This window comes from Sabulicella flocculans (genome assembly GCF_045449635.1).
Lineage (GTDB): Bacteria > Pseudomonadota > Alphaproteobacteria > Acetobacterales > Acetobacteraceae > Roseococcus.
Map to the genome: position 1 here is coordinate 54,585 of NZ_JBJJBR010000008.1, position 54,750 is coordinate 109,334.

The 54,750-nt window shown below is 69.8% G+C and carries 57 protein-coding genes (2 of these 57 running past the window's edge); 22 read left to right on the plus strand and 35 right to left on the minus strand.

Going from position 1 to position 54,750, the window contains the following annotated elements; translation table 11 throughout:
• The 26 genes from ACI6QG_RS10055 to ACI6QG_RS10180 all read right to left on the minus strand — a co-directional run.
• A protein-coding gene (locus tag ACI6QG_RS10055; protein WP_407024417.1) for a DUF3489 domain-containing protein crosses the window boundary here: on the minus strand, positions 1-209 show its start. 649 nt of this gene lie to the left of the window's left edge; only the first 209 of its 858 coding nucleotides appear in the window; its start codon is at positions 207-209; its stop codon lies off the left edge, out of view.
• A gap of 95 nt (positions 210-304) precedes the next feature.
• Entirely contained in the window at positions 305-541 is a 237-nt protein-coding gene (locus ACI6QG_RS10060; RefSeq protein ID WP_407024418.1) for a hypothetical protein, read from the minus strand.
• A gap of 100 nt (positions 542-641) precedes the next feature.
• Entirely contained in the window at positions 642-1,910 is a 1,269-nt protein-coding gene (locus ACI6QG_RS10065; RefSeq protein WP_407024419.1) for a site-specific DNA-methyltransferase, read from the minus strand.
• On the minus strand, positions 1,900-3,354 hold the full coding sequence (locus ACI6QG_RS10070; protein ID WP_407024420.1) for a site-specific DNA-methyltransferase: 1,455 nt from the start codon (positions 3,352-3,354) through the stop codon (positions 1,900-1,902). Before ACI6QG_RS10070 ends, ACI6QG_RS10065 begins: the two co-directional genes overlap by 11 nt.
• Before the next feature lie 344 nt (positions 3,355-3,698).
• A complete protein-coding gene (locus ACI6QG_RS10075; RefSeq protein ID WP_407024421.1) occupies positions 3,699-4,124 on the minus strand; it encodes a PIN-like domain-containing protein in 426 nt (141 codons plus the stop codon).
• Positions 4,121-4,840 carry a hypothetical protein gene (locus tag ACI6QG_RS10080; protein ID WP_407024422.1) on the minus strand — a complete coding sequence of 240 codons (720 nt, stop codon included), beginning with the start codon at positions 4,838-4,840 and terminating at the stop codon, positions 4,121-4,123. Before ACI6QG_RS10080 ends, ACI6QG_RS10075 begins: the two co-directional genes overlap by 4 nt.
• 22 nt (positions 4,841-4,862) lie before the next feature.
• On the minus strand, positions 4,863-5,459 hold the full coding sequence (locus ACI6QG_RS10085; RefSeq protein WP_407024423.1) for a DUF6456 domain-containing protein: 597 nt from the start codon (positions 5,457-5,459) through the stop codon (positions 4,863-4,865).
• The gene (locus tag ACI6QG_RS10090; RefSeq protein WP_245903623.1) at positions 5,449-5,601 is read right to left on the minus strand and encodes a hypothetical protein; all 153 of its coding nucleotides are present in this window, start codon (positions 5,599-5,601) and stop codon (positions 5,449-5,451) included. Before ACI6QG_RS10090 ends, ACI6QG_RS10085 begins: the two co-directional genes overlap by 11 nt.
• A gap of 282 nt (positions 5,602-5,883) precedes the next feature.
• Entirely contained in the window at positions 5,884-8,202 is a 2,319-nt protein-coding gene (locus tag ACI6QG_RS10095) for a bifunctional DNA primase/polymerase (protein WP_407024424.1), read from the minus strand.
• Positions 8,199-8,600, minus strand: coding sequence for a MerR family transcriptional regulator (locus ACI6QG_RS10100; protein ID WP_407024425.1), 402 nt, complete (start codon positions 8,598-8,600; stop codon positions 8,199-8,201). The genes ACI6QG_RS10095 and ACI6QG_RS10100 overlap by 4 nt, the downstream gene beginning before the upstream one ends.
• Positions 8,597-8,848, minus strand: coding sequence for a DUF6511 domain-containing protein (locus ACI6QG_RS10105; RefSeq protein WP_407024426.1), 252 nt, complete (start codon positions 8,846-8,848; stop codon positions 8,597-8,599). Before ACI6QG_RS10105 ends, ACI6QG_RS10100 begins: the two co-directional genes overlap by 4 nt.
• A 98-nt stretch (positions 8,849-8,946) precedes the next feature.
• Positions 8,947-10,530 (minus strand): DEAD/DEAH box helicase, encoded by a 1,584-nt coding sequence (locus tag ACI6QG_RS10110; RefSeq protein ID WP_407024427.1) that lies wholly within the window; start codon positions 10,528-10,530, stop codon positions 8,947-8,949.
• Positions 10,527-11,627 carry a PD-(D/E)XK nuclease family protein gene (locus ACI6QG_RS10115; RefSeq protein WP_407024428.1) on the minus strand — a complete coding sequence of 367 codons (1,101 nt, stop codon included), beginning with the start codon at positions 11,625-11,627 and terminating at the stop codon, positions 10,527-10,529. Before ACI6QG_RS10115 ends, ACI6QG_RS10110 begins: the two co-directional genes overlap by 4 nt.
• Before the next feature lie 58 nt (positions 11,628-11,685).
• Complete coding sequence (locus ACI6QG_RS10120; RefSeq protein ID WP_407024429.1) at positions 11,686-12,225, minus strand: DUF669 domain-containing protein; 540 nt, start codon at positions 12,223-12,225, stop codon at positions 11,686-11,688.
• Positions 12,226-12,228: 3 nt separating this feature from the next.
• A complete protein-coding gene (locus ACI6QG_RS10125) occupies positions 12,229-13,020 on the minus strand; it encodes an ATP-binding protein (protein WP_407024430.1) in 792 nt (263 codons plus the stop codon).
• Positions 13,020-13,208 carry a hypothetical protein gene (locus tag ACI6QG_RS10130; protein ID WP_111399750.1) on the minus strand — a complete coding sequence of 63 codons (189 nt, stop codon included), beginning with the start codon at positions 13,206-13,208 and terminating at the stop codon, positions 13,020-13,022. Before ACI6QG_RS10130 ends, ACI6QG_RS10125 begins: the two co-directional genes overlap by 1 nt.
• On the minus strand, positions 13,208-13,774 hold the full coding sequence (locus ACI6QG_RS10135) for a hypothetical protein (protein WP_407024431.1): 567 nt from the start codon (positions 13,772-13,774) through the stop codon (positions 13,208-13,210). The genes ACI6QG_RS10130 and ACI6QG_RS10135 overlap by 1 nt, the downstream gene beginning before the upstream one ends.
• Positions 13,771-13,899, minus strand: coding sequence for a hypothetical protein (locus ACI6QG_RS10140; RefSeq protein ID WP_407024432.1), 129 nt, complete (start codon positions 13,897-13,899; stop codon positions 13,771-13,773). The genes ACI6QG_RS10135 and ACI6QG_RS10140 overlap by 4 nt, the downstream gene beginning before the upstream one ends.
• Entirely contained in the window at positions 13,896-14,321 is a 426-nt protein-coding gene (locus ACI6QG_RS10145) for a hypothetical protein (RefSeq protein WP_407024433.1), read from the minus strand. The genes ACI6QG_RS10140 and ACI6QG_RS10145 overlap by 4 nt, the downstream gene beginning before the upstream one ends.
• An 8-nt stretch (positions 14,322-14,329) precedes the next feature.
• Positions 14,330-14,800, minus strand: a complete 471-nt coding sequence (locus ACI6QG_RS10150; RefSeq protein WP_407024434.1) for a hypothetical protein — start codon at positions 14,798-14,800, stop codon at positions 14,330-14,332.
• Entirely contained in the window at positions 14,784-15,503 is a 720-nt protein-coding gene (locus ACI6QG_RS10155) for a hypothetical protein (protein ID WP_407024435.1), read from the minus strand. Before ACI6QG_RS10155 ends, ACI6QG_RS10150 begins: the two co-directional genes overlap by 17 nt.
• Complete coding sequence (locus ACI6QG_RS10160) at positions 15,503-15,733, minus strand: helix-turn-helix transcriptional regulator (RefSeq protein ID WP_407024436.1); 231 nt, start codon at positions 15,731-15,733, stop codon at positions 15,503-15,505. The genes ACI6QG_RS10155 and ACI6QG_RS10160 overlap by 1 nt, the downstream gene beginning before the upstream one ends.
• A 102-nt stretch (positions 15,734-15,835) precedes the next feature.
• A complete protein-coding gene (locus ACI6QG_RS10165; RefSeq protein ID WP_407024437.1) occupies positions 15,836-16,771 on the minus strand; it encodes a hypothetical protein in 936 nt (311 codons plus the stop codon).
• Positions 16,764-17,870, minus strand: a complete 1,107-nt coding sequence (locus ACI6QG_RS10170) for a hypothetical protein (protein WP_407024438.1) — start codon at positions 17,868-17,870, stop codon at positions 16,764-16,766. The genes ACI6QG_RS10165 and ACI6QG_RS10170 overlap by 8 nt, the downstream gene beginning before the upstream one ends.
• A 177-nt stretch (positions 17,871-18,047) precedes the next feature.
• Positions 18,048-18,770: an ImmA/IrrE family metallo-endopeptidase gene (locus tag ACI6QG_RS10175; protein WP_407024439.1), complete on the minus strand. Its 723-nt coding sequence runs from the start codon at positions 18,768-18,770 to the stop codon at positions 18,048-18,050.
• 9 nt (positions 18,771-18,779) lie between these two features.
• On the minus strand, positions 18,780-19,106 hold the full coding sequence (locus ACI6QG_RS10180) for a helix-turn-helix domain-containing protein (RefSeq protein ID WP_407024440.1): 327 nt from the start codon (positions 19,104-19,106) through the stop codon (positions 18,780-18,782).
• Positions 19,107-19,592: 486 nt separating this feature from the next.
• Between ACI6QG_RS10180 and ACI6QG_RS10185 the strand changes: the two genes are divergently transcribed.
• The 12 genes from ACI6QG_RS10185 to ACI6QG_RS10240 all read left to right on the plus strand — a co-directional run bounded on the left by ACI6QG_RS10185 (position 19,593) and on the right by ACI6QG_RS10240 (position 37,693).
• The gene (locus ACI6QG_RS10185; protein WP_407024441.1) at positions 19,593-20,099 is read left to right on the plus strand and encodes a DUF2924 domain-containing protein; all 507 of its coding nucleotides are present in this window, start codon (positions 19,593-19,595) and stop codon (positions 20,097-20,099) included.
• Positions 20,096-21,448: a recombinase family protein gene (locus tag ACI6QG_RS10190; protein WP_407024442.1), complete on the plus strand. Its 1,353-nt coding sequence runs from the start codon at positions 20,096-20,098 to the stop codon at positions 21,446-21,448. Before ACI6QG_RS10185 ends, ACI6QG_RS10190 begins: the two co-directional genes overlap by 4 nt.
• The gene (locus tag ACI6QG_RS10195) at positions 21,445-21,831 is read left to right on the plus strand and encodes a hypothetical protein (protein WP_407024443.1); all 387 of its coding nucleotides are present in this window, start codon (positions 21,445-21,447) and stop codon (positions 21,829-21,831) included. The genes ACI6QG_RS10190 and ACI6QG_RS10195 overlap by 4 nt, the downstream gene beginning before the upstream one ends.
• Before the next feature lie 843 nt (positions 21,832-22,674).
• Positions 22,675-24,834, plus strand: coding sequence for a hypothetical protein (locus ACI6QG_RS10200; protein ID WP_407024444.1), 2,160 nt, complete (start codon positions 22,675-22,677; stop codon positions 24,832-24,834).
• Positions 24,831-29,135 carry a DEAD/DEAH box helicase family protein gene (locus ACI6QG_RS10205; RefSeq protein ID WP_407024445.1) on the plus strand — a complete coding sequence of 1,435 codons (4,305 nt, stop codon included), beginning with the start codon at positions 24,831-24,833 and terminating at the stop codon, positions 29,133-29,135. The genes ACI6QG_RS10200 and ACI6QG_RS10205 overlap by 4 nt, the downstream gene beginning before the upstream one ends.
• A 23-nt stretch (positions 29,136-29,158) precedes the next feature.
• A complete protein-coding gene (locus ACI6QG_RS10210) occupies positions 29,159-31,432 on the plus strand; it encodes a DUF8724 domain-containing protein (RefSeq protein ID WP_407024446.1) in 2,274 nt (757 codons plus the stop codon).
• Complete coding sequence (locus ACI6QG_RS10215) at positions 31,429-32,286, plus strand: phospholipase D-like domain-containing protein (protein ID WP_407024447.1); 858 nt, start codon at positions 31,429-31,431, stop codon at positions 32,284-32,286. The genes ACI6QG_RS10210 and ACI6QG_RS10215 overlap by 4 nt, the downstream gene beginning before the upstream one ends.
• Before the next feature lie 36 nt (positions 32,287-32,322).
• Positions 32,323-32,637 (plus strand): helix-turn-helix domain-containing protein, encoded by a 315-nt coding sequence (locus tag ACI6QG_RS10220; protein WP_407024448.1) that lies wholly within the window; start codon positions 32,323-32,325, stop codon positions 32,635-32,637.
• A gap of 134 nt (positions 32,638-32,771) precedes the next feature.
• Positions 32,772-34,238, plus strand: a complete 1,467-nt coding sequence (locus ACI6QG_RS10225; RefSeq protein ID WP_407024449.1) for an Eco57I restriction-modification methylase domain-containing protein — start codon at positions 32,772-32,774, stop codon at positions 34,236-34,238.
• Between the two features lie 646 nt (positions 34,239-34,884).
• Positions 34,885-36,219, plus strand: coding sequence for a tyrosine-type recombinase/integrase (locus ACI6QG_RS10230; RefSeq protein ID WP_407024450.1), 1,335 nt, complete (start codon positions 34,885-34,887; stop codon positions 36,217-36,219).
• 288 nt (positions 36,220-36,507) lie between these two features.
• On the plus strand, positions 36,508-36,828 hold the full coding sequence (locus tag ACI6QG_RS10235; RefSeq protein WP_407024451.1) for a helix-turn-helix domain-containing protein: 321 nt from the start codon (positions 36,508-36,510) through the stop codon (positions 36,826-36,828).
• A 409-nt stretch (positions 36,829-37,237) separates the two neighbouring features.
• Positions 37,238-37,693: a hypothetical protein gene (locus ACI6QG_RS10240; protein WP_407024452.1), complete on the plus strand. Its 456-nt coding sequence runs from the start codon at positions 37,238-37,240 to the stop codon at positions 37,691-37,693.
• A gap of 349 nt (positions 37,694-38,042) precedes the next feature.
• Here ACI6QG_RS10240 and ACI6QG_RS10245 read toward each other — a convergent pair whose 3' ends face one another.
• Positions 38,043-38,480, minus strand: coding sequence for a MerR family transcriptional regulator (locus ACI6QG_RS10245; protein ID WP_407024453.1), 438 nt, complete (start codon positions 38,478-38,480; stop codon positions 38,043-38,045).
• An 83-nt stretch (positions 38,481-38,563) separates the two neighbouring features.
• Between ACI6QG_RS10245 and zupT the strand changes: the two genes are divergently transcribed.
• The 8 genes from zupT (at position 38,564) to lspA (ending at position 45,320) form a co-directional block, all read left to right on the plus strand.
• On the plus strand, positions 38,564-39,370 hold the full coding sequence (zupT, locus tag ACI6QG_RS10250; RefSeq protein WP_407024454.1) for a zinc transporter ZupT: 807 nt from the start codon (positions 38,564-38,566) through the stop codon (positions 39,368-39,370).
• Positions 39,371-39,434: 64 nt separating this feature from the next.
• Entirely contained in the window at positions 39,435-41,645 is a 2,211-nt protein-coding gene (locus ACI6QG_RS10255; RefSeq protein WP_407024455.1) for a heavy metal translocating P-type ATPase, read from the plus strand.
• A complete protein-coding gene (locus tag ACI6QG_RS10260) occupies positions 41,642-42,562 on the plus strand; it encodes a cation diffusion facilitator family transporter (protein ID WP_407024456.1) in 921 nt (306 codons plus the stop codon). The genes ACI6QG_RS10255 and ACI6QG_RS10260 overlap by 4 nt, the downstream gene beginning before the upstream one ends.
• A gap of 14 nt (positions 42,563-42,576) precedes the next feature.
• Positions 42,577-42,876, plus strand: coding sequence for a TFIIB-type zinc ribbon-containing protein (locus tag ACI6QG_RS10265; RefSeq protein WP_407024457.1), 300 nt, complete (start codon positions 42,577-42,579; stop codon positions 42,874-42,876).
• Positions 42,876-43,496, plus strand: a complete 621-nt coding sequence (locus ACI6QG_RS10270) for a thioredoxin domain-containing protein (RefSeq protein ID WP_407024458.1) — start codon at positions 42,876-42,878, stop codon at positions 43,494-43,496. The genes ACI6QG_RS10265 and ACI6QG_RS10270 overlap by 1 nt, the downstream gene beginning before the upstream one ends.
• Positions 43,493-44,122 carry an SCO family protein gene (locus ACI6QG_RS10275; protein WP_407024459.1) on the plus strand — a complete coding sequence of 210 codons (630 nt, stop codon included), beginning with the start codon at positions 43,493-43,495 and terminating at the stop codon, positions 44,120-44,122. The genes ACI6QG_RS10270 and ACI6QG_RS10275 overlap by 4 nt, the downstream gene beginning before the upstream one ends.
• Entirely contained in the window at positions 44,119-44,841 is a 723-nt protein-coding gene (locus tag ACI6QG_RS10280) for a cytochrome c biogenesis CcdA family protein (protein WP_407024460.1), read from the plus strand. The genes ACI6QG_RS10275 and ACI6QG_RS10280 overlap by 4 nt, the downstream gene beginning before the upstream one ends.
• Positions 44,838-45,320, plus strand: a complete 483-nt coding sequence (gene lspA, locus ACI6QG_RS10285) for a signal peptidase II (protein WP_407024461.1) — start codon at positions 44,838-44,840, stop codon at positions 45,318-45,320. Before ACI6QG_RS10280 ends, lspA begins: the two co-directional genes overlap by 4 nt.
• A gap of 12 nt (positions 45,321-45,332) precedes the next feature.
• Here the strand turns inward: lspA and copM are convergent, their stop codons facing one another.
• Complete coding sequence (gene copM / locus ACI6QG_RS10290; protein WP_407024462.1) at positions 45,333-45,704, minus strand: CopM family metallochaperone; 372 nt, start codon at positions 45,702-45,704, stop codon at positions 45,333-45,335.
• Positions 45,705-45,893: 189 nt separating this feature from the next.
• Between copM and ACI6QG_RS10295 the strand changes: the two genes are divergently transcribed.
• A complete protein-coding gene (locus ACI6QG_RS10295; protein ID WP_407024463.1) occupies positions 45,894-46,220 on the plus strand; it encodes a hypothetical protein in 327 nt (108 codons plus the stop codon).
• Between the two features lie 89 nt (positions 46,221-46,309).
• On the plus strand, positions 46,310-46,921 hold the full coding sequence (locus ACI6QG_RS10300) for a hypothetical protein (protein WP_407024464.1): 612 nt from the start codon (positions 46,310-46,312) through the stop codon (positions 46,919-46,921).
• Positions 46,922-46,984: 63 nt separating this feature from the next.
• On the opposite strand, the gene ACI6QG_RS10305 is transcribed toward ACI6QG_RS10300, so the two are convergent.
• From ACI6QG_RS10305 to ACI6QG_RS10335, 7 genes are all read right to left on the minus strand, one after another.
• The gene (locus ACI6QG_RS10305; RefSeq protein ID WP_407024465.1) at positions 46,985-47,317 is read right to left on the minus strand and encodes a hypothetical protein; all 333 of its coding nucleotides are present in this window, start codon (positions 47,315-47,317) and stop codon (positions 46,985-46,987) included.
• A 96-nt stretch (positions 47,318-47,413) separates the two neighbouring features.
• On the minus strand, positions 47,414-48,718 hold the full coding sequence (locus ACI6QG_RS10310) for an ATP-binding protein (RefSeq protein ID WP_407024466.1): 1,305 nt from the start codon (positions 48,716-48,718) through the stop codon (positions 47,414-47,416).
• Positions 48,715-49,467, minus strand: a complete 753-nt coding sequence (locus ACI6QG_RS10315) for a response regulator (RefSeq protein WP_407024467.1) — start codon at positions 49,465-49,467, stop codon at positions 48,715-48,717. Before ACI6QG_RS10315 ends, ACI6QG_RS10310 begins: the two co-directional genes overlap by 4 nt.
• Entirely contained in the window at positions 49,464-49,844 is a 381-nt protein-coding gene (locus tag ACI6QG_RS10320; RefSeq protein WP_407024468.1) for a hypothetical protein, read from the minus strand. Before ACI6QG_RS10320 ends, ACI6QG_RS10315 begins: the two co-directional genes overlap by 4 nt.
• 15 nt (positions 49,845-49,859) lie before the next feature.
• On the minus strand, positions 49,860-53,009 hold the full coding sequence (locus ACI6QG_RS10325) for an efflux RND transporter permease subunit (RefSeq protein WP_407024469.1): 3,150 nt from the start codon (positions 53,007-53,009) through the stop codon (positions 49,860-49,862).
• A gap of 3 nt (positions 53,010-53,012) precedes the next feature.
• Positions 53,013-54,668, minus strand: a complete 1,656-nt coding sequence (locus ACI6QG_RS10330; RefSeq protein ID WP_407024470.1) for an efflux RND transporter periplasmic adaptor subunit — start codon at positions 54,666-54,668, stop codon at positions 53,013-53,015.
• Positions 54,665-54,750: the 3' portion of a TolC family protein gene (locus ACI6QG_RS10335; protein WP_407024471.1), read on the minus strand. Its footprint extends 1,114 nt past the window's final position; 86 of the gene's 1,200 nt are visible here — the last part of the coding sequence; the start codon falls outside the window, past its right edge — the gene reads right to left on this strand; the stop codon is at positions 54,665-54,667. The genes ACI6QG_RS10330 and ACI6QG_RS10335 overlap by 4 nt, the downstream gene beginning before the upstream one ends.

The following is a 54,750-nucleotide window of genomic DNA, read 5'->3' on the forward strand; positions in this document are numbered from 1 at the left end:
ATCCAGGTGCCGTCCTCATCCTGGCGCCAGCCCAGCCCGACATGCTCCCGCGGCGCGTTGATCTCGGTGAGCAGGTTGTTCTTGATCAGGCTGCGGAACACCGCGTTGCGGGCCGCGGCCGGCAGGGTCTTCGGCGCGCGGGCGAGGCCCATCTCGTGCTGCGCGGCGGCGCTGAGAATCACGCGCTGGCTGTCGGAAAGCTTGGTCATCGTGGTGGTCTCCGGTTCCGGGTGCCGGTCATCGGCCCCTACTGCCGGGAGCCCCGCCGGCGTCGCCGGTCGGGGCGGTGCGGGAGTGACCCGCGTCAGAGGGCGTATTCGCCGCGGCAGAAATGCTGGTCCGCGATGTCCTTCAGCTTCGCGGTGGCATCCGAAAGCCAGGCCGCTTCGCCCCAGAGCACCGTTTCGGGGTCCGCGCCGAAATGGTCCGCGCTGGCCTGGGTGAGTTCCGCGAGGAGGGCGTCGAACTCGGCCTTCTTCGCGAGGAAGGCGGCCAGGCTGCGTTCCTGGTTGCGGGCGGCGCGGGCTTCGCGGTCGGTCATGGTTGTCTCCGTCGTGGTGCAGGGCGGGGTGCTCTGCGTGTGACGGACCATTCGCGCTGTGCCGCGCACGAGCCAAGCAAGATGCAGCGGCGCGGAATTGCTATGTTTCGGCGGTCTGGATCACATCATGATCGACGATGCCGCGCGCCGCGGCGACATCGGCAAAGATGCGATCATCGCCTTCCAGCACGGCCGCTTCGCCGGTCGTCTCCTGCCAGCGACGGACGATCACATCGGCGTAGGCGGGATCGATCTCCAGCAGCACGGCGCGCCGCCCTGTGCGCTCCGCCGCAATCATGGTCGTGCCCGACCCGCCGAAGCAGTCCAGCACCGTGTCGCGCGGCTTGCTGCTGTTGCGGATGGCGCGCTCCACCAACGCCACCGGCTTCATGGTGGGATGCAGGTCATTCCGCGCCGGCTTGTCGAAGTGCCAGACATTCCCCTGGTCGCGCGCGCCGCACCAGTAGTGCTGCGCGCCGGCCTTCCAGCCGTAGAGCATCGCCTCGAACTGCTGGTGGTAGTCGGCGCGGCCGAGCGCGAAGGTGTTCTTCGCCCAAATGATGGTGCTGGACCATTTGCCGCCCGCCTCCTGCCAGACGCGATGCAGCGTCGGCCATTCGGAGGAGGACATGCAGACGTAGCAGGCGCCCTTTGTGACCGAGAGCAGGTTGGCCAGCGCGGGGCGGAGGAACTCCGGGAAGCCGCCGCCGAGCGCGTCGTTGGCGATGGTCATCTTGGCCGCGGTGCCGCCCTCGTAAGCCACGTTGTAGGGCGGATCGACGAAACCCATGTCGGCGAGGTGGCCAGCGCCGAGCGCGCGCTGCACGTCCTCGATCCTGGTGGCGTCGCCGCACAGCAGACGATGCTCGCCGCAGCGCCAGAGGTCGCCGGTCCGGGTGACCGGCACCACGGGCGGCGGCGGCGCCTCGTCCGCATCATCGCCGAGGCCGGCATTGGCTGCGGCCAGCAGCCGGTCTAGTTCCATGCCAGAGAAGCCAAGCACGTCCAGGTCGACCACCGCCTCGTCGCGGATGCGCGCGATCTCGGCGGCCAGCAGCGCCTCGTCCCAGCCGGAATTCAGGGCGATCTGGTTGTCGGCCAGGCGGAGGGCACGCGCCTGCGCGGGGGAGAGATGGCCGAGCCGGAGCACCGGCACGGATGCGAGCCCGAGCTGCTTCGCGGCCATGACGCGACCGTGGCCGGCGATGAGCACGCCCTCGACGTCGACCAGCACCGGGTTCACGAAGCCGAACTCGGCGATGGAGGCGGCGATCTGCGCGACCTGTGCCGGCGAATGCGTGCGCGCGTTCTCGGCATAGGGGACGAGGGACGCGACCGGGAGAGCGGAAACGATGAGATCAGGCAGCATTCGCGGTGACCTCCTGCCTCGCCGCGGCGACCGCGTCGTAATCGCGCCCGTCATCGGCCAGCGTCACCGGCATGTCCGGATGCAGCATCCGCCACCGCGCCACGGCCAGGTCGACATAGGCCGGCGCAAGCTCGATCGCCCGCACGCGGCGACTGGTGCGCTGGCCGGCGATGATGGTGGTGCCGGCGCCAGCGAAGGGCTCGAACACCACGTCGCCCTCATCGGCATAGGCCCGCATCAGGAAGTCCGGCAGGGCGACGGGGAACACCGCGGGATGCTCCGTCTCGATGCCGCGAGCCTTGTGCCGCGTGATGCGCAGCACGTTGTCCGGGATCCTGGTCTCCTGCACGCCCTGGCCGGCATGCTGCCATTCGCCGACGGTGCCGTCCTTGGCGCGGAGGCCACCCTTCTCCGAGTTGACGTGCCCCGCCCAGCGGCAGGGGATGATCTTGTTCGGGCGGCGGGCCTCGCGATTGAAGTGGAACAGGAGCTCGAAGGCGGGCGACAGCCGCCCGTTCCAGTCGCCGGGCAGGCCAGGCCCCTGGTCCCAGGTGTAGAGACCGAACCGGCGCCAGCCGCGGGCGCGCATCCAGTCCAGCCAGCCGGCCCAATAGGGCTGCCATTCATTGTCGCGATGGATGAGCCCGAGGTTCACCAGCACCTGGCCGTCCGGCCGCATGGCCGCTTCGAGATGCTGGAACACGCCCTGCATCAGGGCATCCCAATCCGTGACGCCGCCGGTGGTGTAGTCCCGCTGGTTGCCGTAGGGCGGGGAGGTGAAGAGCAGCGCGGCGCGGTCCTCGCCCATGACGCGCGCCACTGAGGCGGCGTCGGTGCTGTCGCCGCAGAGCAAGCGATGATCGCCCAGCAGCCAGAGATCGCCCGGTCGGGTGACGGCCTGGCGCGGCGGCTCCGGATCTGCATCGGCGGGGTCGTCCGCCGGCTCCTCCGCATCCGCCGCGCCTGCCGCACCGCCCCCCTCGGCGGGATCCGCGGACAGAGCCTCGGGCGCGTCGCCGTCGGACACGGCATCTCCAGCCGCCGCGAGGATGTCCGCGAGCTCATCCGCCGAAAAGCCGAGCGCCCCGAGGTCGATGTCCGGCACCGCCTGCACTGCGGCGAGCGCATCACGCAGCATCGCCTGGTCCCAGGTCGCGTTCTCCGCGATGCGATTATCGGCGAGCCGCAGCGCCTCCTTCTGCGCCGCAGACAGGTGCCGCAGCACGATCACCGGCACCTTGGCCATGCCGATCGCCGTCGCGGCCTCGAGGCGACCATGGCCGGCGATCAGCACGCCTTCCTCGTCCACCAGCAGCGGATTGGTGAACCCGAAGGCCAGCATGCTGGCCTTGATCTGCTCCAGCTGCTCGGGGCTGTGCACACGCGCGTTGCCAGCATGCGGGCGCAGCTCCGCCACCGGACGCAGCAGGATCTTCGCCGCCATCCAGGGGAGCGTCATGATGCCATCCGGTTTGCAGGTGGTTTGCAGGGCCGCGGCGCGGCGTCGGTTTGCAGCTAACGATTTGAAGCCGTGGCGGAAGGCTGCAAACCGCAACCCATATTTTCGGCCTGGCGCTAGCGATGTTGCGCGCTTCCGCCCCCCGCATACAGCGGGGCCAGGAAGGACCCTGCGGCTCCAAAGCCACTGTGGCTGATCAGCGGGCGAGTGGCTCAGGAGCCACCGGCAGCAGCCGCAATTCAACGACTGTCGAGAGATTACCCGATGTGAGTTTCAGGCATCAACGCGACATTCTTTCGCTGCTGTACGTTTGTTTTCGCTGTCGATGCTCAGAATGGCTTCAACGCCTTGGGCTTCATGGACCACGGGCACTGCCACAGCAAACCTGGCGCTGACGCGGAGACGGTGGTGATCCATGCCGTCCACCAGAGCAGCGACATGTGGGCTCGATCCCACATAGAGGCATGGCTCCAATTACCTCGGAGGACGACGCCGATGCATCCCGTGTCAGTAAAGGCAGCACGCTCATGCAGCTTTGTGCGCATCGACTTGTCGCTGGTGATCAGCGCCGCCCGAGCGTGTGACCCGTCGGCAACTTTTTGGATCAGCGGGACGTCCAGCGTGCCCTTGCCCACAAGGTCCAGTGCATGCAGCACTTCGAGAGGGTCTGCTGAACCGGCTGTTTCAGCCTCGGCGATGAGCTTGACCGCATGCGCGACGACACGCGGCGTATTCTCGTCGAAGACTAGCCTCACGCGGCGAGAGGCAGCGCCGCGTCGACGCCGAGTGTGAAACGGACAGCCTCCTCGACTCCGGAGGCATCGGTCTCGTAGAACGCAGCGACCTTGGCTGCATTACCCTTCTCAGCACGCCAGGCGTCGAACAGAGCCTCTGCCGGCGCCCCACTGGTATCCTCGATTGGTCGTCCGAAAGCGCGACGTGGATCCACAACAATGCGCCGGAAGCGGGCATCAGGCACCCAGCGGCGGGGAGCGTCACCATCGTACTCAACGCTCGCGATGAAGCTGTTGGCGAGCACGTCATAGATCGCGAAGTTGTCACCAACGAGGTCATAGAGCGCTAGGTCGCCGGTCTCCTGCTGTGCTTCGGCAAATATCCTGCGGCCATCGGTGTGAATGCGCCGCACAGCGAAGGGATGCTCGGTGTTCAGGACGCGCCGGGCGGTCTCGGCGGCCGTTCGGATGGCCTTCCAGCTGGGCGAGCGGCCCTGGCGTTCAGCCGCCTGGACGATTCGACCCAGGAAAGCGACCTCGAGAAGATCAAGAAAGCCGAGGGCAAGCTCACCATCACGCAGCGCATGCTGCCTGCGCAGCACGGGGGCGGCCTGCGCCTTGCCCTTGCGCTGCGCATATCCCTGAAGCCAGCCGCGGATCTGCCGTGGCGGCACGCGCGTGAGGCGAGCTGCGTCAGGAACGCTGTAAATGCCGAGTGATGCTGAAATGGCGTTCAAGAGCTCCTCCTCCCCTCGGACCCTAGCATAGGGCCTGTCGAACTGGAATCGGCGGTGTCAGGTCTTTCCGCCCTGCCGCCCGCCCCCGCCTGACCAGTCCATAGTGGGCCGCAAGCACGCTGAGCGCCGCCACCAGCATCCCCTGCGCCTGGGTCGCCGGCACCGTCCTGCCGCCCCAGCCCTGCCGCATCGCCCATTCCCGGACCGAGCATTCGAGGCCGACAACGTGCCAAACGCAGCTCCCGGCGGCGCTGTCCGAGCCGCCGAGCACATCCATGGCGGATGCCACCCTGTCCCTTGCCGCGATCTGCTGTTCCGTGATGCAGTCGCCTCCGCCGCCTACAATCCGGATCATCGGCATAGCGCGCAGGCCGTCCAGCATGGCGGCGCGGAACTGCCGACGGAACATCCCGCCCGCCTCGAGCATCTCGGCGGTGATGGTGCCGTTGGCCTGCATGGCGCCCAGCGTGTCCACGGCGCGGCGATGCTGCACGGGGCTGCCCGTCTCGGGATCCGCGTCTCGGATCGGCTCGCCGAAGCCACCGTGCTGCAGCCGCCACTTCGACGGGCCCATCGATTCCTTCTGCTTCGAGGTCTTTGCCTTCCGCTTACCGGCCATGAGTCTTCTCCTGCTGCCGGGGGCCCCAACGGCGCACGGCTTCGTTCTGGATTGCCTGGCGCAGCCAGGGATCGGTGATGTCCTCGAGGTGCAGCGAGACGACGCCCTGCTGCAGCCAGACGCGGCGGCGCAGCATTTCCATCTCAGGCACGGTGGTTGCGCTGCGGCTTCCGCGGTCGAGGGACGAGCGGGGCGGCAACGGTGCGCCAGGCATGCTCATGCCTGCCTCCCCCGACCGAGCTTTTGAAGAGTGGTGAAGAGTCGAGGGGGCAGGAGGGGGCTAACTATCTGATCAATATAACTGTTCAATTCTTCAAACTCTTCAAAGGGTCTCTCTCCCCCGCACCCCCGCCCGGGCGTCTGCATACGCCCGCGTGAAAAGTTGAATTGTTGAAGAGTCCCGTTTTCTGCGGGTTTGCGCGCGTCATGCAGCATCACTCTTCAAGCCCTCCTGCGGTTCGGTGGCGATGATCCAGCTGGTGCCCGGGCCCGACGCGTTCTGCGTGACCTCGATCGCGATCTGCTTGCTGTCGAGCAGCGTGGCGATGGCGTCCTCCCGCTCGGCCTTCGAGAGGAACTGCGTCTTCCGGACGAAGGCGCTGCGGCTGATCCGGCCGGCCTTGCGGATCACCTCCAGGACCTTCTTGATGCGGGAATGCGCCGGCGTGTCGGCGACGAGACGCTCTGCTTCGCGCAGCAACGTGCCGATGCAGTGCTCGACCAGCGCCGAGGCCCAGGTGACGTCGCGGGCCTCGGTGATGGGCCGGGCGGGATCACGACTGACCGCGGCGATCATCGCCAGCTTCGCCGCGTTCTCCGCGTATCGGCCGAATAGGGCAGTGGCGTAGGTGCCACGGTGCGACCGCAGGAGGTCGGTGGCTTCGCGGCGGACGCGAGCCATGGCCGCCTCGGCATCCGCGGTCAGCGGCACGGTGTAGGCATGGATCGGCGCCGAGGATTCCATGGCATCGGCGATGTTCCCGCCATGGCTGTGGCCGGGCACGCCGCGGGCGATCCCCTGCAAGGCGGTCACCAGGTCGGCCGGCGGATCCATCGGCGCCGGGGTCTCATTGCGCTCCGGGTAGTCGTCGTCCGTCAGGAAGACCAGGAAGCGCGCGATGGAGCCGTCCGCCAACGCGCCACCTTCCAGCGCCATCCACAGCGGGCCCGGAACGGTGACACCCCAGATGCAGGCGCAGGGCTGCTCGATTGTGACGCGCGGCCGCGCCTTCTGGTCGGCGTATTCGGCGCCGATGTAGGGCTCGGCGGCTGAGGTGTAGAGCTTCGTCAGCTCCGACCAGATGGCCGCTTTATGGGCTGGGGCGCGCGCATTCAGGACCAGCTTCAGGAACTGGCCGAATTCATCGACCTGGAACAGGCGGGCGGGATGGCGCTGCAAGGAGGTGAGCAGGCCGGCCGAGGAGGCCAGATCCTCGCCGCCGAGGTATCGGTCGAGGCCAGCGGCATAAATGGCGCGTTTTGCGCAGCGCCGCGCATGGTCCTTGCCGCCGCCACTGTCGGCGATGCCGATCGCATAGAGGTTGCTGCGCAGGTCGGTCGGCGTGCGATACCGGCGGCCGGCAATGGCGCCGACCAGACAGATAGCGGCACCCAGCGAGAGGAAAGGCTGCGGGCTGACGGCGCTGGCCGTGGCGTAGTCCAGGAACAGCTTCAGCGTGCCATCCACCTGCAGCAGCTCGGGCGGGACGCGATACGGCTTCGGCGGCGGTGCGATCGGCAGCGGCGCGACCGCGACCTTCGCCAGTAGCCCCGCCGCGGGATGCGGCTGTGCAGCCTGCTCGGCAGCCGTGCCGTTCAGCGTCAGAGCGGGATCCGGCACCCAGCCGCGCTGTTCGGCCAGCCAGTAGATTTTCCCCGCGCCGACGCTGTGCGGCCGCAGCGAGGCCCAGCGCCGCTCCGGTGTATCTGACCGACCCGACTGGCCCGATTTCCCGGACCGCCGCGACCAGTCGAGCCAGAGATCCCGACCCTCCTCGCCAATCGCGGCCTTGATCGCCGCGCCGACCGTGATCCACTCGTTGCCCGGCAGGTCGTCGTTCGGCAGCCAAGCCAGCGCCGCGGCGATCGCGTCCCGCGTGCCCTTCGGGTCGCTGGGGCCACGCCAGGTGCTGGTGGGCGCGTCCGCGAGGATCGAGTTGACCCGAACCTCGTCGGGGACGAGCTGCCAGGCAGCGTCCAGGAAGGCCGTGCAGCCGGCCTCGTCCACGACCGGCAGCCGGGACAGCGGCAGTTCCGCCAGGCTGTCCTCCGGCCACTCATAGGGGCGGCCGGTTTCAGGGTGCACCGCATAGGCGACGAATTGCTGACCGTGCGCCAACAGCTCGAGGGGATGGCGCTTCCGGCCTGCGAAGAGCGTGGCGGCGCGATAGACCAGCAGCCGCTTCGGGGCACGGCCGATGCGGAGGCAGGGCGTGTCGCCCAGCATGGAGGTGGCGAGTTCGGCGATCTGGATGGCCAGAGCTCCATCCAGGATATCGATGTCGATGCCCACCACCGCGCCGGTGGCGATGCCGACGCCGCATCCGGGCCAACGGCGCCAGATGTCCACCTCGAAGGATTTCGTCGGCCGGTCGCAGTGACGCGCCCAATCGGGATAGGGCGACCATTCCCCGCCCGTGAAGCGTCCCGGCACCTTGGTGCCCGGCATGATGGGGATGATGGGATAGCCATTGTCGACCAGGCGCTCGCCGTAGTCCGCCATGAAGGAGGGAGCATCCGTCATTCGCCACCTCCTTCCTGCGCGGCAATGGCCGCGTCGCAGGCGCGCTCCAGGCGCAGGATTTCGGGATAGAGGGCGGCCATCTGGCGTGCGGCGCGTTCGAGCGCCTGGCGCGCCCGCTCCAGCTCGGCGTGGATTCCGCGCGCGGGGCCACGAATGTCCGATGCGAGGTCGCCAAGGTGGTGCGCAGCCCTGGCCCAGGGCGGTTGCTTCGCGCGTGGACGATACGGCTTGCGCGGCGCCGGAGCGCTCTTGGTCGCGAGCCCGGCCCGGACCTTGTCGATGTCCCAGGCGCCATTCGGCTCACGCGCGATCCGTCCGGCGCGTTCCGCCTTCTGGATCGCGGTGTGCGAGATGCCGAGCCGGCGCGCGACCTCCCGGGCCGAGGTGACGCCGCTCATGGGCGGCCACCCGCAGCGAGCGGCGGCGCCGAATGGCGACCCTGATCCAGCAGGCGCGCGAGCTCGTCCTGGTAGGCGGTGATGATCACCTCCAGCAGCGTCAGCCATTCCGCCTCGGTCAGCACTGCAAGGTCGGTCTTGCCGATGCTCTCCAGGTATTCGCCCGCCATGGGGCTGGCCGCCGCGATCGCGGCGATCTCGTGCTCGTCAGGATCAACCACGCCCCACCTCCGGCAGAGCGCATTCATGCAGCGGATGGAACAGGCGGGCAGCGGCTCGCTGGTCCGCACGCGCGGGTCGAACCAACCGAAGCCGCGGGCGGTGCGGAGACGACATGCTGCGCATCTCACACGAACCTCGCGGCGGCGATTTCGGTGTACTGGCCGGCCGGCCGCACCTGGATCGCGATCGGGCGACGCAGCTGGTCCAGCTGCTCCAGCGCGGCATCGACGGTCGCGGGGGGCGGCAGATTACCGGCACGCCGCCGCCACCAGCCCACCGCCTTGTCGCGCGGAAAGCCGGTATGCTCGAAGCAGACCCATTCGCTGTGCCGCGCGAGGCCGCATTCATAGGTGACGCGCAGCGAGGCGGGCTTCCCGGGCTTGTCGTGGCGCGCGTAGGTGATGCCGGTCACGTCGCACCAGGCCGCCTGGATCTGCGTCGAGAGCAGCGCGTTCGACGCCGCCTGCGGTGCGACCTTCACCACGGGCGGCGGGAACTCGTGATCACACTCGATGCAGTGCCGCGCGCTGGCGTGGTTGATGGTCTGGCACTCGGGGCACACCTTGATTGGCGCCTCGCCATCGCCGGCAGGTTCCTTCTTCCGGCCGTCCACCGTGTCGATCGGGCCGTGCCGCGCCGTGTTGCCGGCGAAGTCCAGCACGAGGCAGTCGTCCTTACCCTCGGCGAGGCGTGTGCCGCGGCCGACCATCTGGACGTAGAGGCCCACGCTCTTCGTGGGGCGCAGCAGCGCGATGAGATCGGTGCCGGGCGCGTCAAAGCCAGTGGTCAGGACATTGGCGTTCGTGACGCAGCGCAGCCGGCCGGCCTTGAACGCCGCCAGGATTCCGTCCCGCTCCGGCCCCGGCGTGTCGCCGGTCACTGTCTCGGCGGAAATGCCATGCTCGCGGACGGCGTCGCGGACATGGCGCGCGTGCGCCACGCCGGAGCAGAACACCAACCACGAGCCCCGGCCCTGGCCGTGCTGGACGATCTCCGCCACAGCGGCGCGCGTGACCTCGTCGCGATCAACCGCCGCCTCGAGGTCTTTGGCGATGAATTCGCCACCACGGGTGCCGACGCCGCCGACGTCGAGCTGCGTCGAGGTCTGCTTGGGGACGACGGGGCAGAGATAGCCCTGCTGGATCATCTCCAGCACCGGCACGTCGAAGGCGATGTCGGTGAAGAGCCGGTCCTTCCCCTCGTGGAGCATGCCGCTGTCGAGCCGATAGGGGGTGGCTGTGAAGCCGACCACCTTCAGCAGCCCGGCATTGATCTCGTTCAGCTGCGCCAGGAAGGAGCGGTACATGCCGCTGTCGCCACGCCCAAGCAGGTGCGCCTCATCGATCAGCACGAGGTCGCAACGCTGCACCTGCCGCGCATGGCGGTGGATGGACTGGATGCCGGCGAACAGGATCTGCGCGTGGATGTCGCGGCGAGACAGCCCGGCCGAGTAGATGCCGGCTGGCGCCTCTGGCCAGGCCCGCAGCATGGCCATGAAGTTCTGCTGGATCAGCTCCTTCACGTGGGTGAGGATCAGCACCCGCGTGTCGCCATAGGCGGCGATCGCCTCGCGCGTGAAGCCCGCGATGCAGAGGCTCTTGCCCGTGCCGGTCGGCATCACGACCAGCGGGTTGCCGCTGCTGGCCGAGAAGTAGTCGTACAGCGCCTCGATGGCGGCGCGCTGGTACGGGCGGAGGGAGAGGGTCATGCTGCCACCCCCATCGCCACAGCGTCGACCTTGCTGAGCCAGCGCCCGCCCGTCTCGCAGCCGGTGCAGATCAGCTCAGCGATGTGCGGCCCCTTGCCCGGCCTGACCCGATAGATCGTGGCGTGACAGATCCGGCACGGCAGGTGCGAGACGATGTCCGGCGGCGTCGCGGCCGCCACGCCGTCACGCCATACGGTGCCATCCGGCAGCCGATAGCTGACCCAATCCTCCCCGGCGTCGATCTGCTCCGCGGCCACGAAATCCGGCAGATAGAGATGCGCCGCGCAGCCTGCCTCCTGGTCGCGCCGGCCGAGAGGGGCGTGGTGGCGCGCGCAATGCCAGTCGCCACCCTGCGCGGGCGAGGCGTGCAGGCAGGACCGGCAATGCCGCTCCGGCGCCGCGCCGGCATGACAGACGGTGTGGTGGTCGCAGAAGCGGCACTGCCACCAGGCGGGATCCTGGCTGATGCGGGCCGGGGGCCGGGCCGCGCCAATGATCCGCTCGGCCTTGGCCAGGATGCGCAGGCCCGCCTCGGCATCGTGGCGGATGCGCTCCTGGTAGAGCTCGTCCGTGTCCTTGCAGACCGCCAGGTAGAAGGCCCGGTCGAGGCCGGCGAGATGCATGTAGGCCTGCATCTGCGCCCAGTGCAGCGGCTTGGAGGCGGCGACGCCCTCGGCCTTCAGCTTGGCGAAGGACTTGGTGCTGTGGGTCTTGAACTCGCAGACGTGCCAGGTCGCCGGCGCCTCGGGCAGGCCGATCGCCACTGCGTCCATGCTGCCGCCGAAGTGGCCGGAGGCATCGCGCAAGTTCCACTGGCGTCCCGATGCGGGATCCAGGTCCAGGACCGTCACGCCGATGCGGCGCAGGTCGGCGACGAAGCGGGCCTCGGCCAGATTGCCGGTGTCGAACAGCCGCAGCAGCCGGCCGGTGTGGCGCGCACGCGTGGCCCAGCGGAAGGAATACCAGATGGCCCGCTCGCATTCGGTGCCGATCAGCGAGGCGCCGAGATGTGCGCGATAGCCGTTGTCCGCTGCCGCCTCATAGGCTGCGTAGATGGCGGTGACGGTGGGACATGCGGGCGGAGGAAGGGCAGCCATGGCCTGATCCTGGTTCGAGGGAGGGAGGCCGGCAGGCAGGCGGCCTGCCGGCAGATGATCAGGCATTGCGGCGCCAGGGCGGGGTCGCTGCCGCGCCGGTGCGCGCAGCGGGCGGAGGTGCCGCGGCGGCCGGGCGGGGCCCCGGGGTGGCAGGGCGCGGGGCGGTGGCGGTGGCCGCGCCGGCATTGGCCGCCGAGTACCCGGCCACCTTGTTCCGCGCCTCGCGGTAGACGCCGTACTTGTCGTTGCCGGCCGGCTCGACCTTCAGCGTCACGATCAGCGCCTTGAAGTGCAGCTGCTCGCTGTCGCTGACATGCACCTGGCCGACCGCGTGGCAGATGGCAGACAGAGTGCGCTGCGCGATCTCCACCGTCTGTTCGTTGCGGTTCACCAGGTTCAGCTGGTCGAAGATCTTCCGGCGCGCCGAGGGGCCTTCCAGCACCTCGAATACCAGCTTGAGCAGCTGCCCATCGCCGGCCTTCGTCGGCAGCATCTCGCTCTCGATAAGATGCGCGAGGTACTTGCCGGGCGGCAGCACCTCGAGCGGGACGGCGGGGGCGACTTCCGTCGCGTCAAAGGTTCCGTTGAGGGATGCCATGGGTCAGCTCCGGGCTTCGGTGGTGGAGGCGGGGGCGGCGCTGGGCGGCGTCGCGTAGAAGGGGATGCCGGCAGCGAGCTCGGGCCAGGACAGCGGCAGCGTCTCGGCCAGGCCGAAGCGGTTCTTCGCGAGGAAGGCCGGGCGCTCGGCGGTGTGCAGCAGGCGATCGCCGCCGCTGACGCCGCGGACCACCTTCTTGTTGAAGCCCACGTCCGACTTCAGCGTGCTGACCCGGTAGTTCGCGAAGAGCACAGCATCGACATGCTCCTGCACCAGGGCGGAGGCGCTACGATGCAGCTTGGGCTGATACCGGTCGTAGGGTTCGGTCTCAGGGCTATCGAAGCGCCGGATCTCGGCATGCGCGATCAGGATCACGCCCATGCCGCGCTCGTCGCGCAGCGCGTTCACGCCGTCGAGGAAGCTGCGCCAGGTATCCAGTGCGGCGAGATACCCCTTGCCGTAGCCGAAGGACTCGATGTCCGGCTGGTTGTGCGTCTGCGCCGTGTGCTGCCAGACCAACGGTTCCAGCCAGTCGAGGCTGTCCACCACCAGCGTCTCGAAGTCGTGCGCCTCGGTGTAGAGGCTGCCGAGCGCCTCCATCACCGCGTCGAAGCTGCGCAGCACGCCGAAGGTGGAGGCGCTGATCGTGCCCAGCCCGTCCTCGGTCTGAACGACCACCGGCCGCGGCGCGGAGGTCGCGAAGAGCGTCTTTCCAACGCCGGCCACGCCATAGGTGAGCAGCCGTGGCGGGCGCGCGTCGCCACCACGCCGCAGGGATGCGAGGGAGATCGCCATCAGTTCGCCTCCTGCTTCGCGGCGCGCGGCTTGGCCTTGATGACGTCGACCTTGATGTCGCCACCGGCGCGCGCGACGACCTCGGTGAAGCTGTCGAGCGTCGGCTCGAAGGCGGCGACATCCTTCGCGCGGGCGACGGCATCGCCCTGCAGCGGGATGACGACCTGAATGCGGAGTTCGTGCGCCATCACGCGGCGTCCTTCTTTTCGAGGGTGTAGGAGGGGCGGCCGGTGGCGACGGTGCGTGCCGGCTCGAACACCGCACGAATGCGCGGGGGCCAGGCCGTGAAGCGGCTTTCCGGGACGCGGATCTCGGTGGTGACGTAGTCCGCGGGGTCCTCGCCCCACGCCACGATGGTGGCGGCCGCCGCGACCAGCTTGGGCTGGTCCCAAGCCGCCTTCTTCGGGAGATGGGCGACGACCTCGAATGCGTCATCCGCGATGCGGACACGGCCGGTGTCCTTGCCCTCGGCGCGACGGGCCGCGGCGGCGGGGGCGCCATAGCGGGCGTGCAGCGCGTCGTGCAGCAGGTCGGCGAGGTGCTTGGCGTCGGCCTTGAGCGCCCCGACCTCTTCCAGCAGCAGCGCCAGATGATCGACGGGCAGGCGGGCGGCCTGCGCGGCGTCCATCTCGCGCAGCTGCGCCAGAGTGGTTCGGTTGGTCATGGTGGTCCCGTTCAACGAGGTGACGCCCGGCTGGATGGGCGATGCAGGCGGCCGGGCGGGCGCGGGCATCGGCATGGGGGTGGCGCTCATGGGATGGTCGCCAGCTCGGCGAGCCAGAGGAGCGCGATGAAGCCGCCGGCCAGCAGCGCGCCGCCGGCAAGGTTTCGGAGCGCTTCGCCGATGGCGTGCACGCGACGGACCGTGCGCGGGCTCATGGCGTCACCTCGGCGATGGCGTCTTGCGGCGGCAGCGGGCCTTCCTCAGCCTGGCGCGCGCGGTGGGCACGCTCGCGATCGGCATCGGGCTCTGTGCAGCGCACGCTGCGGCGCGCGATCTCGATCCAGACGTGGAGCGGCAGCACCACCATCGGCGTGGCCCGATCGCGCCAGAGGAACAGCGCGTCGTTGCCACCGAGCCAGCGCTCCAGCGTCTTGAAGCCATCGCCCTCGGCGCGGGCCTTGACCTCTGCCTTCACCGGCTCCGAGCCGCGGACGTACAGGTCGACGTCGGCGCCGTTGCCGCGGTACCGGACGGCGCCGGAGAGCGGCACGCGCTCCGCGTGGATGCCGCACTTCAGATGGGTTTCAACGATGGCGCGCTCGCGGCGCAGGCCCTTGTCGCGTGAGGATTTGCCCATGGCCGGCCTCACGCCGCCTGCCGGTGGGTCTGCATGATCCGCCCGAGGCGGCGCAGCAAGCCGCCACGGCGAATGCAGTCGCCACCATGGTCGATGAGGTACTTCCCGGCCTCGTCGATCTCCTGCGGCAGCAGGTGGCTGGGCAGCAGCGGCACGAAGGCGTTGCGGCTGGGGACGAAGACCTCGCCGCGGCCGATCTGCTCGACGGTAGCCCGCGCATCCTGCGGGAACATCTCCATCTGCTCGGCGCGCAACCCCTCGGCGTGGTCGGCGCTTTCGGCGCTGCGCTTAAGGTCGTCGCGGATCAGCTTGTTCAGCGCGGTCGAGAGCACGACGGCGAACAGCTGATCATCCTGGCGGATGGTCTCGGATGCGCTGCGGACGATCTCGCCCACGATGGCGGGGACGTTGCCGCGGTGGTGGACGCTGATGCGGGCTTCGCGGATCAGCGTCCGCATGCGGTCATGCGGTGTGGTCATGTTCATTCTCCAGGGCGTTGATCCAGAGCGGCAGCCGCTGCAGCGCCTCGCGGGCCTCGCCGCGCAGATCGGCAAGCAGGGAGCGCGGGCTGCGGCCGGCGAGCGATACGAAGTCGGTGGGCAGCGTCGCCACGGTGAGGACGGCGGCCGTCCAGTCGGCCCAGTCGGCGCCGATGGGGGTGACCTTCGGCGGCTCGGGCGCGGGGGACGGGCGCTTGGTGCGGGGGGGCGGCGGGCCGAGGGTGGCGTGCACGGCATCGCGCACGGCGCCGCGCAGCCCGGTCATGGTCGGCGGCGCGCCGTCGGCGCGGGACTGCGCGAAGTAGGCCTCCATCGCGGCGCGCCCCGCGGCCTGGGCCTGCTCCTCGCGACCGCCAGCCAGTTCCTCGTAGCGGTGTGCCGTGCTGGTGGAGATGCCGGCATCTGCCAGGGCCTGGGCCTTCGAAGTTCCCAGCAGTGGGAACTTCGACCCACCGCCTGAGCCGCCATGGTCTGCGCGTTCCAGTTCCCGGCTCAGCTCACCGATGCGAACGCAGGCGCGCAGGTGGATCTCGCGCACCCAGACCTCGAGGTCGCGGTCGTCACGTTGGCGGGCATAGGCGGCGAGCGCCGAAGCCTTGTCGCGGATCTCCGATGCCTCATCGATGCGGGCGCATTCGGCCAGCGCGGTGCGGGCCTGCTCGTAGCGGACCAGCGCGGGCATCAGGCGGTCACCGCGGCCGGGATGCCGGCATGGGGCGACTGCGGGCTGCTGGTGGCGTCGCGGGTCTGCGCCGCCTCGAAGGCCTCAATATCCTCGAGGCGATAGGCGACGCGGCCGCCCAGCTTTAGGAAGGCGGGCCCCTGGCCGAGCCAGCGCCAGCGCTCCAACGTGCGGGGGCTGAGGCACCAGCGGCGCGCCACCTCCGTCTGCGTCAGATGCTTCACTGTCATCGGTGCTTCCCTCGCGCTGGTTCGAACAACCGCGGGGAAGATCGCTTCAGGACAGGGAGAAGAAGGAGGTGGGGTTAGGGAGAAGAAAAGGGAGAAATCGGCCTACAGGTCGAAGCCCCAGGCGCCTTTCACCGAGGTGATGTAGGGCTTCAGGAGCTTCCACTTCACGCCACCAAAGTGCCTGTGCAGCGTTCCATGGTCAGTGAGCTCGCGGATCGGCACGCGCCTGCCGGCATGGAAGGCGTCGACCAGCTTGCGAATGGCCTGGATGTGGTCGTCTGACCTGAAGACGATTGGTTCGCCGCCGTGGATGCGCAGGCGTGTTCCATCCGGCGATAGGTCCAGGGTGCCCGGGGCGGCCGCGACTGCGACACCGCGCATGCGGGCGTCCAGGATCTCGCCGCTCACGGCGAGGCCGTTCTCCGCGGCCAGCACGTCGCGGATCGGCACCAGGATCGTGCCAGGCAATGTCACCCCCCGAAAGCGGGCGGCGCGACTGGTGCACAAGATGATCACGTCCCGCGGATAGGGCCGTGCCTGCAGTGCAGCTGCGACCTGGGCCCGCACCGCGGCCTGCCACATTCGGCGCGCGAACCATGTCTGGACGCGCACCGGACGCTTGCCCAGGCGGGCATCGCCCATCTCCCACAACAGCCCGTCGATCAACGGCCGCGGCGTGCGCGCAGATGGTAGCGCCAGATCGGCTCCGATCGCGGCAAGGGTGTTCGTGATTTCGACGCGATGCCGGGCCAGTCGCGCGGCCGGCACCGCGACCAGACCGCCGGACGGGCTGAAATAGGCAAACCCGCCCGCCTTCTCGGATCGAATCAGCGTCACCGGCGCGTCGTCGTGATCCGCGAGCGATGCCGAGACGGTCTCGTGACCGTGGGGCACCAGCAGCCCGCTGGCGCGCAACATGCCAACGGGGCCGGGCGACATCTCCGCCACGGCCCCGTTTAGGAAGGGCTCCTCCAGGTCCAGCACCTCGAGGAGCAGCGCGACAGCCTCGGCCGAGAGCCGGGGCGGTTCGTCAGACATCCCGCAGCATCCGCCAGCGCTTCAGGTACTTCTCACCGACCAGGCGCTCCCGGTCCGTGCGATCCTTCAAATCGCAGCCCTTCGGCATGGAGATGGTGACCGGCAGCGTGCGACCGCCACGCACACCCGGCGTCGGGTGGAACTTGATCGTGAAGCGGGCCTGCGTGACCTTGTAGCCGCCGGCCAGCGGATCGGTTTCGCCAAAGCGTGCCTCCGCCATCTGCCAGATGCTGCGCTCCGCACCGCGCATGCATTCCAGAGTCACGCGCTCGCCTTGCGTTTCGTACGGCATGAGCCGTAGCAAGCTGACCTTCACCGATTCGATGTTGTCGTCGACATCGGTTGGAAAATCGAAGGGCTGCAGCAGGTGGTCCAGCGAGTACTGGCGGATGGGGATGCGCTCGCCCTGGAACGGCGCGCCCAGCATGTGTTCGGCGAACAGGCGCACCAGGTCCTCGCGGGTCTCCCGCGCCTGCGCCACCACCTCGATGGTGCCGGAGGCAGGCTCGTAGGTGATGGCCGCCTCGACCACCGGGCGGAAGGGAAGCCGGTCCAGCTTGCCGTTGACGAAGGCGCGGCGGTCCCCGGCGCGGCCTTCGCGGTAAATGGCGACCTGGATCAGCTCCGCATGCTCCCCATCCAGCGACGGGCGGGAACGGTCGCAGATCTCCACCTCGACATGCTTCGTGTCGAAGTGCGTGGCGATGGACGCCTTGAACGCCGTGTAGGGATCGCCGTCGCGCGGCACCGTCAGGCCGGGCAGGCATTCGAAGCCATCCCACATGCGGCCATAGCGGCGGTCATCGGCGTAGCGGACCTCCTCGGCATGACCGAAGCCCGCGGGGTCCTTGAGGAACATCCAGAGTGCCCGGGCATGCCCGTTCTCCAGGGAGTCGAGGGTCTCGGCGGAACTCGTAATCGAATAGAGCGCGGCCTGGCCGGGCTCATCCGCCATGGCACCCACCCGATCGGCGTCGTTCATGACGCGCAGACGCTCAGCGTCGTCCATGGCGTCCACCGCCCGCAGCAGGGGCGGGACCACTTCGTTCGCGGCGCCCTCCCACACCACATCGGCCGGCAGGACCGCCTTGATGGACATGAAGTAGGCATGGAGCGACGCGGGCGGCGTGCTCCGGATGAAATCCGGGACTGTCGGCACAGGGGGTCTTTCGATCAGGGCCACGCCAGACAATCCGGCGCTCCGCTAATCGACGTATCAAGAATCGGTGTGCGGGCACAAGCGAAAAGATACGCACAGCAGCGTAGTCCTGTCGGGTCAGCCGAAGAGCGTGGGAGGCCCAGCCAAATCGGCCAGGAGACCGAGCTTGCGCAGCCGAACTCGCGCCGCCTCGGCGGAAACCTGGAAGCTGGCCATGACATGCCGCTCCGCTTCCTGGGCCGCCGGCGTGCCAACCGCTGCCACGCCGTGGATCCCTTGGCCTCGGAGCAGATCCCCAACCGCCCGACGCACCTGTTGGGCCGGCATCAGGATGGCGCCGCTGAAATAGCCGGCCTGCCATTCCAGCCAATCGAACTCGCTGGTCCCCATCATGCTGTCGCGCTTGCAGACTGTCCGCGGCTCCGCGCGCGCCGCCTCGAACATGTGCGGCGGCGCGGCGAAAAGCTGATCAAAGACGGCCCGGTGGTAGAAGGCGTGGCCCAGTTCGTGGGCGAGCGTGGTGCGGAGCCGATTCTGCCGATTGGCTTGCTCGGTCAGCTGAATGGAGATCAGGACCAGCGGCGGTTCGTCTGGCAGGAAGCACGTCATCCCCTCGACGTCGTCGCCCTGGTCGGAGAGGTCGGCATATTGGTCCAGCCTGCTGCTGTGCTGGTCGACCAGCACCGTGAGGTCGTCGGTGGAGATCGGGAAGCGGACAATGCCGTGGCGCTGCTGCAGGAAGGCCGTGACCAGCCGCTCGCAATCGCGGTCGATCTCCGCTGCACGCAGGAAGAGCCTCTGCGGAAATCGCCCCGATTTATCGATCGACCAGCTCGCCACCCTGATCTCCTATTTCGATAGGCGTCGCCGGAAGGCCCGAAACGCAGCCGCCGTGTTTGCAGGATCGGTCGCCGACAAGCGGAGGTCTTCGGGGATCTTACCAGCGAGAACGAAGAGGTAGTCCTCGTCCACGCCGAGAGCGCCCGCGAATTCCCGGATCAGGTGATCGGAGGTCGGGCTGCGGCGGTCGTGCTCGATGTCGTTGAGGTACTGCGGCGATATCGCACCCGTGCCGTCCTCCTTCTGGACAGCCGCAGCCAGGTCCTTCTGGCTGATCCCCTTCTTTTTCCTGGCGGCAATGATGGCCTGTCCCAGGGTGGTGGTCGGCGTTGTCATCGCCCTAGCATCCGGCGAAATCCTTGCCTGTGGCACTTAGCGGAGTGGCGTAGTCAGCTGCTGAGTCCTACGTCAAGCCGCGAAGTTGGACGTGGCGGAGGATTTAGCTTCCGCGATGCCCCCCTACGCCGACGCCGATTCGCGGCGCCACGACCAGCGTCACGCTGAAACCGGCACGGCAACGCCCTACGCGCGATTTCGCAGCGGTGCTTTTGTTCCCGCGGGCCTTCTCTAAGAGATTGTTTTCGCTGTTCTTCTCGGTTGGGCAACACGATCTTGCCTGCCAGCCATGCAGCCGAACCCCGCCAATCCCCACCTCCCGCCGCACCTCCGCGAGGTCTGCGGCATCCTCGCCGCCGGCCTTCTGCGGCTGCGCAGCCGCGCTGCCGGGGAAGCTGCGCGCGAGGCTGCTGACCAGGGAGAGCGTGACCTACACTTCCCGTCCCCTCAGCGCCTGGATGCGAACCGGACCAACCGGAGACCCGCATGACACGCGCCACCAAGCCCAAAGCCGGCACCCCGCCGGCGCCGACCATTCCCGCCATCCCACCGGCCGACGTGCTCGGGCGCCTGGCTGCCCTGAAGACCACCGGCACGCCGGACCTGAAGCAGCAGTGGCGGGAGCTCTTCGCCGCCGAGCCGCCGCCATACAACCGGCGCTTCCTGGAGAGCCGCCTGGCCTACCGGATCCAGGAACTGGCCTATGGCGGCCTGAAGCCAGAGACCATCCAGCGCCTTGAGGCCCTGGGTGAACAGCTGGACGGCGGCAACCCCGTCCTCCGCCGCATCCGCGGCGACGACAAGCCGATCACCGGCACGCGCCTCATCCGCGAGTACCAGGGCGTCGAGCACAGCGTGACCGTGCTGCACGACGGCTACGAGTACCAGGGCCGCCCCTACCAGTCGCTGTCGTCGATCGCGCGCGCCATCACCGGCACCCGCTGGAATGGCTGGCTGTTCTTCGGCCTGAAGAACCGGAGGGCCGCGGCATGAAGCGCAAACCCGCCGCCGACGCCGCGATGCCGGCCACGGTCAGGAAGATTCGAGCTGCGGTGTACACGCGCAAGTCGAGCGAGGAAGGGCTCGACATGGAGTTCAATTCGCTCGATGCCCAGCGGGAGGCGTGTGAGGCCTATATCACCAGCCAGCGGTCGGAGGGCTGGGTGCTGGTGCCGGACCGCTATGATGATGGCGGCGTGTCCGGCGGCACCCTGGAACGGCCGGCGCTGCGGCGCATGCTGGCGGACATCGAGCGCGGCCTAATCGACGTGGTGGTGGTCTACAAGATCGACCGGCTGTCGCGCGCGCTGATGGATTTCGCCAAGCTGGTCGAGGTGTTCGACGCGAACAGCGTGACCTTCGTGTCGGTCACGCAGTCCTTCAACACGACCACCAGCATGGGCCGCTTGACGCTCAACATACTGTTATCGTTCGCTCAATTTGAAAGAGAAGTCATTGGCGAGCGCATCCGCGACAAGGTGGCGGCGTCACGGGCGCGCGGGATCTGGATGGGCGGCTTCGTGCCGCTTGGCTACGACGCCAAGGACCGGAAGCTGCTGGTGAACGAGGCGGAGGCGGCGCTGGTGCGCCGAATCTTCGAGGGGTTCATCGAGACGGAATCCGGCACGAAGCTGGTGCAGGCATTGCGCACCGAAGGCCACCTCACGAAGCGCGGCCGCGCGTTCACCAAGAGCGACGTCTATCGGGTGCTGAGCAACCGGACCTATCTCGGCGAGGCGATGCACAAGGGGAAGTCGCACCCCGGCGAGCATGCCGCCATCGTGCCGCAGGCGATGTGGGACGCGGCGCACGCCCTGCTGACGATCAGCCCGCGGACCCGCGCCAATCGCACGCGCTGCCAGACACCTTCACTACTGCGCGGGCTGATCTTCGGAAGCGACGGGCGCGCCATGTCGCCCACCCACGCGCGGGGGCGCCGTGGCCAGCAGTACCGCTACTATGTCAGCCAGTCGGTGCTGAAGGGCAGTGCGGCCGACGGGCCGGCCATCGCGCGCATCTCCGCCGCGGAGATCGAGGGCGCGGTCATTGCCCAGGTCCGGGGGCTGTTGCGCCAGCCGGAGGTAGTGTTGGGCGCATGGCGCGCGGCGCGGTCCGCAGCGCCGGACATGACGGAGGACGAGGCGCGGCTGGCGCTGGAGCGGCTGGACCCGCTGTGGGAGGAGCTCTTCCCGGCGGAGCAGGCGCGCATCATCCGCCTCCTGGTCGACCGGGTGGACATCGGGGTGGGCGGCGCCGACGTGCGGCTGAAGCTGGAGGGGCTGGCGAGCCTGGCGCGAGATCTCGCGATGCCGCCGGCCGATGCGCCGAGGGCGGCTGCGTGACCGGCGCGGCGCAGATGCTGACCGTCCGTGTGCCGCTGGCGGTGCGGAAGCAGCGAGGCGGGCGGAAGCTGGTGCTGATGCCGGGTGGCATGGCGCCCCGAGACGCCTCGGCTGCGGACAGCACGCTGGTGAAGGCGCTGGCCCGGGCGTTCCGGTGGCGGCGTCAAATGGAGACGGGCCGCTACGGCACAATCAATGAGCTGGCGGCGGCGGAGAAGATCAACTCGTCCTATGTCTCGCGCCTGCTGCGGCTGACGCTGCTTTCCCCCGACATCGTCGAGTCCATCCTGGACGGGCGGCAGCCAGAGGGCATGACCCTGCCGGCGCTGATGGAGCCGTTTGCGGTGGAGTGGGGGAGGCAGCAAGCCGATCTGATGACCTGAGATGCTGTTCAAAGACTCGAGCACAGGCGACGCTACAGCGCAGCTATGCTGCTATGAAGTCAAAAAACGCCCTTGTTTTCATCGAGTCGATCCGATTGTAGGCGTCGTCGGCGAACAACTACTCTAGCTGCGGCTGCGGCTCGCAATAATGTTGCGGCTGCTCTACGCTCCGGTGGGGCTCACCGCGCGGAGCGCAGGTGATTTTTACGCAGAGGGCATATTTGTTGACATGCCTACTCGTGCGTTTAGTTTGAAATTGCATCAACCTTTGGCGCATTTATGGGTAGGAAAAGGCCCTCTTTCCCGGCAGGTAAAACATCAAAAGGGAATGTCGGAAACGCTCTGCAGGCGCTTCAGTCCGCGAAGGCACGGCTCCTACTGGCCGAAAGGGCAGCTCGCATCGCGGCAAACCGCGTCGCGAGGCCATCGTTCTCGAAGCCGATCGCAACACGCTATATCGGGCCCGGGGGCCAGGCTTGGAGGCGCCCCGATGCCGTACTCCCCGTTGTTGCCGACATCCTGGCGGCGGTATCAGACGGCCAGGACCGAACGATACTCTCATGGCCGAGGCGGGTCTGTGACGGGACTGTCGCGGCGGCGTTCGCTCTGAGGGAAAGCCGCGCCACGGGTAGCCTTGCTTACTGCTCCCTGGCCGTATGGCCCTGGCGCCCTCAAGAGGGCACCAGCCACGGTTCCATGGCTCCAGTACGCAACGTTTGGGTCCACCCGGAGGATGTCTGCGAGGTTGGGCGCCGCGTGGCAACGGATCACCAGGGTACACGCGCCGATTGGACGACCGAGGGCGGTTTCGCCCATCAAGCGACCGCCATGATCGAATTGAGAATGAATGACCTCATCAAAGGGGCTCGGGCAACGCTCTCAGCGGCGGACAGCCATGCGAATAGTCCCACCTTGCGCGAGATCACTCCAGCTTTCTCGCCCGTGCTCATTCCCGGACGAACGCCAACCTATGCGGCTAACCCGGCTCAGATCATCAGCCGCGTGCAGCACTACACCCAGGCCAGAAAATCAAGAGACGGCCTTAACCTATCTCACGACCTCCCGAAGATGGGCGATCCCGATGTAACCCCGCAGGCAATTTTTGGCCTGCCGTGGACCCTCAAAAAAGGCGTTCTTCGGGAACTCCTACAGTTCCCGCGCTTCGGGCGCGTCGGACTTGATGCTGTCATCATCAACCTGACAGGATCGGAGCGGGATCTGCATCGTGACGATTGGGAGAAGGCGCTCGAACTGCTCCTGGAGGAGTTGCCCTCGGCGCCAGGCCGGAGGCCTCCACTCATCCTGCTGTGCGACGACCCGTACATGCACAGGAGAGCCGAGGGGCTCATCAAGCAGGCGTCGGGCAAGATCAATCGAAAGTTCCCGAGCAAGCTCGGCATCTATGCACCGCTGCACATGCCGGTTGGCGATGCCGTCGAACTTCCGACAGTTCTTCCACCGTTGCGAGTACAGGCTGATTTCAAGGACCCGGGCCTGGCATCCCTGCGGGCGGAATTGCTGGCGCTCGCAAACCTTCACGGGGGTTCGGGTGACCGGGAAATGGCCAGGGTCACCCGGAAGGCGCTCGACGTCCTCGCACGCACAGCCAGCCTGCCGCTGGGGCTCGAAGAAGCCTTGGCGATCGCGAAGGTGTACTACGAGGAAGACACCGACGAAAATATGCGCGCGCTCGCGCTCTTTCTTCCCGGCCAGGACTTTCAGAGGATGGTGGCGGCCGCGACGATGATCGGCCGTAGTATCGAGCAGGCGACCAACCTGCGCGACCAACTCCAAAGTCGCCTGGCTTCGTGGCAGCAGGACACGCCGGTGTCGGCGAAGCTCTGGAGCCTGTTGGCCAATCCGAAATGGAACAATGCAGACACTGCCGTCGCTATCGGTGACCCGCGGATTGCGGAAGTCTTCCAACTCGCCACGCGGGCCGTCGAACTGCGCGTTCGAACCATCAGCCAACACGACCTTGACCGTCTCACCAAGTCGAAGCGCCTGATAGTACTGTCGCCGACGCCGAACTCGATCCATGCCCTGTTGACGATGCCGCATCCCCTCGATGAGGTCGTCGTGATCGGGGACTGCGCAGGTGTAGGAAAGCTCTCCAGACTGCTCAAAACCTTGTCCGAGTTGCCGAGCCTCGGACCTATTGCCGCTAGGGCCACGGCGCTGGCAAAGGTCTTCGAGATAGGCGGCGCGTATGAGCGCCTCGATGAAGCCGAAGCGAAATTCCGGCTCGGCCCCGATCCCTCGAAGGAACTCCTGGATTTCAGCCGCGGCACTGGGCTGAACGGCGGGGACGTCGTCGTTATCACGACCCGCGGCGGCGATGTCATTTACCACCGCAAGCAGGCTCAGGTACCGGTCTATCTTCCCGACGATATCCGTCCCTTCAAGCGAGTCCTCGCCCACACGATCCAGCAGGGAGATCAGATTCCGGTCTTCAGGAAGGGGTTGGTCTCGCTACTGCGCTCCGCAATCGTGTCATCGAGCAGGACAGCCAAGTCGATCGCGGGGTACCACACCTTCATCGCGGGCATGCGGGAGACGATCCCCGGCAGTGACCTTTCAGAAAAGGCCTGGACCGTCTTGCGCCGCATGCAGGCGGCCGACCCGTCCTTCAAGACCAGCGAGCATTCCAACGTGAGACGCTGGCTGCGAGCCGATCAGCAGGCACTCGCTCAGGAGAGCGAGCGGACCATCAGGCCGGAGGCAGCACGGGACTGGAAGCGGTTCCTGCTGTTCATCACGGCCCTGGGTGCGGACGAAGCCACTGCCCGGATTTTCTGGACAGCCATGATCGTTCCCACGCGATCCTTCAGCGTCCAGGAGGGAGCCCTGTTTCACGACCACCTCTCCGCATTTTTGGTCGACCCTGAAGGGGCGATGTCCTCGATCTCAAAGGGGCATTCTGCCAGTGACGTCATGGAAGCGATCCGCGACGCCGTCGATGTCGTGACCTCCGTAAAGATCAGGAAAGACATCTCGCCATGAAGCTGGAGCCTGCTCTCGCATCACTGGGATCCGACGACCTCCGGCAGGAGCTCAAGGAGGCCGTCGCTGACGCCCTGCTGGAGAGCATTCGGCGCCGCGTCTCGGGTGAGGGGCCCGACGGACGGATCGTCCTGGGTGCCAAGCCGTCCCGTCGTCTCTCCAGTGGTTTCATCCTGCCGCGGTTGAACGCCAATGGGGATGACGAAGCCAACGACATTCGCATCGCTGCCCACGGTATGGATTTCAGCGTTTTGCCAGATGTCGCCGGCGTGATCTCGCTGGAGATTCGAGGGGCGATCTATGTCCGCGCGCTGCCGACCTCCGATGAGCTCTTCGCAGACGACGGGCTGCTGGTGCCCAGGGCGGATTTCAGCGCGGATCGCAAGCGGGAGATCTCAGCGCTTCGCCGCACCCTGCGGATTGCCCGCGTGACCCCTGACATGACGCGCGAGCAGAAAGCCGCGACCCTGGAGGCGATCCGCTTGGAGATCTACGCCAGGTATGGCGTCGTCCCGCCGCCGGTCTATCAGGTCGTGCCAGACTCAGAGATCGCCGATGAGGCTGAGGCTCCCGAAGCAGAGGAAGTCCCTCCCGATCCCGTCGACGCCCCGACTTTGGCCCAAGGCGTCTCCATGGCCACACGTCTGCGCATCCCTTCACCCCACAGCCGCGGCTACGAGGTGCCCCCGGCGTGGTGCCGTGTCGACATCGCGCCCCTGCGAGCTGAGTTGCCGCTTCCCGTTGATCCGGCATCCTGGCTCTCGGCCGAGTTGGCGGTTTCCACACGACTCGGCACGGCGATCCAGGATGCCGCCCAGGCGTGGATCGCGTCTCCCGAGGGGCAACTGCGGGCATGGCGAAAAAACCCACGCCCTGTGTCGGAGGATTTCTGGGAGCCCCAGGCATGGGATCGGTATCTTGGCAGGGTTCGCCTGTTGCCGCCCGTGCCAGCCGACCTGGTTCCCACCTTCGAGGTCGGCGTCCGCTTCGACCCGCTGCCGATCCGGCGAGCTCCAGGTGGCTTTTCGGTCCGTCTCGCCATCGAGAACAAGCGGGAGCGTGACGAGGAGCGCGAGAACGGATTGTTCCAGATCTCGCTCGCAGCTCGGCTGCCGCGGGCTGCCCTCGCCCCCATGACGCTGGAGCGCGTCCGGCGCAGCTACCACCTCGAAGGCTTCCTCTCGATGCCCGCGATGGGCGTCAATTGCGGCGTGGAGGAGTGCGAGGCCGATGAGGGAGATGTCTCGCTGCGCACGACTTGGATGCCGCGCTACGTGCTGCCGAAGCTGAAGCCGCGCTCGCTCCCCGCGCCGGGCGTCGAGACACGCTTCAGCCGACTGGCGGATCCCACCTTCGACATCGCGACCCTGCTTCGCCTGCCCAGGGCGCTGACCGATTGGGTCGATAGCCTTGAGGGGCCTCCCGCGGGGGCGCATCCAGATAGCGTGGCCCAACTCGCGATGTTCGCAGGGGACGTCCTGCAGTGGCGCAAGGAAGCCGAGAGGATTGCGTTGGGCATCCGCTTGCTCGTGGCATCGCGCGCGGTCTGCGAGGGCAACCCAAGCGACGGCATGGCGGCCCCCTACCGGGCCTGGCTCATGATGAACCGCTCCTTCGACGACCTCTATCCTCCGACGACGGAGCGCCCCAACCCGGGCTGGCGCCTGTTCCAGCTTGCCTTCGTGTTCTCGCACATCCCGACCTTGGCATCGCGCATCCCAGGATTCGATGTCGCGCCCCATTTCGAGGCGTCCTTCGACGAGGATGCGGCGACGCTGCTCTACATGGCCACCGGTGGCGGCAAGACCGAGGCCTTCTTTGGTGTTGAAACCTTCGCGCTCTTTCTCGATCGGCTGCGCGGCAAGCTTCGCGGCATTACGGCGATGATGCACTACCCCCTGCGGTTGCTCACCGTGCAGCAGGCGCAGAGGTTGGCCCGCCTGCTCGCCCGGGCGGAGATGGTGCGGCGGGCCGAAGGCCTGGGCGGGGCACCCTTCGAGATCGGCTTCTGGGTAGGCGGAAACAACACGCCCAATGACACCCGCAACCACAGGAACGAGTTGGACGACGCGGTTCGTCACATCCCCAGGGCAGGAACGCCCGGGGCGCTGAACGAAGCTGCGCTGATGAATGAGGCCAACACCAATCAGAACGCCCGTCTCTACCGGGAGTCGCAGGCGGCCTGGAACAAGCTGCCGACCTGCCCCTTTTGCGGGACGACCGGGACCGGCCTCAGGCTGTTTCCCCAGCAGGCCGATCGGCTCGGCATTGTCTGCCACGAGGAGAGTTGCGACTGGAACCGCGCCCATCCCCGAGTGGCGGCTGGCAGTGTGCCGCTGCCGTTCCTGCTGGCGGATTCCGACATCTATCGGCGCGCTCCGTCGATCATCCTGGGCACTGTCGATAAGCTCGCCCTGATCGGGCAGAACATCGCCAAGATCTCCAAGATCGCGGGCATGTTCGGCCTGGCACGCGGCCTGGTCGGAGGACCTGACGGCCTCCTGGAGATGATGGGCGCCGAAGGGGAAGCCATCGCCCCAGCCTGGTCAGGCGGAATTCGGCCGCTCTTCGATCCCTTCCCCAGCTTGATCATCCAGGACGAAATGCACTTGCTGGATGAGAGCCTGGGGACGTTTGGCGGCCTGTTCGAGACCAGCCTGTTCGAATGGCTGCGCGAGATCGGCAAGATGATCGGCCCGACAGCGTGCCGCTACACATCCGCGCCGGATCGCGTTCGCCTGCCGCATGTCATCGGAGCCACCGCCACGGCCTCGGACGTCGAACGCCACGTCAAGGCGATCTACCAGAAGACGGTCGTCCAATTCCCGCATCCCGGCCCCACGCTCCACGAGGGCTTCTACGTCCATCTCGCTGCTTACCAGCCCGGCGGTGCCGCCGAAGTCGCCCGCGGGGGAACCCCTGACACGCCTCTGGGGCGCGAGATGTCGGCGCCATGGGCGCGGGTTTACGCCTCCATCATGACCAACGGCCGCAAGCACACCGTGACGACTCTGGCTGTGCTGGCTGCACATGCCGCGGCGATCACGCGGTGGATGATCGATCTCAACGACCCCGCCACCCGCGCGCAAGCGGCCGCAGAGATCGAGGCATGCATCTCGGACGCCCCTTGGCGGGATCGTCGGGTGGCGGCGGTCCGCACGGCGGCGGCCAACGGGAACTGGGCGGCGATGCTATCGCTGCTCGACCTCCACCGCATCATGCTGACCTATGTCACCAACAAGAAGGGCGGTGACCAGATCCTCTCGGCCTTGGTTGATGAGGTGCGTGAGGCGCATCGCGTCATGGGACCGCGCTATCGCCTCGACACCGCTCAGGGCATGCAATACGGCAACGCGCTGATCTCCGGCGGCGTGGACATCGGCACCATTCAGGACGTGATCAAGCTCGCTGAGAAGCAGATCATGTTCCCGACCGAGGATGTGGTCTTCGACCCGGAGTTGCATCATCCCAACCGCGGCTTGCGGGAGATCGTGGCGACATCCGCCGTCTCGCACGGTGTGGACGTCGAGAACTTCAACGCGATGGCCTTCGCCGGTTTGCCCTCGGACATCGCCGAGTACATCCAGGCATCTTCCCGGGTGGGGCGAACCCATGTCGGCTTCTCGATCCTGGTGCCGACCCCGCAGGTTCGGCGTGATCGCTATGTCGTGGAGGTCCACCAGTCCTTCCATCGCCTGCTCGAACGAATGATCCCGCCGCCCGCGGCCGAGCGTTGGGCGGAGCGGGCTATCATTCGCTCGGTGCCGTCGCTCATTCAGACATGGCTCGCTGGTGTCCATTACCAGAAGGCGTTCATCGCTGCGCCGGACGCGGCCAAGGCCTCCACGGGCCTGCCAGAGCGAACCGCGGCGGTCGCCGCCATCATGGGCAATGCGGCCAACTACGACGCCTGCATTGAGTTCATCGCGAGCGCGTTCGGGGTGAGAAGACCCGCAAATGTCGGGGGCTCCATGAACCAGGCCTACTACATGCGCGTCATCCGCGAGCAGGTCAGGTTGTTCCTGAATTCCGTAAACGCCGCGGCCTGTCCGATGTGGGAGTTCTGGAGCATGGGATTGGGAGATCTCCCCCGGCCGATGACCAGTCTTCGCGATGTTCAGGGGCAAGGGACCATCCGCCCGACCAGCATGTTGCCGGGACGCAAGCTGGTCGAGCCGCAGAAGATCGCCGTGGCGATGTCCAACGTGCGATCGGGGTCGACCAGGGCGAGGCACGGCCGCGAGCTTGATGCGGATGAAGTCACGGAGGGCCGTCGCCCGCGCCCACCGAGGGCGGGCTGAGGGGTGGTTGGGGGAGCACGGGAATGAGCAACGACCGGTTCAAGATGATGCGCTCACAAGGGCAGATCTCCCGCGCGTATTCGCCAGGAGGTCTGTTTACCTTCGAGGGCGGTACCGTCGCCTGCATGGCCCTGCCCGATGCCGAGAATGGAACGGACCGTGAGGGTCTGCCCGACGTCAGTCGGCGCCAGATCGCGAGCATCATCCAGGAATATGTGCGCTCCTGGGCCGAGCGGGGAACTTCTGGCACCAACCCTCGGCACCCCATCCCGATCGAACTCTGCGTCGATCGGGATGTGCTCAACGATGCCCACACCGTAAAGATCGGCCTCGGGGACCTTCGCTTTCAGACCCCCGATTTCGCTGGCTTGATGCCCTTCCCGCTCTCGTTCCGCTGCACGAAGTGCAACCTGCACCGCGAGTCCAATAGTCCCGCGAACCTCAGCGACGATATGGCGGCATTCCGGCATGCCTGCCCGACCGGGGCGGCGACCTGCGCCAACAGCTGGCGGCAACTCGATTTTGTCATGGTCCACTGGTCAGGTGGCATCGAGCAACCCAGCCCACGACGCCTGGAGATCATGCCGGACGGCAGCCAATATCACATCTCGAGGTGCGCGCATTGTGACGGGCAGCGCTTCCGATGGGTTGGCGTCGGGACCGGATCGCTGTCGTCCATGCAGTTCTCCTGTGTGGACTGCAACACGCCGCGCGATCTCATCATGCCTGACCCCGACAGCCTGAAGATTCTCGCCCCTCGCCTCTTGGACCAGACGGCCATCCGTGCCGAGGTCAACATGGAGCCCATCTCCTATCGCGCGAATGCCGTGCACTATCCCCACGGCGATCGGGTCCTGCTCTTCCCCGACGAGAGCAACATGACCCTACTCGACAACAGCCGTGTGCGAGAGTTGGGCCAACACCTGACGAGGAAGTTCGGCTTTCCCGCCGGAAGCACCCTGAGCGACGCGGAGAAGCAGGTCCACCTGGCGCGGGCCGACCGAACGTCGGAGTGGGTGCAGGTCGCATCCATGCGTGTGGGACTGAGCTATATCCCGGAGAGCGAGGTCGCGGCGCGGCAGGGCATTCTCGATCAGATCGCAAAAATCGAGGATGACTGGGCCGCCACGGTATTCAAGGACCACATTCAGCCATCACCAAGTCTGGAGATCGTCCTCACCTCCAGACTGGAATTCCCGAACAAGTTCGATCCCGTTCGCATGGTCGTGGAGCACGACGCCTTCCGCGCGGACAAGATCACCGCCGGTGCGATGGATGACGGGCGCCTGCGCAGTGTCCCTGTCACAGCCCTGGATGAATTCACCAAGCCAGACGGCCTGACGGGGCCAGCGGATGAGGATCGCCTCCACCAGGCATCGCGGGCATGGCTCGACCTCATGGGCATCGCTGAGATGCGCCTGGTCCGTGATGTCCGGCTGTGCGAATTCACCTTCGGCTACACCCGTGTCGCGTCCCAGCCGTTGGAGCAGCGCCAGCCCCCGTCGAAGGCCGCGGGGATCGATCTCCCGGTTCGGCTCCGCATGTTCGACAAGGTCAAAGGCCGGGCAACCGACGGTGGGATGGGTGCCCATTGGCAGTATCCCGTGCTCTGCGTGGTCTCATCCAACGAGGGCTTCTATGTGCGCCTCGATGAGGCGTCCGTTCTCGCCTGGATCGAGGCCAATGAATTCGTCCTGCCGACATCGTCTCCCGGGCTATCGCTGGGTGGCCGTCTACTGGAGCAGGCCGCCACGGTGCAGACGGGGCCTCAGCCCGGACGCATGACGCAGTTCCTGGAATCCTACCGCCGGGACAAGGAGGTCGCTGAGTTCGCGTACCCCCACGTCTACACGCTGCTGCACACCATGGCGCACCAGATGATAGGGCAGATCGCGGCGCTGTCGGGCTTGGAGATGGGCTCGCTTTCCGAGCACATCTTCGCGCCAGACCTCGCCTTCCTGGTCTATCGGCGGGGGACAACCATGGACCTCGGCAACCTGTCGTCGATGTGGCGGGACCGGGGATCCGTGGACGATGGAAATGAGTTCCTCGCCAGGATGGGGGCGCCCGCTGCCCTGCGCTGCGGCAGCGAGAGCTCCTGCAACCACAAGGGCGGCGCCTGCCCGGACTGCATCATGATCCCCGAGACGTCCTGTGTGACCCGCAACGACCTGCTGTCACGGTCGTCGCTGATCGGCCGCGGGAAGCCGTATTGGGCGAAGTGGGAGCAAAGCACCCGCACCGAGCTCGTTGGCTACTACGACGTCGTGGCCGGGCTCAGGGGATCTATCCCTTGAACGAGATCCCGGCCGAGGTCGCCCACTCCCTGGCGGAAGCCCTCTGCAGCGTCGCCACGGAGGCGTCGATCCTGGCCCGGGAGATGGAATTGCGCCCGCCAGGCGCAGTCCTGCATGTCTGGTCAACACGCCAGGACCTCCGCCCGCACAGCGCGGCCGCCGTGGTGCGAGATTTTCGCCGCCGCGGCTGGCTGTCCGGCGGCGGGGACGGCAGCGCTCTATACACCACGGGAGCGGCCCCAGTGGGCCTCTCGGCCTTCCTAGGTGGTGTCGCTGTGATGGCTGCGATCCGCCCGGAGGCTGGCACCTTCCAGGCCGTGGTGACGCCACCGCCCAATCCCAGCGCCTTCGCCAAGGCATTGCAGTCAACGGGCATGGCGCGGGCAGATCTCATGGATACCGCGTCAGCCATGCGACAGGTGGCCAGCGCCGCGCACCGCGACCTGGTCATGCTGACGCCCTTCGCGAACGAGCAGGGACTGAGCTTCGTCGCCGATCTATTCGAGATCTCCCCCGCGACCAACCGCACCCTGATCCTGCGAGCACGGAACTCCGGCACGCGTCGCGCTCTGGAAGGCATCAAGGACCGGCTGCGCGATCTCCGCGTCAGGGTCCTCGACTACGTCCTGGATCTCGGTGACGGGAACTACGAGACCTTCCACGCCAAGGTTGTCCTGGCCGATGAGCAGATGGCCTACGTGGGCAGCGCCAACATGCTGCACTACGCCCGCAACTCCATGGAACTCGGCGTCCTCCTTCGCGGGCGCGGCACCGACGTCATCGCAGCGGCAGTTCGAGCCGCCGAGAGATGCGCGATTGAACTTCAATCAGTGTCGCCGGATGTGCACATATAGTTTGACGAAATACCCGGTTTGCACATTCATATATTTATGAGCCGTCCTGCCTCAGTCAGCAAATCCTTGCCGCCGTTAGCCCGAGATGCCTTGCTGGTGCTGGGGGAAAACCTGCGGGTGGCGCGCGAGCGGCGCCGTGAGCCTCTCCGGGAGTGGGCGTCTAGGATCGGTGTTTCCGTCCCTACTCTCCAGCGCATGGAGCGAGGTAATCCGTCGGTCGGGATGGGCGTGTACGCGGCGGCGCTTTGGCTTTGCGGCCAGGCGGAGGGGCTCGCAGAACTTGCCAACCCGTCGCGTGATGTCACAGCGCAAAAGTTGGACATCGCCAGGGCAGCAAGGCGCCGAAAGTGAGTCCGTTTGACTCGCCATCTGTTCTGTCTGCTTCCGTGGGAGAATGTGCCGGAATCGTCCGCGCGATTTGTTTGTACTATCGGAGGCGTCCCGCCGCCGAGGCATCTGAAGCCCTGCGTGAGGCGCTGGAGCTGGTGAACGGCCGCGGCCCGGTCGAGGTGAGAGCTCTCCTGGCACGACTGACGCCGCCCTGGGCCGACCACGCCATCGCCAGTGTCTATGCCGTCTTAATGCCGGGCGATCAGCGCAAACGCCTCGGCGCCTACTTTACCCCTCCGCATCTCGTCGACCACCTCATGTTTCGCATGGAGGCATTAGGCGTCGACATCTCGCGTGATCGGCTACGCGATGCCGCTTCAGGCGGGGCGGCCTTCCTCGTGCCGTCGGCGCGCCGCATGGTCAAGACTTGGCTGGCTATGCGCCTGCCGCGCAAGAAGATCGCTAAGCGGCTCGCCGAGCGCTTGGTCGGCTCCGAAATCGATCCGAACTTGGCGCGGCTTGCGAATGCCCTGATCGTTCGCATGCTGCGTGTGGAGTTCGGCTTCTCGACACAGCAGATCAGGCTGATCGGTAAGATCGTCCGTGTTCGGGATGGCCTGAAGCCCGCGCATGCCGCCTTTGATCATGAAATCGGCAACCCGCCCTACCGGCGCCTGGATGCCCAGGAACAACTCGACCAGATCGAGCGCTTTGCTGACATCCGTAGCGGTCGGCTGAACCTCTACGCGATGTTTGTCCGCTCCGCCCTGGAGCAGGCGCCGATCGGTGGCTTGGTCGGCCATGTGATCCCGAGCTCCTTCCTGGGTGGCCCGGAGTTCGCGGCCTTCCGCCGCTCTGTTTCGTCCCAAGCCGAGGTGCTGGTGCTCGACGTCGTGGAAAAGCGCAGCGACGTCTTCTTGGATGCCGTGCAGGACGCCTGCTTCATCGTGCTTCGCAAGCGCCCGTTGCCGATCATCGACCCGACGCCACACACACCAACCTCCGGCGTTCTGACTCATGAGGGATTCCTGCGCGAATGCGGTTTAGCGACCATCCCCACAGATGAGTCGCCCTGGACACTCCCGGATGTCGATGTCACCGGAACGACGGATGGACGCCCGGGGCGGTCGCTCCGCGAGATGGGCTGGCGGGCGACCGTCGGCAACCTCGTGGCCAACCGGGAGACCGAGCGCATGCATCAGGAGCCAGGCCCTGGACGTCTTCCCTTGATCTGGGCGGCCTGTGTGCTGGGCGATGGCACCTTCGATTTTGACCGTGGCCGCCTCTCCAGGCAGGCTAAGGGCATGGGCTTCGTCACACTCTCCGCTGGGGCGGCTGGGGCCGTGCTGGGTCCCTGCGTGGTTGTGCAGCGGACGTCCTCACGGAGCCAGGGGCGCCGCCTTGTCGCGGCCGCCATCCCTGATGAGTTCTTCCTTCAGCACAGAGGGGTCGTCGGCGAGAACCACACGCTCATGCTAATCCGCGAACGGCCGGACGCGGTCCCAGCGGAGGGGTTAGCGGCGCTCTTGAACACACGCCAAGCCAGCGATGCCTTTAGCCGGGTGAGTGGCTCGGCCTCGATCTCGGCTAAACTGCTGAACGATCTCCGACTACCGATCTGATTTAGGCTGAATTGCTGGTCATGCGGCATCTGGTCGGTATCGCTCCTGAACGGCGAACGCCTGACCGAACTGACGGTCGAGCACGGTGTCGGGGTGCGAGTCAGCCGAACCGTTGAGTTCAAACGCCTCGACGAGGATTTTTTCTCGGAGCGGGAATGATCCGGCTGACTGAGCGTACCAAACTGTTCGCTCTCGAAGTACGGATTTCGGGCAAGTGGGGTTCGAACCGGATCAAGTGCCGACCGCGCTGAAACCGGCCTTTGACCTAGGTTTTTGAGTTCCGTACTAAATCGGCCAAGTCAGCAGGTCCGGAGAGAATGGGCCTCCGGAGAGCGATTTTCGGGCTTCTCCGCGCCCGGCCAGTCAACAGCTCTGCCCCGAAAACCCCAGGAAACCTGCCACTCAGCGCTGCGCTCGGTGAGGCGGAGAGCGCGGCTCGTATGGGAACTGGCGGACAGGGTGTCCGCCCGCATAGTCTCCGTCATGTTCGGCGGCTTCCGCAGATAACAAGCGTTATCAACGCTTTGCCCTAGCGGCCCCGGCACATCAACATTGTTGCGTGTGCCCATGTTCGCTCATAGCCTGGATATCGTAGGTGGAAAGGTAGGTGCGGCGGTCCCGCGCCGTTCCATCCCGCAGAGGCCCCATGCCGCGACGTTCCAAGCCCCTCACCGCCAAGCAGGTGGCCAATGCCAAGCCGGGCAAGCACACCGACGGCGGCGGGCTCATGCTCTACGTCCTGGGCGACGGCGGCTCCTCCTGGGTGCTGCGCTACACCCTGGACGGCCGGCGCCGGGAGATCGGCCTGGGCCCCGCCAAGGGCCATGCCGCCGTCGGCCTGGCCGATGCCCGCGCCGAGGCCGATCGCCTCCGCCTGCTCATCCGCGCCGGCCGCGACCCGGCCACCGAGCGCGCCCAGGCGCAGGAGGTCCGCCGCACCGCCGCCGAGCGCGCGCTGCGCCACGTCGCCCGCGCCTGCCTGGACGGTCGCAAGGACCAGTGGCGCAACGACAAGCACCGGGCGCAATGGTGGGCGTCGCTGGAGCGCCACGTGCTGCCCCGGCTGGGCGACACCCCGGTGGAGCGCATCACCACGGATCTCGTGGCCGACACCCTCCGCCCGCTCTGGACCGAGGCGCCCGAGACGGCACGCCGCGTGCGCCAGCGCCTGGAGGCGGTTCTGGCGCACGCGGCCGTGCAGGGCCTGCGCCCGCGCAACGAGGTCAACCCGGCGTCATGGGCCAACAACCTGCAGCACCTGCTGCCGCCCGCCGCCCGCATGAAGCAGCGCAAGCGCGAGCGGACCGGCCGGTCGCGCCACCACCCCGCCCTGCCGTACCCGGAGGTGCCCGCCTTCCTCGCGGCGCTGGGCAAGGTGCATGCCATCGGCGCCACGGCGCTGCGCTTCGCCGTGCTGACGGCGGCGCGCTCCGGCGAGGTCCGGGGCATGACCTGGGCTGAGGTGGATCTCGCCCGCAGGCGGTGGGTGATCCCCGCCGAGCGGATGAAGAGCGGCCTGCTGCACACGGTGCCGCTCTCGGCCGAGGCCATGGCCGTGCTGGAGGAGATGCGCCCGCTGGCCCTGGCGGCGGACGGCACGATGCTGCCGGGCGCGCGTGTCTTCCCCGGGCAGAAACCGGGCCGGCCGCTGTCGGACATGACCTTGTCCTTGCTGGTCCGGCGCTTGGCCACCAAAGGCGTGCCGGTGGGCGCCCCGCCGCGCTGGCGCGATACGGCGGGCAACGTGGCGGTCCCGCACGGATTCCGCTCCTCGTTCAAGGAGTGGTGCCGCAGCCGGGGCTACCCGGACGAGCTGTCCGAGCTGGCGCTGGCCCACGTGGACACCAGCGAGACGCGCGCCGCCTATGCCCGCGACGAGCTGGTCACGGAGCGGCGGCCGGTCATGGAAGCCTGGGCAGCGTGGTGCCGCGACGGCGGGGTGACGCAGGGCGAGGCGGAGGGCGTGGCCGTGGCCGCCTGAGGAGCGCGACGATGGCACCTGCAGAATCTTCGTCGCGGGTCGAAGACAACCATTGACGTCCTCCAGATCTCGCACGGATGATTGTAGGTGAGCACCGCATCCACCCGTCCCGACGCCGCTGCCGCCCTCCGGGCGAAGGCCGCGGGACCGTGCGACCGGCCACACACCCCCGCAACCTGCCCGGTCCCGCGCCATGACGCGCGGACGCGCGCACCCATGAGTGCCGTCATGCACATCCCCCAGACACGACCACCCACCGACCCCCGCCGACCGGCGGGGCGACCCCCCGTGCCGCCGCCGGAGCAGGACATCCTGCCCCCGGCCCCGCCCGCCGACCCGGCGCCGGGGCGGCTGCTGCTGAGCGTGGCCGAAGCCCGCGCGGCGCTGGGGGTCGGCCACACCACCCTCTACGGCCTGCTGGCCCGCGGCGAGCTCCAGGCCCGGCGCCTGGGCGGGCGCACCCTGGTCGAAGCGACCAGCCTGCGGGCCCTCGTCGCGGCCTTGCCGGTGGCGAGGTTCGCCACGCCGCCGGGGGCGGCGAACGACAGCTCTCCGCGTACCTCCAGGCGGGGCGGGAGGCGCGGCGCCATCCGCGGCACGCCGAGCTGACCGGCGCGCGCTGCGGCTGGGCGACATCCCCGTCGCCCGGCCCGGCACGCGGCGAAGGCCGCAGCCGGTCAGGCTGACCGCGCCACACCCCCAACCCATCACTGCCATCCCGTGGCCGGGCCACGCGGAGCGAACCCGCCCGCGGCCGTCGAGCCATGTCCAACAGGAGACACCATCCATGGGCCTCTGCGAACTTACGGAGCGACTGGGCGAGTTCACCGCGCCGCTCCCATTCGACTCACCGCACAGTCTCGTCCCGCACCGTGCCGTCCCTGGTACCGAGCCACTTCCGGACTGGCATCAGGTGACTGGCGACGTCGGCACATTCCAGCTCGAACCGGCCCGCACTGGCAGTCACTCCAAGCGGCGTCCTGGAAGCAGCGTCAACCCCGCGGATCAGCCATCCGCGGTGGAAGACGACCTGGAGCGCGCTGATGAACTCATGGGAAAAACTGGTCGTTCCAGCGACGGCGCGGCCGCTCGAGAGATACCATTGGAAACGAGCGATAAGCGTGCATGTGACATCCGGCTCGCCTGCCGGTGGAATTCCCGGCAACACCGATGCACCGGCCTCTCTCGTCGCACCCGTGCTCACTCAGCGCCGGATTGCGAGGGATCTGCCCCATCGAGCGTGGCCCGAAGGTTGATCCATGGAAGCAAGGGTTGGAAGGTGGCGTCTGATCACGGCGGCGCGACCACCGACATCTTCGGATCGAAGGATGCCCAGAATTCTCCTTTCCGATGTGACGCCGTGCATCCCCAGGACGCAACCCAATCGAGCGAGAACCGTCTTGACGTCGTAGAGGTGGAGCACGGCGAGAACATCATGCTGTTCAATCCCGTCGCGAAATCCGATCTCCGCTGACGCCGTCAAGGTGGGATTGTCGAACTTCGACAATCCCAAGGCGAGGTGCTCATTCAGCGCGAAGCCATCATCTCCATCGGGCGGAAGCGATCGGCGGCATCTCCAGGACGCCCCTGGGCGCAGGCTTGGAGAGGGCTTGCCGTGCTGCCGCCGGGATCTCTTGAACGCCGCGTTCACGCGCTGCTCCGGTGCCACGCGATGAGCGCCAATAGTCCTGGCGAATCTCCGGCAGACATCGGGAACAAGGAGAAGATGCTCCATCTCCGCCGCCGGAAACGCGAAGGCCGATTGGCGGACACCTCCTGCCGCCCCCGAAGCCGAGGGCATCCACGCCCACTTGGCGGCCGCTTCAGCCCTCCCCCCGCCCATGCAGCGGGTCGTCGCATCCGACATGCTCGTGATCGGCCAGCGCCTCGATGATCCGGCATTCCGCCACGCGCCCGCCGGCGCAGGCCGCCGCCAGCCGCGCCAGTTCCGCCCGCAGCGCGCCCAGGTGCCGCAGCTTGACATCGATCGCGGCGATCTGCGCCGTCGCGGCCGCATGGGCGGCGGTGCAATCGCCCTCGGGGCGGCCCGACAGGTCGAGGAGCTGACGGATCGCGGGCATGGGGAAGCCCAGTTCGCGCGCGTGCCGGATGAAGCCCAGCCGCCGCAGATGCGCCTCGCCATAGGCGCGGTGGCCGCCCTCGGTGCGGGCGGGCGGCGGCAGCAGCCCTTCGGCCTCGTACCAGCGGATGGTCGTGGGCTTCACGCCGGTGGCGCGGTGCAGGTCGCCGATCGAGAGCATCGCGGGGGAACTCCTTTGCCCGCCATGTGCGCCTGCCGGACGGGGGCACCAAGGGGCCTCGTCACGGATGCCGCCGGTGCGATATGCGTGAGGGGCATGACCCCCTCGCCACCGGCCATGTCGGCTTGGCCTTCGCCGTCACCGCCGCCGCTGGGCTGTGCACGCTGCTCGGCGCCCTGCTGGTCGCGCGCGCCGACCGGGGGGATCCGCGCCTGCTGCCGCTGGCCCTCGCCTTCTCCGGCGGGGCGATGGTCTACGTGTCGCTGGTGGAGATCCTGCCGAAGGGCGCCGCCGCGCTGGCGCAGGAGTGGGACGATCGCGGCGGCTACGCGCTGGCGACCGGCTTCTTTTTCCTCGGCGTCGGCCTGCTTGTGCTGCTGGACCGCCTGGTGCCGAACCCGCACGGCGACGCCCATGCCGGAGGCGCGGGCGACCACGCCCACGCCCGGCGGCTGGGCCTGCTGACGGCGGCGGCCATCACCGCCCACAACCTGCCCGAGGGGCTGGCCACCTTCTTCGCCACGCTGGACAACCCGACCCTCGGGGCGCCACTGGCCGTCGCCATCGCCCTGCACAACATCCCCGAGGGCGTCAGCATCGCCGTGCCGGTCTTCGTGGCCACCGGCAGCCGGGGCAAGGCGGCGCTGGCCGCCCTGGTGTCGGGCCTGGCCGAGCCGCTGGGCGCGTTGCTGGGTTGGCTCGTGCTGGGCCCGGTCCTCACGCCGGGCGTCATGGGCGCGGTCTTCGCGGTGATCGCCGGCGCCATGGTGTTCCTGGCCCTGGACGAACTGCTGCCCGCCGCGCAGCGCCACGCCCGCGGCCATGACGCCGCCTACGCCATGGTCGCGGGCATGGCGGTCCTCGCCACCAGCCTGGTGCTGTTCCGCTGACGGGGGCTTGAACCTCCAGCCGCTGGAGGTCCCATCTCCCCCGGGACTGAGTCGGAGCAGGGCGATGGCGGACATGGACGGGCGGCGGGAATGGCGCGTGGAGGGGATGGACTGCGCCTCCTGCGTGGCCAAGGTCACGGCGGCGGCGGAACGCATCCCCGGCATCTCCGCCATCGAGGTCAACCTGATGGCCGAGCGCCTGGGCGCGACGGTGGCGGACGACGCGGCCGCGGCGGCGCTGGAACGGCAGGTGGCGGCGCTGGGCTACGCCATGCGGCCCGCACAGGACCCCGCCGCCGGCGCCGAGGGCGGCCACGGCCATGACGGCGCGCAGGCCCCCGCGGACCATTCCCACGCCCATGGCGAGGAGGACCCGCGCGACGCGGAGAGGCCCTGGTGGCGCACCGGCAAGGCCCTGCTGGTCTGGACGCTCGGCGCGCTGGTCGGTGGCGCCTGGCTGCTCTCGCTCGCCTTGCCGGCGGAGCATGACTGGCTCTTCGTCGCCGCCACCCTGCTGGCGCTGGTGCCCTTCGGCCGCCGCGCCCTGGCGCTGGCCCGCGCCGGCAGCCCCTTCTCCATCGAGACGCTGATGTGCACCGCCGCCCTCGGCGCGCTGGTGATCGGCGCGGCGGAGGAGGCGGCGGTGGTGGTCCTGCTCTTCGCAGTGGGCGAGCTGCTGGAGAACGTGGCCGCCGGCCGGGCACGGGCCGGCATCCGGGCGCTGGCGGCGCTGATGCCGCGCACGGCGCGGCGCCTGCGCCCCGACGGCACGGCGGAGGAGGTGCCCGCCGCCGCCCTGCGCCTGGGCGACGAGGTGCTGGTCCGCCCCGGCGACCGCGTGCCCTGCGACGGCGCCATCCTCGAGGGCCGCTCCGCCCTGGACGAGAGCCCGGTGACGGGCGAGAGCGTGCCTGTCGCCCGCGGCCCGGGCGAGGCGGTGGTGGCGGGCTCGGTCAACGCCGACGGCGCGCTGCGCATCCGCGTCACCGCCGCGGCGTCCGACAACACCATCGCCCGCATCATCCGCCTGGTGGAGGAGGCCACGGCCTCCCGCGCGCCCACCCAGCGCTTCATCGAGGGGTTCTCGCGCTGGTGGACGCCCGCGGCCATGGCGGTGTCGCTCGCCGTCATCCTGCTCGGGCCGCTGCTGCTGGGCTGGGACTGGCAGACCGGCGTGTATCGCGGGCTGGCGGTGCTGCTGATCGCCTGCCCCTGCGCGCTGGTGATCTCCGTGCCGGCCGCCATGGCCTCCGGCCTCTCGGCGGGGGCGCGGCGCGGGCTGCTGGTGAAGGGCGGCGCGGCGCTGGAGGCGATCGGCCAGGCGCGCACCGTCGCCTTCGACAAGACCGGCACGCTGACCGCCGGGCGCCCGCGGGTGACGGCGGTGCTGCCCGCCCCCGGCCGCTCGGCCGACGAGGTGCTGGCGCTGGCCGCGGCGGTGGAGGGCGGCAGCGCCCACCCGCTGGCCCGCGCCATCCTGGCCGGCGCGGCGGAGCGCGGCCTCTCGCCCGGCCCGGCGCGCGACCAGTCGGCCCTGCCGGGGCGGGCGGTGCTGGCGACGGTGGCGGGCGGCATCCGCGTCGCCGTCGGCAGCCCGCGGCACGCGGCGGAGACCGGCGTGGCGCTGGGCGCGCTGGCGCCGGAGCTGGCGCGGCTGGAGGGCGAGGGCAACACGGTGGCCGTGGTGTCCCACATGCCGGAGGGCGCCGCGCCGGTGCTGCTCGGCCTCCTCGCCTTGCGCGACGAGCCGCGGGAGGACGCGGCGGCCGCCATCGCCGCGCTGCGCGCCCAGGGCGTGGCGGCGGTGATGCTGACCGGCGACAACGCCCGCACGGGCGCGGCCATCGCCGCCGGGCTGGGGCTGGAGGCGCGGGCCGAGCTGCTGCCCGCCGACAAGCTGCGCGAGATCGCGGCGCTGAAGGCGGCCGGGCCGGTGGCGATGGTGGGCGACGGCATCAACGACGCCCCGGCCCTGGCCGCCGCGACGGTGGGCATCGCCATGGGCGGGGGCACCGACGTGGCGCTGGAGGCCGCGGACGCCGCCGTGCTGCGCGACCGCGTGGCGGGCGTGCCGGAACTGGTGGGGCTGTCGCGCGCCACCATGGCGACTGTCCGACAGAACGTGGCGGTGGCCATCGGGCTGAAGCTGGTCTTCCTCGTCACCACGGTGCTCGGCGTCACCGGCCTGTGGCCCGCCATCCTGGCCGATACCGGCGCCACGGTGCTGGTAACGCTCAACGCCCTGCGCCTGCTGCGCTGGACGCCGGGGGCATGAGCGCGCACGCCCATGCCCCCGGCGAGGCGCCGCACGACCACGGCGCCCCGGCGGTGACGGCGCAGAGCGAGCGCCGCATCCGCCTGGTGTTCCTGATGACGGCGGGATACGCCGCTGTGCAGGCCGCGGGCGGCTGGGTTTCCGGCTCGCTCGCCCTCATCGCCGATGCCGGGCACATGGTGTCCGACGCCGCCGCCCTGCTGCTGGCGCTGATCGCCTACCGCGTCGCGGCGCGGGCGGCGGACGCCGCGCGCTCCTACGGCTGGCACCGCGTGCGGGTGCTGGCGGCGCTGGCGAACGGCGCCTCCCTGCTGCTCCTCGTCGCCTGGATCGCCTGGGAGGCGTTGGCGCGCCTCCGCGCGCCGGTCGAGGTGCTCGCCGGGCCGATGCTGACCGTGGCGGCGGTCGGGCTGGCGGTGAACGTGGCGGGCGTGCTGATCCTGCGCGCCGGCGACCAGGGCGACGGCAACCTCCGCGGCGCGCTGCTGCATGTGGTGGGGGACCTGCTGGGGTCGGTCGGCGCCATCGGGGCCGCGATCGGCATCATGCTGACCGGATGGACCGTGCTCGATCCGCTCCTGTCCGTGCTCGTGGCCGGGCTGGTCGTCCGCTCGGCCTGGGGGCTGGTTGCCGATTCCATCCGGGTGCTCCTGCAGGCTGCCCCGCGCGGCCTCGACCCCGCGGCGGTCGCCGCCACCGTGGCCGCGGTGCCTGGCGTGGCGGAGGTCGGCCACCTGCACGTCTGGACGCTGACTGACGACACGCTGGTGGCGACGCTGCATGTCGCGCCCGCTCCCGGCGCGGACCCGGCCGCGCTGCCGACGCTCGTGGCCGCCGCGCTGGAACGGGCGCACGGCATCGGCCACGCCACGGTGCAGGTGGACAGGCCCGGCAGCATCGCCATCTCGGCCCATTGAGGAGAGAGACTCCCATGACCGTACCCTTCGACTGCCCCCGCTGCGCCGTGCCGCTGGCGATGAGCGAGCGCCAGGGCATCGAGATTGACTATTGCCCGCGATGCCGCGGCGTCTGGCTGGACCGCGGCGAGCTGGACAAGATCATCGAGCGCGTCGGCCAGCCGCCGGCGCCGCTGCCGCAGTCGCCGCCGCCGCAGCCCTCGGCCTGGATGGCGCCGGCGCCGCAGCACCGCCCGCCGCCGCAGGGCTGGGCGCATGGCAAGGGCGGGCACCACGGCCGCCGCAAGTCCTGGCTGAAGGAGATCTTCGATTGATGCACGACGCGATGGCTTGGCGCCGGCGCCCCCTGCTGCCTGCCCTGCTGCTCTCCGGCCTGGCGCTCCGCGCACAGGCGCAGGCGCCCCTGCCCGGCGAGCGCGCCATCGGCCGCGCGGACGCCCCGGTGACGGTGGTGGAGTTCCACTCGCTGACCTGCGGCAACTGCGCGCGCTTCCACAACGACGTCTTCCCGCGCATCCGCGCGGCTTTCATCGAGCCGGGGCTGGTGCGTTTCGTGCTGCGCGACTTCCCGCTGGACCGTGCGGCGCTGGACGCCGCCGCCATGGTCCATTGCGCGGGGCCGGAGCGCTTCGAACCCCTCGTCTCTCTGGTCTATGCCCAAAAGGAGAACTGGGCGCATTCCGCAGACCCGCGCGCGGCGCTGCGCCGCTACGCCGCGCTCGCCGGGCTGCCGGGCGAGCGGCTGGAGCAATGCTGGGCGGACACCGCCTTCCTCGGTGCCATCATGCGCATGCGGCTGGATGCCGAGCGCGAGCACGGCGTGAACGCCACGCCCTCCTTCCTGATCGGCGGCCGGGTGCACCGCGGCGTGCTGGAGTTCGACCGCTTCGCCGCGCTGGTGCGGCCCCTCCTGCCGCCGGCGGCGCGCCCGTGACGGCGCTGCGCCGCCTGCGACGCGTCCTCTGGGGCGCCGTCGCCTTCCTTTCCCTGGCGCTGGCCTTGGGCTGGGCTCTGCGGGATGGCCCGCTGGCCCCGCCGCGCCCGCCCGTCGCCACCGGCCCGGCCTCGCTGCCGATCGGCGGGCCGTTCAGCCTGGTGGACCACCGCGGCCGCGCGGTGACGGAGCGCGACTTCCTCGGCAAGCCGGTGGCGGCGTTCTTCGGCTTCACCCATTGCCCGGATGTCTGCCCCACCACGCTGGGCGACTTCGCCGCCTACATGGAGGCGCTGGGCCCCGCCGCCGACCGTATGCACTGGCTGCTGGTCACGGTGGACCCCGAGCGCGACACGGTCGAGCAGCTGGCGCGCTACATGGAGCTGTTCGACCCGCGCATCCGCGCCCTGACCGGCAGCGGCGCGCAGGTCGAGGCGGCGATGCGCGCCTTCCGCGTGATGGCGCGCCGCATCCCGCTGGAAGGCGGCGGCTACAGCATGGACCACACGGCCAGCACCTTCCTGCTGGACGCGCGCGGCCGCTTCGCCGGGACGCTGGACTACAAGGAACCCGACGAGGTGGCCGTGCAGAAGCTGCGCCTGCTGCTGGGCCTGCCCACGGGATGACGCTCGACCTCTCGGCCTTCGGCCTGCTGCTGGCCTTCGCCGGCGGCATGGTGTCCTTCCTGTCGCCCTGCGTGCTGCCGCTGGTGCCGGGCTACGTCGCCTGGGTGGCGGGCACCGACCTCGCTACGGCGCGCGCCGAGCGGTGGCGCGCCCTGCGGCTCTCGGCCTTCTTCGTGCTCGGCTTCACCGCGGTCTTCGTGGCGCTGGGCCTGGGCGCCACCGCGCTGGGCGGGCTGCTGCGCCGCTGGTCGGGCGAGCTGACGGTGGCCGCGGGGCTGCTGGTCGCCGCCATGGGGCTGGTGCAGATGGGTGTGCTGCGCCTTTCGCCCCTGATGCGCGACCTGCGCCTGCGCGCCAGGGCGGAGGGCGGCGGCCCGGCCTCCGCCACCGTCATCGGCGTGGCCTTCGGCTTCGGCTGGACGCCGTGCATCGGCCCCGTGCTGGCGGCGGTGCTGACCGCCGCGGCGCTGACGCCCGGCGCGGGCGCCGGGCTGCTGGCCGCCTATTCGCTCGGCCTGGGCGTGCCGTTCCTGCTGGCGGCCTTCTACCTGCCGGCCGCCATGGCGCGGCTGCGCCGGCTCGGCCGGGCCGGGCGGGTGCTGCAGCTCGCCTCCGGCGCCCTCATGCTGGCCTTCGGCCTCGCCATGGCGACGGGCGAACTCGGCCGCCTCGCCACGTGGTTCCTCGAAGCATTCCCCTTCCTCGCGAGGCTCGGATGACCCATCGCACCCTCGGCCTGCTCGCCGCCGCCGCGGCCTTCCTGGTGGACCAGGCCACCAAGCTCTGGGCGCTGGCGGCGCTGTGGCCGCCCCACCAGGTGGTGATGGAGGTGCTGCCCGTGTGGAACCTGCGCCTGGGCTTCAACACCGGCGTCACCTTCGGGATGTTCCGCGACGGCTTGGCGGACAACGTGTGGATCCTGGTGGCGATCAAGCTGGCCGTGGTGGCGATGCTCCTCGCTTGGCTGTGGCGCAGCGCGCTGCGGGCCGAGGCGGTGGGGCTGGGCCTGGTGATCGGCGGCGCCGCCGGGAACATCCTGGACCGGGTGCGGATCGGCGCCGTGGTGGATTTCCTGGATTGGCACTACGGCGGCTGGCACTGGCCGACCTTCAACATGGCGGACGTCGCCATCGTCTGCGGGGTGGCGCTGCTGGCCTGGACGTCGCTGCGGCCGGGAGCGCCGCGCGCCGCCGCCTGACGCAGCCTGCGTTCAGCCGCCGGGCAGGCGGCGCAGGATGGCGCGCAGCTGTGCGATCTCGCGCTCCTGGTCGCGGATGATGGACTCGGCCAACGCCCGCACCTCGGGGTCGCGGCCGTGCTGGAGCAGGATGCGGGCCATGGCCACAGCCCCTTCATGGTGCGGGATCATGCCCGCGGCGAAGTCCCGGTCGGCATTGCCGCTGTAGGCGATCGCCATGTCGCGGTGCATGCGGTCATTCGCCTCCATGAAGGCGCGGGTGGAGGGCGCCGCGGCGCCCGCAGGCGCAGGTTGAGCGCCATGGTGCCCCTGATGGGGCTGGGCGAATGCGGTTCCCGCGCCGAAGCCGGCAAGGAGGGGCAGGACAAGGATGATGCGGCGCATCTGAGGACCTCCGGGTTGGAGCCGGCATGGTCGGCCGGCGCGTGTGACGGCGGCTTGCGGCCTCGTGACAAACCGTGTCTGCGCGGCAAGGCCGGATCAATCTTTTGTCATCTTCCCGTCACTCAGTGACGGCACCGGCGGGGCATCTCCCTGGCACGGCGATCGCGCCGCAAGCCACAGGAGACCACGATGTTCCGCCCGCTCATCCTCGCCGCCACCCTGGCCGCCGGCACCGCCGCCGCCGCGCCCGCCTTCGACCCGCGCGTCGTTCCCGGCGGCTTCGGCGGCGCCCAGGCCACGCACCTGCACGGCAATGACGGCGAGGGCGGCCCGGTGATCCACCGCCCCGATCCGGCGGCCGGCTCGGGCGTCAGCGCCGGCATGGCGCGGATCCAGGGCGGCGGCGACGAGGCCGCCATCAGCCGCAGCGGCCCGGCCCGCGGCTCGCTCGGCGCCGCGCGGGCGCCGCGCATCGTCGGCAACGACGGCGGCGGGCCGGTCCTGTCCGGCCACTGATTCCCACCGGGGGCGGCGGCGCCGGGACGCCGCCCCCGCCTGCCCACCGGGCAGGCACACCCCGGACCACACAGAAGGGAGACTTCCACATGCGCAGCATCCTCGCCGCCGGGGCGGCCACGGCCGTGCTCAGCCTCGCCACGCCGGGCACCGCCACCGCCCAGGCGGCCGACACCTGGCAGTTCCGCTGCCCCGCCGCCGGCACCACGGTGGACCAGTCCAGCGGCACCTCCATCCGCTTCCGCGCCGAGGCGCCGAACAACCCGGGCAGCTGCATCGTGGCCGGCGGCCAGCGCCGCCTGCTGGGCTACTGGTCGGTGGGCGAGGCCTTCTACCGCGCCGGCGGCCAGCGCATCGCCAACGCGGTGGCGAGCGGGCTGGACCTGCGGGGCGTCCAGCCGGTGACCTTCGACTACTTCGGCACCAACCGCACCGGCGAGAGCATCCACATCCAGGAGACCTGGGGCGGCGCGGCGGGCGGGTCCATGACCACCCCGGCCGGCACCTTCGACACCGTGCGGGTGGACCGCGAGTTCCAGGTGATCGGCTCGGCCTTCCGCTACACGCAGTCGGTCTGGTTCGACCGCGCGACCAACGTGCCGGTGGCGGCGCGGATCGAGCACCGCAACCCGATCCAGGCGCCGTCGCTGGTCAATTGGGTGGCGACGGAGATCACGCGCCCGGCGATGGCGGCACGCTGACGCCCTCCCTCCTCCGGGATGCCGGGGCCGTACGGTTCGCCGTGCGGCCCTTTCGGCGTCGGCTCAGTTCGGGCCGCGGCCCGGGCGCACCGCCGCCGGCCCGTCGCCGGGCTGGTTGACGGCGCGTGGCATGCCCGCGCCGCCGGCGGGGCTCGGCCCGGCATCCGGCCGGTGGGTGTCCCCGGCCTCGTTGTGCAGGTGAGCGGGGGCGCCGCCGCCATCGGCGCGGTTCTGCCCGGTGGCTGGGACATGCGGCGCCGGCCCGTCGGTGTTGCTGTCCATGTGCGGTCCCGGCGGGTGGGCGCCGGGCGCCGTGGTCATCGGCGCCTGGGCCAGCGCGGCGCCCGCGGCGAGGGTGACGGCGAGCAGCGCGGCGGGAAGGAGGCGGAGGGTCATGGGGCGTGTTCCCTTGATGTGTTGCGACCCTCCCCAGGTAGCGCTCCGTCCCGCACCTCGGGTGTCGGGCGCGCGACAAAGTGTTGCCGCCCGCGCTCAGCCGCCCGGCAGGGCGAGGCGCACCAGCAGCCCGCCCTCCGGCGCCGCGCCCAGCGCCAGCTCGCCGCCCTCGGCCCGCGCGAAGCTGGCCGCCGTCGGCAGGCCCAGGCCGACGCCGCTGCCACCCCGTGCCGGGTCCAGCCGGGTAAAGGGCTGCAACGCCCGCTCCCGCTGATCCGGCGGGATGCCGGCGCCGGAATCCCGCACCTCCACCACCACCGCGGCACCCTCGCGGCGCAGCGCCAACACCACGGGGGCGGCGCCGTGGTGCAGCGCATTGCCGAGCAGGTTGGCGACGGCGCGCTTGGCCGCCACCCGGCGCAGCGGCAGCACCAGGTGCCCCGGCCCCTCGTAGCGGACATCCTGCCCGGCATCGGCGGCGTCGTCCGCCAGGGTCTGCATGATGGCGGCGAGGTCCGTCGCCACGGCGGGCTCGGCGTCGCGCCCCTCGCGGAAATAGTCCAGCACGCCGGAGACCATCGCCTCCATCTCCGCCACCTCGGCCTCGATGCGCGCGCGCTCCTCGCCCTCGGGCAGGAAGCCCGCGCGCAGGCGCAGCCGGGCCAGGGGGGTGCGCAGGTCGTGGCTCAGCGCGGCCAGCGCCTCGGTGCGGTCCTCGATCAGCCGGGCGATGCGCGCCTGCATGCTGTTGAAGGCCAGCGCCGCGTGGCGCACCTCTCGCGGGCCCGTCGTGGAGAGGCGGATGGCGCCGGGCTCGCGCCCCACGCGGTCGGCGGCGGCGGCCAGGCGGCGCAGCGGCCCGGTCATCCAGGCGACGATGGGGATGGCGGCGGCCAGGATGCCGATCGCCATGGCCGCCACCGACAGCCAGTCGCCCCAGGAGATCGGCAGGCCGTGGCTCGGCAGGTCGTGCACCTCGAACACCACCCAGCCGCCGCCGGGCGCGGGCCAGGCGCCGCGCATGTGGTGGTCCGAATGGCCGCCGTTGACGGACAGCGCCACCGCGGCGTCGGCCAGGCGGCGGCGCAGCTCGGCGAAGGCGCCGTCGGGCAGGGTGCCGCCGGGGGGCGCCTCCTCGCTCCAGCGCAGGGCGAGGCCGGGCAGCGACAGGGCGCGCAGGGCGGCGTCCTTCTCGCCGGGCGCGCGGGCGGCGGCGACGGCGCTGGCGGCCAGGATGCGGTCGGCCGCCCGCGCCTCGAAGGCCGTCAGCTCCGCGCCGTGCAGCGCGCGCTCGTGCACGGCCATGGAGCCCAGGTGCAGCAGCCCCAGCCCGCCCACCAGCAGCCAGACGGTGCGCCCGGCCAGGCTGTCCGCGCCCAGCAGCCGCAGCCAGCGTGTCACTCGCGCGAGACCGCGGGCACGAAGACGTAGCCGGAGCCGCGGACGGTCTTGATGATCGGCGGGCTCTCGTCGTCCGGCTCGATCTTGCGGCGCAGGCGGCTCACCTGCACGTCCACCGCTCGGTCTGAGGCCTCGACGCTCATTCGCCGCTTGGCGACCTCCATCAGCTGCTCGCGCGTCAGCACGCGCTGCGGGTGCTCCAGGAAGGCCAGCAGCAGGTCGTACTCGGCCCCCGAGAGGTCCACGACGGCGCCGGCGGGCGAGAGCAGCTCGCGCGCCTTCACGTCCAGCGTCCAGCCGGCGAAGCGCAGCCGGCGGGCCGCGGCCTCCCGGCCAAGGTCGGCGCGCGCGCGGCGCAGCACGGCGCGCACGCGCGCCACGAACTCGCGCGGCGCGAAGGGCTTGGCCACGTAGTCGTCGGCGCCCATCTCCAGGCCCACCACGCGGTCCGTCTCGTCGCCGCGGGCGGTGAGCATGATGACCGGCACCGCGCTCTGCGCCCGCAGGCGCCGGCACAGGTCCAGCCCCGAGGCGCCGGGGAGCATGATGTCCAGCACCACGAGGTCCACCGGCGCGGCGGCGTTGGCCAGCACCTCGAACATCTCCCGGCCGTCTCGCGCGCCGGAGACGCGGAACCCCGCCTCGCGCAGCAGGCGGGAGACGAGCAGGCGCATCTCGCCGTCATCCTCGACGATCAGCAGGTGCGCCTCGGGGTCGAGCAGGCGCTGGTCGCGCTCGCCCTCCGTCACGGGATGGCGGCGAACCGGACGGAGCGCTGCGGCTGCCCGGGCAGGGTGAGGGTGGCGACCACGCGGGCGCCGCGCGCCGCGAACTCGCCCCGGCCCACCAGGTAGGCGTCGTCCGGGCCCATCTCCAGCCGGATGGCGTGGTTGCGCCCGCCGGACTGCACGACGGCGCTGCCGGAGGCGCCGCGCGCGGTGGCCGGGCGGTCCTGCGCGTCCAGCACGTGGATGCGGATCTCGCCGTCGCGCGCCACCAGCTCGACATGGGTGCTGCCGGCCTCGCCGATCGGCCCACCATGCGGGCCGGTGGTGTTGCCGTGGGCGCGCGCGCGGGCGGGCAGGGCCAGCAGCGAGGCGGCGAGGAGGAGGCGTCGGTGCATCATGGCGTTCTCCGTGGTTCAGAAGGTTTCGGCAACGGCCCCGGCCGGGGCGGCCTCGCGCCGGGCCTGCTCCTCGGCGCGGATGCGCTCCAGCGCCGGGCGGCCGTAGCGGTGGAACAGGATGGGCGTCACGAAGGTGTCCAGCAGCGTGGCGCTCACCAGCCCGCCCAGGATCGTGACGGCCACCGGGTGCAGGATCTCCTTGCCCGGCGCGTCGGCGCCGATGGTGAGCGGGATGAGCGCCAGCCCGGCGGAGAGCGCGGTCATCAGGACCGGCGTCAGGCGCTCGGCGCTGCCGCGCAGGATCAGCGCCAGCCCCCAGCGCTCGCCCTCGTGCAGGGCGAGGTTGAGGTAGTGGCTGATCTTGAGGATGCCGTTGCGCGCGGCGATGCCCGTCAGCGTCACGAAGCCGACGAGGGTGGCCACGGAGAGCGGCTGCTCCGCGATCCAGATCGCCGCCACCGCGCCGATCAGCGCCAGCGGCACGTTGCCCATGATGATGAGCGCGAGCGTGGCCGAACGGTAGCGCGAGTAGAGGACGGTGAAGATCATCGCCAGCGACAGCGCGGCGAGCACGGCGATGGTGCGCATCGCCTCCTCCTGCGCCTGGAAGGTGCCCTCCAGGCTGGTGGAGGTGCCGGGGGGCAGCTCCATGCGCGCCAGCTCCGCGCGGATGCCGGCCACCACCTGGGCCATGTCGGTGCGGCCATCCGTGTTGGCCTGCACGACGATGCGCCGCCGCGCGCCCTCGCGCAGCACCTGGTTCGGCCCGTCCGCGTCTTCCACCCGCGCCAGCAGGCGCAGCGGCACGCGCCCGCCCGGCGTCTCCACCAGCGCGTCGGCCAGGGCGGCGGTGGTGCGCTCGGCGTCGGCAAGTCGCATGACGAGGTCGTAGCGCCGCGCGCCGTCCATGATCTGCGAGACGACGACGCCGCCGGTCAGCGCCTGCATCTTCTCCAGCAGGGCGGCGGTGGAGACGCCGTAGAGCGAGGCGCGCTCGTGGTCGATGGCGATGCGCAGCTGCGGCACCCGCACCTGGCGCTCGAGCTGGAGGTCCACCAGGCCGGGCACGTTGGCGGCGAGGCGCGCGCGGATGGTCTCGGCCAGGGTGCGCAGCGTGTCCAGGTCGTCGCCGAACACCTTGAGCGCGATCTGCGCCTGCACGCCGGACAGCATGTGCTCCAGCCGGTGGGAGATCGGCTGGCCGATGCTGACCGCACCGGGCAGCACGGACAGGCGGCCGCGCAGGTCGGCCAGCACCTCGGCACGCGAGCGGCGGCTGGGCGCGAGGTCCACGTCCAGCTCGGAGCGGTGCACGCCCTCGGCGTGCTCGTCCAGCTCGGCGCGGCCGGTGCGGCGGCCGACGCCGCGCACCTCGGGCACGCCGCGCACCAGCACCTCCGCCACGCGGCCCAGCTCGCTCGACTGGTTGAGCGAGATGCCGGGCTGGAAGGTGAGGTTGACCAGGACCGTGCCCTCGTTGAAGGCGGGCAGGAAGGCGCGCGGCAGGAAGGGCACGGAGGCGCCGGCCAGCAGCACCGCGCCGCCGGCGGCCGCCAGAACCGCGCCGCGCCGCGCGAAGGCCCAGCGCAGCAGCCGGTCGTTCAGCGCCTTGAGCCTGCGGACCAGCCAGCCCTCGTGTTCGCCGAGGTTCCTCATGCGCGGCAGCAGGAAGTAGCACAGCACCGGCGTGACGGTGATGCTGACCACCAGCGAGGCGAGGATGGCGGTGATGTAGGCCACGCCCAGCGGCGCGAAGAGCCGCCCCTCGATGCCGGTGAGCGCGAAGAGCGGCAGGAAGACCAGGATGATGATCATCGTCGCGTAGACGATGCCCGAGCGCACCTCCATGCTGGCGGCCGCGATCACCTGCAGCACGGGTGCCGGCTCCGGCAGGTGGCGGTTCTCGCCAAGGCGTCGGAACACGTTCTCCACGTCCACCACCGCGTCGTCCACCAGCTCCCCCACCGCGATGGCGATGCCGCCCAGCGTCATGGTGTTGATGGACAGGCCGAGCGCCGAGAAGACGATCACCGTCAGCAAGATGGAGAGCGGGATGGCGGTGAGCGAGATGAAGGTGGTGCGCGCGTTCAGCAGGAAGGCGAACAGCACGATGGTCACCACCACCGCCGCCTCCAGCAGCACCTTCTGCAGGTTGGCGATGGATGTCTGGATGAAGTTGGCCTGGCGGAACTTCACCCGGTCCGCGCGCACGCCGCGCGGCATGGCGGCCTGCAGCTCGCCCAGCGCCCGCTCCACCGCCTCGGTCAGCCGGATGGTGTCGGCGCCGGGCTGCTTTTGTACGCCCAGGATCACGGCCGGGCCGCCATCCACGCCCGCGTCGCCGCGGCGGAAGCGGGCGCCGAAATCCACCTCCGCCACCTGGCGCAGCAGGATCGGCTGGCCCTCGCGGAAGGCGACCGGGGCGTTGCGGAGATCCTCCAGCGCCACGGTCCGGCCCAGGTTGCGGATGAGGAACTCCCGCCCTGCCTGGTCCACGTAGCCGCCGCCGGCATTGGTGCCGAACTGGCGCAGCGCCGCCTGGAGCTGCTCGAAGGTGACGTCCAGCGCCTGGAGCCGCCGCAGGTCGGGCATGACGCGGAACTGCCGCACCTCGCCGCCGATGGGGATGACCTGGGAGACGCCGGGGATGGTGAGCAGGCGCGGGCGCATCACCCAGTCGGCCAGGGTGCGCAGCTCCATCGGCGAGACGGAGCCGTCGGCCGGCGCCGTCATCGCCACCAGCATGATCTCGCCCATGATGGAGGAGACGGGCGCCATCACCGGCTGCACGCGCGGCGGCATCTGGGCCTGGACCTGCCCCAGCCGCTCGCCCACCTGCTGGCGGGCGCGCCAGATGTCGGCGCCCCAGTCGAACTCCACGAAGACGATGGACAGGCCGACGGAGGAGACGGAGCGCACGCGGGTGACGCCGGGCAGGCCGTTCATCGCCGTCTCGATGGGGAAAGAGACGAGCTGCTCGGCCTCCTCCGGCGCCATGCCCTCGGCCTCCGTCATCAGCACGACGGTGGGCTTGTTGAGGTCGGGGAAGACGTCCACCGGCATGCGGGTGAGCGTCCAGGCGCCATAGGCGGTGACGATCGCCGCCGCCACCAGCACGAAGAGCCGGTTGCGGAGCGAGAAGGAGACGAGGGTGTTGAACAGCATGGCTCAGCGCACCTGCGCCACCAGGCCGGCGCCCTGGACGACGATGCGCCGCCCCGGCTCGATGCCCGCCGTCACCACCACCCGCGCGCCGTCCAGCGGCTGCACTCGCACCGGGCGCGGCGCGAAGCGCTCGGCGCTGGTGTGCTCGTACACCACGGGCGGCCCCTCGGCGGAGCGCACCACTGCCTCGGCCGGCAGCACGATGCCCTCCACGTTGCGGCGGGTGCGTAGCAGCACCACCACCGGCGCGCCGATCGCGACCTCGCCGGGTGGGGCCAGCACGCGGAAGTTCAGCGGCACCGCCTGCTGGCGCACCGCCAGGCCGCGGCCGGCGAATTCCAGCTCCAGCGTGCGGCCGTCGCCCAGCACGGCGCTGGCGCCGGCGATGCCTTCCAGCCCCGCGCGGTCGAAGGCCAGCGCCTCCACCCACAGCCGCGCCGGGTCCACGATCTCGAAGACCGGCACCTGGCTGTCCACCAGCTGGCCCAGCGCCGCGCGCACCACCGAGACGACGCCCGAGACCGGCGCCACCAGCGCCTCGCGTCCCGAGAGCGCCGGCTGGATGGCGGCGCGGCGCTGGCGCGCGCCGGCGAGCTCGGCCTGCGCCTCGGAGATCTCGCGCTCGGAGACGGAGCCGCGCAGGGCCACCAGGCGGCGCACCCGCGCCTCCAGGATGGTGAGCTGGGCGTCCAGCTCGGCGGCGTTCTGGACCAGCGCGCCGCGCTCGGCCGCGGAGTAGGAGGGCGTGACGTAGGCCAGCACCTGGCCGCGCTCCACCCGCTGGCCCAGCGTCGGCAGGCCGCGCTCGCCCGGCTCCAGCCGCCCGGGCTGGGAGGACTGCACGCGGCCCGACGCGTTGGGGTCCGGCACCAGGGTGCCGACCATCTGCGTGGTCGCCAGCGCCTCGCCGCGCGCCGCCACCTGGGTGCGCACGGTCAGCAGCCGCTGCGAGGCCTTGGGCATGAAGACGGTGCCGTCATCCATCCGCCGCGGCGGCTCCGCCACCGGCTGGGCCAGGGCGGGCTGGGCAGCGGCGGCCAGCGCCAGCAGCAGCGCGGCGACGGGGGCGGCGACGCGGCGGCGCTCCGGCGCCGGCGCGGCGGTGGGCGGCTCGGGCTCCACCATCGGCGGCAGCGGACGCGGCGCGGCGAGGCGGCCGATGCCGATGCCCAGCAGCAGCAGCGCCAGCCCGCCGCCCAGCAGCACCGGCGCCTCGCGCAGCGCCTCCAGCCAGCCATGCGCCTCCGCAGCATCGGAATGCGGGGCGGGCACCTCCAGCGCGCCGGTCAGCAGGTCCATCTCCTCGCCCGCGGTCACGCTGAAGATGAGGTCGAGCGGCCCGGGCTGCGCCAGGCGCGGGTGGCGCAGCGCGAAGACGCCGATGCCCAGGCGCTCGGCCGCCACCTCCTGCCCGTCCAGCGTTACGGACAGGGCGCCGTCCACCGGCGCGTTGTCCGCCCAGCGGTCGAGGTGCAGCAGCAGCACGCCGCCGGGCTGGAGCACGCCCACGATCTCGAACAGCTCGCTCTCGGCCTCCACGCGCGGCAGGGCGTTGCCGGCGGCGGGCTTCTCATCGTCGTGGCCCTCATGGGCGCGGGCAGGGGCGAGCAGGGGCAGGACCAGCAGCGTGGCCAGCAGCAGGCGGCGGAGGATGGTCACGGTTCGACCCCGAGGATCTGGTTGATGACGGAGGCGGCGCGGTCGCGCTCCACCCGGGCGCGGCGCCGCTGGGCGTCGGCCT

What these genes read in the sequence shown, in the direction of transcription:
- ACI6QG_RS10160 (WP_407024436.1), bottom strand. Translation starts at nt 15,733, where the DNA reads ATGACAGTGAAGCATCTGACGCAGACGGAGGTGGCGCGCCGCTGGTGC.
- ACI6QG_RS10135 (WP_407024431.1), bottom strand. Translation starts at nt 13,774, where the DNA reads ATGAGCGCCACCCCCATGCCGATGCCCGCGCCCGCCCGGCCGCCTGCA.
- ACI6QG_RS10270 (WP_407024458.1), top strand. Translation starts at nt 42,876, where the DNA reads ATGCACGACGCGATGGCTTGGCGCCGGCGCCCCCTGCTGCCTGCCCTG.
- ACI6QG_RS10325 (WP_407024469.1), bottom strand. Translation starts at nt 53,009, where the DNA reads ATGCTGTTCAACACCCTCGTCTCCTTCTCGCTCCGCAACCGGCTCTTC.
- ACI6QG_RS10280 (WP_407024460.1), top strand. Translation starts at nt 44,119, where the DNA reads ATGACGCTCGACCTCTCGGCCTTCGGCCTGCTGCTGGCCTTCGCCGGC.
- ACI6QG_RS10085 (WP_407024423.1), bottom strand. Translation starts at nt 5,459, where the DNA reads ATGGCCGGTAAGCGGAAGGCAAAGACCTCGAAGCAGAAGGAATCGATG.
- ACI6QG_RS10115 (WP_407024428.1), bottom strand. Translation starts at nt 11,627, where the DNA reads ATGGCTGCCCTTCCTCCGCCCGCATGTCCCACCGTCACCGCCATCTAC.
- ACI6QG_RS10070 (WP_407024420.1), bottom strand. Translation starts at nt 3,354, where the DNA reads ATGGCGGCGAAGATCCTGCTGCGTCCGGTGGCGGAGCTGCGCCCGCAT.
- ACI6QG_RS10205 (WP_407024445.1), top strand. Translation starts at nt 24,831, where the DNA reads ATGAAGCTGGAGCCTGCTCTCGCATCACTGGGATCCGACGACCTCCGG.
- ACI6QG_RS10120 (WP_407024429.1), bottom strand. Translation starts at nt 12,225, where the DNA reads ATGGCATCCCTCAACGGAACCTTTGACGCGACGGAAGTCGCCCCCGCC.
- ACI6QG_RS10230 (WP_407024450.1), top strand. Translation starts at nt 34,885, where the DNA reads ATGCCGCGACGTTCCAAGCCCCTCACCGCCAAGCAGGTGGCCAATGCC.
- ACI6QG_RS10065 (WP_407024419.1), bottom strand. Translation starts at nt 1,910, where the DNA reads ATGCTGCCTGATCTCATCGTTTCCGCTCTCCCGGTCGCGTCCCTCGTC.
- ACI6QG_RS10145 (WP_407024433.1), bottom strand. Translation starts at nt 14,321, where the DNA reads ATGGGCAAATCCTCACGCGACAAGGGCCTGCGCCGCGAGCGCGCCATC.
- ACI6QG_RS10190 (WP_407024442.1), top strand. Translation starts at nt 20,096, where the DNA reads ATGAAGCGCAAACCCGCCGCCGACGCCGCGATGCCGGCCACGGTCAGG.
- ACI6QG_RS10260 (WP_407024456.1), top strand. Translation starts at nt 41,642, where the DNA reads ATGAGCGCGCACGCCCATGCCCCCGGCGAGGCGCCGCACGACCACGGC.
- zupT (WP_407024454.1), top strand. Translation starts at nt 38,564, where the DNA reads ATGCGTGAGGGGCATGACCCCCTCGCCACCGGCCATGTCGGCTTGGCC.
- ACI6QG_RS10220 (WP_407024448.1), top strand. Translation starts at nt 32,323, where the DNA reads ATGAGCCGTCCTGCCTCAGTCAGCAAATCCTTGCCGCCGTTAGCCCGA.
- ACI6QG_RS10180 (WP_407024440.1), bottom strand. Translation starts at nt 19,106, where the DNA reads ATGACAACGCCGACCACCACCCTGGGACAGGCCATCATTGCCGCCAGG.
- ACI6QG_RS10095 (WP_407024424.1), bottom strand. Translation starts at nt 8,202, where the DNA reads ATGACGGATGCTCCCTCCTTCATGGCGGACTACGGCGAGCGCCTGGTC.
- ACI6QG_RS10165 (WP_407024437.1), bottom strand. Translation starts at nt 16,771, where the DNA reads ATGTCTGACGAACCGCCCCGGCTCTCGGCCGAGGCTGTCGCGCTGCTC.
- ACI6QG_RS10265 (WP_407024457.1), top strand. Translation starts at nt 42,577, where the DNA reads ATGACCGTACCCTTCGACTGCCCCCGCTGCGCCGTGCCGCTGGCGATG.
- copM (WP_407024462.1), bottom strand. Translation starts at nt 45,704, where the DNA reads ATGCGCCGCATCATCCTTGTCCTGCCCCTCCTTGCCGGCTTCGGCGCG.
- ACI6QG_RS10110 (WP_407024427.1), bottom strand. Translation starts at nt 10,530, where the DNA reads ATGACCCTCTCCCTCCGCCCGTACCAGCGCGCCGCCATCGAGGCGCTG.
- ACI6QG_RS10155 (WP_407024435.1), bottom strand. Translation starts at nt 15,503, where the DNA reads ATGCCCGCGCTGGTCCGCTACGAGCAGGCCCGCACCGCGCTGGCCGAA.
- ACI6QG_RS10255 (WP_407024455.1), top strand. Translation starts at nt 39,435, where the DNA reads ATGGCGGACATGGACGGGCGGCGGGAATGGCGCGTGGAGGGGATGGAC.
- ACI6QG_RS10090 (WP_245903623.1), bottom strand. Translation starts at nt 5,601, where the DNA reads ATGGAAATGCTGCGCCGCCGCGTCTGGCTGCAGCAGGGCGTCGTCTCG.
- ACI6QG_RS10100 (WP_407024425.1), bottom strand. Translation starts at nt 8,600, where the DNA reads ATGAGCGGCGTCACCTCGGCCCGGGAGGTCGCGCGCCGGCTCGGCATC.
- ACI6QG_RS10150 (WP_407024434.1), bottom strand. Translation starts at nt 14,800, where the DNA reads ATGACCACACCGCATGACCGCATGCGGACGCTGATCCGCGAAGCCCGC.
- ACI6QG_RS10140 (WP_407024432.1), bottom strand. Translation starts at nt 13,899, where the DNA reads ATGAGCCCGCGCACGGTCCGTCGCGTGCACGCCATCGGCGAAGCGCTC.
- ACI6QG_RS10300 (WP_407024464.1), top strand. Translation starts at nt 46,310, where the DNA reads ATGCGCAGCATCCTCGCCGCCGGGGCGGCCACGGCCGTGCTCAGCCTC.
- ACI6QG_RS10185 (WP_407024441.1), top strand. Translation starts at nt 19,593, where the DNA reads ATGACACGCGCCACCAAGCCCAAAGCCGGCACCCCGCCGGCGCCGACC.
- ACI6QG_RS10105 (WP_407024426.1), bottom strand. Translation starts at nt 8,848, where the DNA reads ATGAATGCGCTCTGCCGGAGGTGGGGCGTGGTTGATCCTGACGAGCAC.
- ACI6QG_RS10200 (WP_407024444.1), top strand. Translation starts at nt 22,675, where the DNA reads ATGAATGACCTCATCAAAGGGGCTCGGGCAACGCTCTCAGCGGCGGAC.
- ACI6QG_RS10060 (WP_407024418.1), bottom strand. Translation starts at nt 541, where the DNA reads ATGACCGACCGCGAAGCCCGCGCCGCCCGCAACCAGGAACGCAGCCTG.
- ACI6QG_RS10245 (WP_407024453.1), bottom strand. Translation starts at nt 38,480, where the DNA reads ATGCTCTCGATCGGCGACCTGCACCGCGCCACCGGCGTGAAGCCCACG.
- ACI6QG_RS10170 (WP_407024438.1), bottom strand. Translation starts at nt 17,870, where the DNA reads ATGTCCATCAAGGCGGTCCTGCCGGCCGATGTGGTGTGGGAGGGCGCC.
- ACI6QG_RS10125 (WP_407024430.1), bottom strand. Translation starts at nt 13,020, where the DNA reads ATGGCGATCTCCCTCGCATCCCTGCGGCGTGGTGGCGACGCGCGCCCG.
- ACI6QG_RS10320 (WP_407024468.1), bottom strand. Translation starts at nt 49,844, where the DNA reads ATGATGCACCGACGCCTCCTCCTCGCCGCCTCGCTGCTGGCCCTGCCC.
- ACI6QG_RS10295 (WP_407024463.1), top strand. Translation starts at nt 45,894, where the DNA reads ATGTTCCGCCCGCTCATCCTCGCCGCCACCCTGGCCGCCGGCACCGCC.
- ACI6QG_RS10305 (WP_407024465.1), bottom strand. Translation starts at nt 47,317, where the DNA reads ATGACCCTCCGCCTCCTTCCCGCCGCGCTGCTCGCCGTCACCCTCGCC.
- lspA (WP_407024461.1), top strand. Translation starts at nt 44,838, where the DNA reads ATGACCCATCGCACCCTCGGCCTGCTCGCCGCCGCCGCGGCCTTCCTG.
- ACI6QG_RS10210 (WP_407024446.1), top strand. Translation starts at nt 29,159, where the DNA reads ATGAGCAACGACCGGTTCAAGATGATGCGCTCACAAGGGCAGATCTCC.
- ACI6QG_RS10130 (WP_111399750.1), bottom strand. Translation starts at nt 13,208, where the DNA reads ATGGCGCACGAACTCCGCATTCAGGTCGTCATCCCGCTGCAGGGCGAT.